The sequence below is a fragment of the Phenylobacterium sp. Root1290 genome (genome assembly GCF_001425305.1).
Classification (GTDB): Bacteria; Pseudomonadota; Alphaproteobacteria; order Caulobacterales; family Caulobacteraceae; genus Phenylobacterium.
Window position 1 is genome coordinate 113,345 of sequence record NZ_LMEE01000001.1, and the last position, 54,759, is coordinate 168,103.

General features: G+C 68.4%; 55 protein-coding genes and 1 tRNA gene (2 of these 56 only partly in view). 20 read left to right on the forward strand and 36 right to left on the reverse strand.

Going from position 1 to position 54,759, the window contains the following annotated elements:
* From ASC79_RS00560 to ASC79_RS00595, 8 genes are all read right to left on the reverse strand, one after another.
* A protein-coding gene (locus ASC79_RS00560; protein ID WP_056018210.1) for a DMT family transporter crosses the window boundary here: on the reverse strand, positions 1-481 show its 5' portion. The gene continues 479 nt to the left of window position 1, outside the view; 481 of the gene's 960 nt are visible here — the first part of the coding sequence; it begins with the start codon at positions 479-481; its stop codon lies off the left edge, out of view.
* Between the two features lie 48 nt (positions 482-529).
* Positions 530-1,276, reverse strand: coding sequence for an AraC family transcriptional regulator (locus ASC79_RS00565; protein WP_056018212.1), 747 nt, complete (start codon positions 1,274-1,276; stop codon positions 530-532).
* A 119-nt stretch (positions 1,277-1,395) separates the two neighbouring features.
* Positions 1,396-1,563, reverse strand: coding sequence for a 50S ribosomal protein L33 (rpmG, locus tag ASC79_RS00570; RefSeq protein WP_056018215.1), 168 nt, complete (start codon positions 1,561-1,563; stop codon positions 1,396-1,398).
* A gap of 113 nt (positions 1,564-1,676) precedes the next feature.
* The gene (locus ASC79_RS00575) at positions 1,677-2,672 is read right to left on the reverse strand and encodes an FAD:protein FMN transferase (protein WP_056018217.1); all 996 of its coding nucleotides are present in this window, start codon (positions 2,670-2,672) and stop codon (positions 1,677-1,679) included.
* Entirely contained in the window at positions 2,672-3,490 is an 819-nt protein-coding gene (locus ASC79_RS00580; RefSeq protein WP_156378295.1) for a DUF4198 domain-containing protein, read from the reverse strand. The genes ASC79_RS00575 and ASC79_RS00580 overlap by 1 nt, the downstream gene beginning before the upstream one ends.
* Positions 3,491-3,501: 11 nt before the next feature.
* Positions 3,502-4,017 (reverse strand): DUF2271 domain-containing protein, encoded by a 516-nt coding sequence (locus ASC79_RS00585; protein WP_056018219.1) that lies wholly within the window; start codon positions 4,015-4,017, stop codon positions 3,502-3,504.
* A gap of 11 nt (positions 4,018-4,028) precedes the next feature.
* The gene (locus tag ASC79_RS00590; RefSeq protein WP_235528693.1) at positions 4,029-4,706 is read right to left on the reverse strand and encodes a PepSY-associated TM helix domain-containing protein; all 678 of its coding nucleotides are present in this window, start codon (positions 4,704-4,706) and stop codon (positions 4,029-4,031) included.
* Between the two features lie 101 nt (positions 4,707-4,807).
* Positions 4,808-5,524 carry an NUDIX domain-containing protein gene (locus tag ASC79_RS00595; RefSeq protein ID WP_056018221.1) on the reverse strand — a complete coding sequence of 239 codons (717 nt, stop codon included), beginning with the start codon at positions 5,522-5,524 and terminating at the stop codon, positions 4,808-4,810.
* A 111-nt stretch (positions 5,525-5,635) separates the two neighbouring features.
* On the opposite strand from ASC79_RS00595, the gene ASC79_RS00600 reads away from it, so the two are divergent.
* From ASC79_RS00600 to ASC79_RS00610, 3 genes are all read left to right on the forward strand, one after another.
* Positions 5,636-6,322: a phosphatase PAP2 family protein gene (locus tag ASC79_RS00600; RefSeq protein WP_056018223.1), complete on the forward strand. Its 687-nt coding sequence runs from the start codon at positions 5,636-5,638 to the stop codon at positions 6,320-6,322.
* Positions 6,323-6,440: 118 nt separating this feature from the next.
* On the forward strand, positions 6,441-8,414 hold the full coding sequence (gene ybaL, locus ASC79_RS00605; protein ID WP_082531879.1) for a YbaL family putative K(+) efflux transporter: 1,974 nt from the start codon (positions 6,441-6,443) through the stop codon (positions 8,412-8,414).
* 246 nt (positions 8,415-8,660) lie between these two features.
* Positions 8,661-9,566, forward strand: coding sequence for a type II toxin-antitoxin system prevent-host-death family antitoxin (locus tag ASC79_RS00610; RefSeq protein ID WP_056018225.1), 906 nt, complete (start codon positions 8,661-8,663; stop codon positions 9,564-9,566).
* Here the strand turns inward: ASC79_RS00610 and rnr are convergent.
* The 7 genes from rnr to ASC79_RS00645 form a co-directional block, all read right to left on the reverse strand.
* A complete protein-coding gene (rnr, locus tag ASC79_RS00615; protein WP_056018227.1) occupies positions 9,563-11,869 on the reverse strand; it encodes a ribonuclease R in 2,307 nt (768 codons plus the stop codon). The two genes, ASC79_RS00610 and rnr, sit on opposite strands and share 4 nt — an antisense overlap.
* Before the next feature lie 54 nt (positions 11,870-11,923).
* Positions 11,924-14,584: a type I DNA topoisomerase gene (gene topA / locus ASC79_RS00620; RefSeq protein ID WP_056018231.1), complete on the reverse strand. Its 2,661-nt coding sequence runs from the start codon at positions 14,582-14,584 to the stop codon at positions 11,924-11,926.
* 88 nt (positions 14,585-14,672) lie between these two features.
* The gene (dprA, locus tag ASC79_RS00625; RefSeq protein WP_056018232.1) at positions 14,673-15,770 is read right to left on the reverse strand and encodes a DNA-processing protein DprA; all 1,098 of its coding nucleotides are present in this window, start codon (positions 15,768-15,770) and stop codon (positions 14,673-14,675) included.
* Positions 15,767-16,405 (reverse strand): glycerol-3-phosphate 1-O-acyltransferase PlsY, encoded by a 639-nt coding sequence (gene plsY, locus ASC79_RS00630; protein ID WP_056018234.1) that lies wholly within the window; start codon positions 16,403-16,405, stop codon positions 15,767-15,769. Before plsY ends, dprA begins: the two co-directional genes overlap by 4 nt.
* A 120-nt stretch (positions 16,406-16,525) precedes the next feature.
* Positions 16,526-17,812: a dihydroorotase gene (pyrC, locus tag ASC79_RS00635; RefSeq protein ID WP_056018236.1), complete on the reverse strand. Its 1,287-nt coding sequence runs from the start codon at positions 17,810-17,812 to the stop codon at positions 16,526-16,528.
* The gene (locus ASC79_RS00640; RefSeq protein ID WP_056018238.1) at positions 17,809-18,399 is read right to left on the reverse strand and encodes a TIGR00730 family Rossman fold protein; all 591 of its coding nucleotides are present in this window, start codon (positions 18,397-18,399) and stop codon (positions 17,809-17,811) included. The genes pyrC and ASC79_RS00640 overlap by 4 nt, the downstream gene beginning before the upstream one ends.
* Complete coding sequence (locus ASC79_RS00645) at positions 18,399-19,376, reverse strand: aspartate carbamoyltransferase catalytic subunit (RefSeq protein ID WP_056018240.1); 978 nt, start codon at positions 19,374-19,376, stop codon at positions 18,399-18,401. The genes ASC79_RS00640 and ASC79_RS00645 overlap by 1 nt, the downstream gene beginning before the upstream one ends.
* Positions 19,377-19,491: 115 nt before the next feature.
* Here ASC79_RS00645 and ASC79_RS00650 point away from each other — a divergent pair, with 115 nt between their 5' ends.
* A complete protein-coding gene (locus ASC79_RS00650; protein WP_056826564.1) occupies positions 19,492-19,863 on the forward strand; it encodes a PilZ domain-containing protein in 372 nt (123 codons plus the stop codon).
* Here ASC79_RS00650 and ruvX read toward each other — a convergent pair.
* A complete protein-coding gene (gene ruvX, locus ASC79_RS00655) occupies positions 19,860-20,333 on the reverse strand; it encodes a Holliday junction resolvase RuvX (RefSeq protein WP_056018244.1) in 474 nt (157 codons plus the stop codon). The two genes, ASC79_RS00650 and ruvX, sit on opposite strands and share 4 nt — an antisense overlap.
* Before the next feature lie 78 nt (positions 20,334-20,411).
* On the opposite strand from ruvX, the gene gatC reads away from it, so the two are divergent.
* Together gatC and gatA are read left to right on the forward strand one after the other, a co-directional pair.
* Positions 20,412-20,699 carry an Asp-tRNA(Asn)/Glu-tRNA(Gln) amidotransferase subunit GatC gene (gene gatC / locus ASC79_RS00660; RefSeq protein ID WP_056018246.1) on the forward strand — a complete coding sequence of 96 codons (288 nt, stop codon included), beginning with the start codon at positions 20,412-20,414 and terminating at the stop codon, positions 20,697-20,699.
* Positions 20,699-22,171 (forward strand): Asp-tRNA(Asn)/Glu-tRNA(Gln) amidotransferase subunit GatA, encoded by a 1,473-nt coding sequence (gatA, locus tag ASC79_RS00665; RefSeq protein ID WP_056018248.1) that lies wholly within the window; start codon positions 20,699-20,701, stop codon positions 22,169-22,171. Before gatC ends, gatA begins: the two co-directional genes overlap by 1 nt.
* Positions 22,172-22,242: 71 nt before the next feature.
* On the opposite strand, the gene ASC79_RS00670 is transcribed toward gatA, so the two are convergent.
* Complete coding sequence (locus tag ASC79_RS00670; protein ID WP_200937059.1) at positions 22,243-22,557, reverse strand: hypothetical protein; 315 nt, start codon at positions 22,555-22,557, stop codon at positions 22,243-22,245.
* A 124-nt stretch (positions 22,558-22,681) separates the two neighbouring features.
* On the opposite strand from ASC79_RS00670, the gene gatB reads away from it, so the two are divergent.
* The gene (gene gatB / locus ASC79_RS00675) at positions 22,682-24,178 is read left to right on the forward strand and encodes an Asp-tRNA(Asn)/Glu-tRNA(Gln) amidotransferase subunit GatB (RefSeq protein ID WP_056018251.1); all 1,497 of its coding nucleotides are present in this window, start codon (positions 22,682-22,684) and stop codon (positions 24,176-24,178) included.
* Positions 24,179-24,224: 46 nt separating this feature from the next.
* Here gatB and ASC79_RS00680 read toward each other — a convergent pair whose 3' ends face one another.
* A complete protein-coding gene (locus ASC79_RS00680; RefSeq protein WP_056018253.1) occupies positions 24,225-24,731 on the reverse strand; it encodes an RcnB family protein in 507 nt (168 codons plus the stop codon).
* 365 nt (positions 24,732-25,096) lie between these two features.
* Between ASC79_RS00680 and ASC79_RS00685 the strand changes: the two genes are divergently transcribed.
* Entirely contained in the window at positions 25,097-25,360 is a 264-nt protein-coding gene (locus tag ASC79_RS00685) for a hypothetical protein (RefSeq protein WP_056018255.1), read from the forward strand.
* 427 nt (positions 25,361-25,787) lie between these two features.
* Here the strand turns inward: ASC79_RS00685 and ASC79_RS00690 are convergent, their stop codons facing one another.
* Positions 25,788-26,579 (reverse strand): aminoglycoside N(3)-acetyltransferase, encoded by a 792-nt coding sequence (locus ASC79_RS00690; RefSeq protein WP_056018257.1) that lies wholly within the window; start codon positions 26,577-26,579, stop codon positions 25,788-25,790.
* A gap of 548 nt (positions 26,580-27,127) precedes the next feature.
* Between ASC79_RS00690 and ASC79_RS00695 the strand changes: the two genes are divergently transcribed.
* The gene (locus tag ASC79_RS00695) at positions 27,128-27,475 is read left to right on the forward strand and encodes an iron chaperone (protein WP_200937060.1); all 348 of its coding nucleotides are present in this window, start codon (positions 27,128-27,130) and stop codon (positions 27,473-27,475) included.
* Positions 27,476-27,591: 116 nt separating this feature from the next.
* On the opposite strand, the gene ASC79_RS00700 is transcribed toward ASC79_RS00695, so the two are convergent.
* The gene (locus tag ASC79_RS00700; RefSeq protein ID WP_056018259.1) at positions 27,592-28,113 is read right to left on the reverse strand and encodes a hypothetical protein; all 522 of its coding nucleotides are present in this window, start codon (positions 28,111-28,113) and stop codon (positions 27,592-27,594) included.
* A gap of 100 nt (positions 28,114-28,213) precedes the next feature.
* On the opposite strand from ASC79_RS00700, the gene ASC79_RS00705 reads away from it, so the two are divergent.
* A complete protein-coding gene (locus ASC79_RS00705) occupies positions 28,214-28,750 on the forward strand; it encodes a hypothetical protein (protein ID WP_200937061.1) in 537 nt (178 codons plus the stop codon).
* Positions 28,751-28,822: 72 nt separating this feature from the next.
* Here the strand turns inward: ASC79_RS00705 and ASC79_RS00710 are convergent, their stop codons facing one another.
* Positions 28,823-29,482 (reverse strand): polysaccharide biosynthesis/export family protein, encoded by a 660-nt coding sequence (locus tag ASC79_RS00710; RefSeq protein ID WP_327082819.1) that lies wholly within the window; start codon positions 29,480-29,482, stop codon positions 28,823-28,825.
* A 184-nt stretch (positions 29,483-29,666) separates the two neighbouring features.
* Between ASC79_RS00710 and ASC79_RS00715 the strand changes: the two genes are divergently transcribed.
* The 4 genes from ASC79_RS00715 to ASC79_RS00730 are packed head-to-tail and all read left to right on the forward strand — an operon-like array spanning position 29,667 to position 33,855.
* Positions 29,667-31,166: a GumC family protein gene (locus ASC79_RS00715; RefSeq protein ID WP_056018263.1), complete on the forward strand. Its 1,500-nt coding sequence runs from the start codon at positions 29,667-29,669 to the stop codon at positions 31,164-31,166.
* Positions 31,167-31,216: 50 nt separating this feature from the next.
* Entirely contained in the window at positions 31,217-31,918 is a 702-nt protein-coding gene (locus ASC79_RS00720; RefSeq protein ID WP_056018265.1) for a hypothetical protein, read from the forward strand.
* Positions 31,915-33,177: an O-antigen ligase gene (locus tag ASC79_RS00725; protein WP_082531880.1), complete on the forward strand. Its 1,263-nt coding sequence runs from the start codon at positions 31,915-31,917 to the stop codon at positions 33,175-33,177. The genes ASC79_RS00720 and ASC79_RS00725 overlap by 4 nt, the downstream gene beginning before the upstream one ends.
* Before the next feature lie 9 nt (positions 33,178-33,186).
* The gene (locus ASC79_RS00730; RefSeq protein ID WP_056018268.1) at positions 33,187-33,855 is read left to right on the forward strand and encodes an HAD family phosphatase; all 669 of its coding nucleotides are present in this window, start codon (positions 33,187-33,189) and stop codon (positions 33,853-33,855) included.
* Here ASC79_RS00730 and ASC79_RS00735 read toward each other — a convergent pair.
* From ASC79_RS00735 to ASC79_RS00750, 4 genes are all read right to left on the reverse strand, one after another.
* Positions 33,852-34,613 carry a polysaccharide deacetylase family protein gene (locus ASC79_RS00735; protein ID WP_056018270.1) on the reverse strand — a complete coding sequence of 254 codons (762 nt, stop codon included), beginning with the start codon at positions 34,611-34,613 and terminating at the stop codon, positions 33,852-33,854. The two genes, ASC79_RS00730 and ASC79_RS00735, sit on opposite strands and share 4 nt — an antisense overlap.
* A complete protein-coding gene (locus ASC79_RS00740; protein WP_056018272.1) occupies positions 34,613-35,539 on the reverse strand; it encodes a glycosyltransferase family 2 protein in 927 nt (308 codons plus the stop codon). Before ASC79_RS00740 ends, ASC79_RS00735 begins: the two co-directional genes overlap by 1 nt.
* On the reverse strand, positions 35,536-36,981 hold the full coding sequence (locus tag ASC79_RS00745) for a lipopolysaccharide biosynthesis protein (protein WP_056018274.1): 1,446 nt from the start codon (positions 36,979-36,981) through the stop codon (positions 35,536-35,538). The genes ASC79_RS00740 and ASC79_RS00745 overlap by 4 nt, the downstream gene beginning before the upstream one ends.
* A gap of 554 nt (positions 36,982-37,535) precedes the next feature.
* Positions 37,536-38,468, reverse strand: coding sequence for a LysR family transcriptional regulator (locus tag ASC79_RS00750; RefSeq protein ID WP_056018276.1), 933 nt, complete (start codon positions 38,466-38,468; stop codon positions 37,536-37,538).
* A gap of 122 nt (positions 38,469-38,590) precedes the next feature.
* Here ASC79_RS00750 and ASC79_RS00755 point away from each other — a divergent pair, with 122 nt between their 5' ends.
* From ASC79_RS00755 to ASC79_RS20960, 3 genes are all read left to right on the forward strand, one after another.
* Positions 38,591-38,920, forward strand: a complete 330-nt coding sequence (locus ASC79_RS00755) for a nuclear transport factor 2 family protein (RefSeq protein WP_056018277.1) — start codon at positions 38,591-38,593, stop codon at positions 38,918-38,920.
* Positions 38,917-39,699 carry an SDR family oxidoreductase gene (locus ASC79_RS00760; protein WP_056018279.1) on the forward strand — a complete coding sequence of 261 codons (783 nt, stop codon included), beginning with the start codon at positions 38,917-38,919 and terminating at the stop codon, positions 39,697-39,699. Before ASC79_RS00755 ends, ASC79_RS00760 begins: the two co-directional genes overlap by 4 nt.
* Positions 39,700-39,795: 96 nt before the next feature.
* Entirely contained in the window at positions 39,796-40,233 is a 438-nt protein-coding gene (locus tag ASC79_RS20960) for a hypothetical protein (protein ID WP_156378296.1), read from the forward strand.
* On the opposite strand, the gene ASC79_RS00765 is transcribed toward ASC79_RS20960, so the two are convergent.
* Complete coding sequence (locus ASC79_RS00765) at positions 40,230-41,762, reverse strand: exopolysaccharide biosynthesis polyprenyl glycosylphosphotransferase (RefSeq protein ID WP_082531881.1); 1,533 nt, start codon at positions 41,760-41,762, stop codon at positions 40,230-40,232. The two genes, ASC79_RS20960 and ASC79_RS00765, sit on opposite strands and share 4 nt — an antisense overlap.
* A gap of 234 nt (positions 41,763-41,996) precedes the next feature.
* Positions 41,997-42,995 carry an alpha/beta fold hydrolase gene (locus ASC79_RS00770; protein ID WP_056018283.1) on the reverse strand — a complete coding sequence of 333 codons (999 nt, stop codon included), beginning with the start codon at positions 42,993-42,995 and terminating at the stop codon, positions 41,997-41,999.
* Positions 42,996-43,112: 117 nt separating this feature from the next.
* Between ASC79_RS00770 and ASC79_RS00775 the strand changes: the two genes are divergently transcribed.
* Complete coding sequence (locus ASC79_RS00775; RefSeq protein ID WP_056018285.1) at positions 43,113-43,322, forward strand: hypothetical protein; 210 nt, start codon at positions 43,113-43,115, stop codon at positions 43,320-43,322.
* 138 nt (positions 43,323-43,460) lie between these two features.
* Here ASC79_RS00775 and ASC79_RS00780 read toward each other — a convergent pair whose 3' ends face one another.
* Entirely contained in the window at positions 43,461-43,721 is a 261-nt protein-coding gene (locus ASC79_RS00780) for a hypothetical protein (protein WP_056018287.1), read from the reverse strand.
* A gap of 212 nt (positions 43,722-43,933) precedes the next feature.
* Between ASC79_RS00780 and ASC79_RS00785 the strand changes: the two genes are divergently transcribed.
* Positions 43,934-44,023: transfer RNA gene (locus tag ASC79_RS00785), tRNA-Ser, on the forward strand.
* Between the two features lie 233 nt (positions 44,024-44,256).
* Here ASC79_RS00785 and ASC79_RS00790 read toward each other — a convergent pair.
* From ASC79_RS00790 to ASC79_RS00815, 6 genes are all read right to left on the reverse strand, one after another.
* On the reverse strand, positions 44,257-46,191 hold the full coding sequence (locus tag ASC79_RS00790) for a PAS domain-containing hybrid sensor histidine kinase/response regulator (protein WP_056018289.1): 1,935 nt from the start codon (positions 46,189-46,191) through the stop codon (positions 44,257-44,259).
* Positions 46,184-47,683 carry a methyl-accepting chemotaxis protein gene (locus tag ASC79_RS00795; RefSeq protein ID WP_056018291.1) on the reverse strand — a complete coding sequence of 500 codons (1,500 nt, stop codon included), beginning with the start codon at positions 47,681-47,683 and terminating at the stop codon, positions 46,184-46,186. Before ASC79_RS00795 ends, ASC79_RS00790 begins: the two co-directional genes overlap by 8 nt.
* A 154-nt stretch (positions 47,684-47,837) precedes the next feature.
* Positions 47,838-48,434 carry a response regulator transcription factor gene (locus tag ASC79_RS00800; protein ID WP_162244241.1) on the reverse strand — a complete coding sequence of 199 codons (597 nt, stop codon included), beginning with the start codon at positions 48,432-48,434 and terminating at the stop codon, positions 47,838-47,840.
* A 197-nt stretch (positions 48,435-48,631) separates the two neighbouring features.
* The gene (locus tag ASC79_RS00805; protein ID WP_056018296.1) at positions 48,632-49,357 is read right to left on the reverse strand and encodes a hypothetical protein; all 726 of its coding nucleotides are present in this window, start codon (positions 49,355-49,357) and stop codon (positions 48,632-48,634) included.
* A 158-nt stretch (positions 49,358-49,515) separates the two neighbouring features.
* Positions 49,516-50,787, reverse strand: coding sequence for a M20/M25/M40 family metallo-hydrolase (locus ASC79_RS00810; RefSeq protein ID WP_056018298.1), 1,272 nt, complete (start codon positions 50,785-50,787; stop codon positions 49,516-49,518).
* 72 nt (positions 50,788-50,859) lie between these two features.
* Positions 50,860-51,396, reverse strand: coding sequence for a sigma-70 family RNA polymerase sigma factor (locus ASC79_RS00815; RefSeq protein ID WP_056018301.1), 537 nt, complete (start codon positions 51,394-51,396; stop codon positions 50,860-50,862).
* A gap of 211 nt (positions 51,397-51,607) precedes the next feature.
* Here ASC79_RS00815 and egtB point away from each other — a divergent pair, with 211 nt between their 5' ends.
* A complete protein-coding gene (gene egtB / locus ASC79_RS00820; RefSeq protein ID WP_056018303.1) occupies positions 51,608-53,836 on the forward strand; it encodes an ergothioneine biosynthesis protein EgtB in 2,229 nt (742 codons plus the stop codon).
* Between the two features lie 43 nt (positions 53,837-53,879).
* Here the strand turns inward: egtB and ASC79_RS00825 are convergent, their stop codons facing one another.
* Both ASC79_RS00825 and ASC79_RS00830 read right to left on the reverse strand, forming a co-directional pair.
* Positions 53,880-54,098 carry a general stress protein gene (locus tag ASC79_RS00825; protein WP_056018305.1) on the reverse strand — a complete coding sequence of 73 codons (219 nt, stop codon included), beginning with the start codon at positions 54,096-54,098 and terminating at the stop codon, positions 53,880-53,882.
* A gap of 256 nt (positions 54,099-54,354) precedes the next feature.
* Positions 54,355-54,759 carry the final stretch of a cell wall metabolism sensor histidine kinase WalK gene (locus ASC79_RS00830; RefSeq protein WP_056018307.1) on the reverse strand. Its footprint extends 945 nt past the window's final position, so 405 of the gene's 1,350 nt are visible here — the last part of the coding sequence; its start codon lies beyond the right edge, outside the window; its stop codon occupies positions 54,355-54,357.

Genomic DNA, 54,759 nt, shown 5'->3' on the forward strand with positions numbered 1-54,759 from the left:
CGAGCAGAGCCTGCGCCTCCGAGCCTGGCGCGGCGGCTTCCATCGATTGCCAGGCGATGAAGGCGACGCCGCCAGCACCGAGGATCAGGGAGGGGATCAGCCTGGGCAGGGGGACCGCGCCATGATCGCGGCTGCCGATCACCGTGACCGCCACGGGCAGGAAGCCGACGACCACTGAAGTCATGGCCACGCCGCCTAGCTGAACGGCGCTGGCCAGCAGCACGTAGTAGAGGGTGTTGCCCAGGACGCTGAGCCAGCTGAGGGCCAACCACTCGCGGCGGCCAATGGCGGCGGTCACAGATCGCCAGCGGGGCGCCAGCAGCGCCGCAGCGAAGGCCCCGTAGGCGAGATATCGTCCGGCCGCCAACTGGAGGGGCGTGAACTGCGACGCGAGCTCCGGGGCGAGGAACACCAGTCCCCACAGCGCGCCCGCGGTCAGCCCACACCCGACGCCCAGCAATGTCCGGCCTTGTCCCGTCATGGGGGAGGGGATGCCACGGAAAGCGCGGGAGGTCTTGGGCCGAGGCTATTAGCTTTTTGTCCGCGTCTCGCGTTCTTGGCGGCGATAGGCGGCCGGCGTCATTCCCGTCGCCCGGCGCATGGCGCGCGTCAGGGCGCTCTGATCGCCATAGCCGCAGCGGTGGGCGACCTCTGCGATGGAGCAGGGCGAGGCCGACAGCCACTGGCGCGCGCGATGCAGGCGCAGCTCGCTGAGCCAGGCTCGAGGGCTCGTGCCCAGCTCGGCCTGGAAGAGCGCATGCAACCGGCTGGCGCTGATCGCGGCGCGTTCCGCCATCATCGCTGCGGTCCAGGGCAGGCCCGGCTCGGCCTCGACCTGCGCGGCAAGGCGGGCCAGACGGCCGGCGCCGCTCGCTGGGGCCTGGCCAAGCGCGTCGATCAGAAGAGGCGTCCATAGGGCGATGGCGGACTGCGAGGCGCGGCCTTCGCCGGCCATCAGGCCCATGTAGTCGATCAACTTGGACGCGGCGGGCGTCAGGCTCAGGAATGGCGCCTTGACCAGGCGTTCGGCGATCTGCGGGGCGGTGTGGGCGAGATGCAGGTCGAGGATGATCGAGCGATTGGCCCGGTCGCTCATCGTCGAGTGCGGCGTGCCGGCCATGACGAACGCCGCGCGGCCGATGGCCAGCCGGCCGCCGAGGCCGCCGATGTCCAGTTCCAGCGCCCCGCTGAGCGGCAGCACCAACTGGTCGAAGCTGTGGCTGTCGGGGCCGCGGTCCTCGCCATAGCTACGGATGCTGAGATCCAGAGGCGTCATGGCGAAACATTACCCCATGCGGCGGGGCGGGGACATGTCGCGCGACGCCGCGCATCCCAAACGAAAAACGCCCGGCTTGGCAGCCGGGCGTTTTCACAGACTGGAGGTCTGGAGAAAGCCTACTTGATCTTGCCTTCTTTGAACTCGACATGCTTCCGCACGACCGGGTCGTACTTCATCATGACCAGCTTTTCGGTCTTGGTGCGGGCGTTCTTCTTGGTCACGTAGAAGTAGCCGGTGTCAGCCGACGAGTTCAGGCGGATCTTGATGGAGGCGGGCTTCGCCATGGTCGGTCCTCGCGGGGCCGGTCGGACCGGCAGGTGTTCTAAAGAGCCGCGGACAATACGAATCTCGAACCCAAAGTCAATGCGGCCTTGGGAAAATCCGCGGGTGTCCTGGCTCAGGCCAGCATCGCCTCAAGGGCGGGGGTGACGATCTCGCTCAAACCCTCGCCCGTGTCCACCAGGAAATGGGCCGCGACCTCATGCCGGACGGCGAAGTCGAGGCCCTCTCGCGGGCCCAGGACGCTCAGCGCGGTGCAGAGCGCGTCGGCGTCGATGCACTCGGCTGCGATAACGCTGACCGAGCGCAGTCCGTTGGCGATGGGGCGGCCGATTCGCGGGTCGAGCGTGTGGCTGTAGCGACGGCCGTCATGATCGAGGAAGCGGCGATAATCGCCCGAGGTCGCGATGGAGAGGCCGTGGAGCGCCACGCGAATCGGCCCGGCCGGGAAGGCCGCGTCTGGGGGCGTCTCGATCTCCACCAGCCACGGCTCGCCGTCCGGCTTGACGCCAGCGCCACGAAGCTCGCCGCCGATCTCCACTAGGTGGTCGGCCAGTCCCAGGTGAGAGAGGGCGCGTGACACATCGTCGACGCCAAAGCCCTTGGCGATGCCCGACAGGTCCAGATGCAGGCCGCCGGGTTGGAACATCCGCGCTCCGGTCAAGGCCAGCCGATCCCAGCCCCCGGTGGCCATCGCGGCTTCGATTTGCGCTGCAGTCGGCGGGGTGGAGACCGGTCCGGGAGGGCCGAAGCCCCATAGGTCGACCAGCCGACCGGCGGCCGGATCGAATGCGCCGCCGCTGAGCTCGGCCCAGAGCAGGGCGCGCTGCATGACGTGCAGAAAGCCTGGCGGAAGATCCAGCCACGCGCCGGCCGGCGCGTGATTGAACTGGGAGAGCTGGGAGGCGGGCTCCCAGTTGCTCATCTGGGCGATGACGCCGTTGAGCAGCGCCTGGACCTTGGCGCGGATCGGCTCCACGTCCAGGCTGGCGGGGGCGAAGGCCTTGACGCTCCAGACGACGCCCATGGTCGGACCGCCGAATTCGACCGGATGCTCGCCGCGTGGCCGAAGGGCCTGCGGCGAGAGCTCCAGCGGAACAGCGACCCGCGTCATCAGTCGGGCAGGACTTCCAGGGTCGTCACGTAGGCGGCGCTGCGTTCGGCGCCGGGGATGCTGCTTTGACCGCCGCGGACGGAGGCTTCCAGCCAGTACATGCCGGCCGCCGGCCACTTCACCGTGAACGCGCCCTGGGCGTCGGTCTTCAGCTTCAGTTCGGTGGTGGAGGCGCTGTAGCGGTTGCCGCCGGCGACGACTTCCACCTCGACGTCGGCCGCGGGCTTGCCGTCGATGACCAGCTTGAAGGTCGCCGGCTCGCTGGCCACCAGGTCGTTCGGGTGGGTGACGGGATCCAGCTCCAGACCCCTGCCGGTCAGCTTCAGAGCTTCCTTGGTCGGCGAGCCCCGGGTGGCGAAGACTTCCAGCCGGCGGGCGTTCTCCGTGACCTTCACGTCCGTCGCGTCCTTCGGGATCGCGGTCGCCAGGTCGGCGGCCGGGCCACGCCAGCGCTTCTGCTCGCCGCCCTGCTTGTACGAGGCGCCGACGCCGTCGCTGACATTGGCGATCTTGTAGGTGCCCGGCTGGCTCAACTGGACGTCGAAGGTGCTGCGGTACTTGCCGGTCGCGCCGTTCTTGATCTCGCCCTTCGAGCCGTCCGGCGCGATGACCGAGATGCCGTCGAGGCGCATCGGGACATGGTCGAAGTAGAAGAGGTCGTTGGAGACGGCCGCGTCGACCGTGATCCACGGATCGGTGCCCGACAGGACGGTCGCCGAGGGCAGAAGCCACTGGCGGTGCGCGCTGGCGGCGGCCGGGATCGCCAGGATGGCGACGACGGAGACGGCGGCCAGGGCGCCGCGACGGATCATGTGCATGCTTCTATCCTCTACGGCTTGACGGTGACGCTGATGGCGCCGAGTTCGCTGGCCCCCTTGGCGGAGGACGTGGCGCGAGCCTTGGGCGGCCATTGGAACGGAGCCCGCAGCACTTCGACGCCGCCGACCTCACGGGCCGCTTCGACGACGATGTTGTACTGGCCGGCCGGCAGGGTCCCCAGCGGTGCGGCGCCGCCCTTGAACACGACTTGATGCTTGCCGGGCGCACGGGTCGCGGCGCTGATCCCGTCGGCGGGAAGGGTCATGTCGCGGCCGGCGCGGCGCCACCACTGGCGCATGTCCTTGAGCCACTTCTGGCCTTCCTGGTTCTTCAGCTTGACGTCGTACCAGACGGCCAGGGTCTTCACCGCGGTCTTGTCAGGATTCTCGATCCAGACCGCGACGTACGGGCGATGGTACTCGGCCACGTTCAGGCGCGGGATTTCCAGGCTGAGCTCGAGATCCGCCGCGAGCGCGGGGCCCGCCATCAGGCCCGTGAAGGCTGCGGTGTAGATCGGCAGGCGCATGTCGTCTCCGGTCAGTGAATGAAGATGAGGGCGAGGATCAGCGGAATGGCAAGGCCCAGCCCGACGAGAGGCCAGGTGATCTTGCGGGCCTTGGAGTGCAGTTGCAGCAGCACCAGGCCGGTGATGCAGAACACCACGCAGCCAAGGGCGAAGATGTCGATGAACAGGCTCCAGGCCGCACCGGTGTTACGGCCCTTGTGGAGATCGTTGAGGTAGGCGACCGGGCCGCGGCTGGTGTTCTCGTGTACGACCGCGCCGGTGCCGGCGTCGAAGGTCACCCAGCCGTCGCCGCCGGGGCGCGGCAGGGAGACATAGGCTTCTTCATCCGACCACTCGATGGCCGCGGCTTTTGGAGCCTTGACGCCCATGTCCTTGGCCAGCCAGGCGCGGATGGGGTCGGGCAGGGCGCCTTGCTCGGCCTGGGCGGCCTTGGCGACGCTCAGCAGTTCGGGCGGAAGCTGACCCTCGACCTCGACCGTATTCGGTTTGGCCTCGATGGCGCCGGCGTGGTTGAGGGTGATGCCTGTGATCGCAAAGAGCAGCATGCCTATCAGGCAGACGGCGGCGCTGATCCAGTGCCACTTGACCATCTGACGCATCAGGGCGGCACGGCGCTGGGCCTTACGCTTGGCCTTGGCCTTTTCCTCGTCGATGGCCGCCTTGGCGTCCACGAGCTCCGAAGCCGACAAGATTTGTTTCCTCGCAAGTGCTGGTAGCGGGTCGCACTAACAAGGCCAGGAACTCAACGCAAGCTAGTTGAGAACAATTCTCATTTGAAATGTTCGGATGCTTAGAGGTGGCTCACTCGCGTCGCGCCGACTCCGAAGCGCATGAACGGACGCGGGCGATCTGGGTCCTCCAGCCGCTGGATGGCCTCGCCGATCACCGTACGAGTGACGGCAGGCAAGGGCAGGGCGATGGCTTCGTCGAAGTCGACCCAGGCGATTTCTTCCAGTTCCCCGCAGTCGGGGCGGCGCTCCAGGCTGATCAGCCGCTCGGCGTCGGCCATCAGGAACCAGGTGTCGAAGCGCTTGGCCAGCATCGGCGGCGTCACGGCGCGCGCGACGATCTCAAGGGCCTCCAGGTCCGCCGCGGCGCCTTCGGCTGCGAATTCGCGCCAGGGCCCGGCCACTGGACGGGCCGGCGCCTGCTTGGCCAGAAGCAGGCCTGCTTCTTCGTAGGTCTCGCGGATGGCGGTGAGCGCCAGGGCGCGGCCGCGGTTCATCGGGATGTGCGCCTCGAACCGCGCAGCGACGTCGGGCTTGAGGTCGGTCGCGAAGGGCGCGCGAAAGTCGCTGCGGTCGATTCGGCCGCCCGGGAAGACCCAGAGGTTCGGCATGAAGTCGTGGCCGCTGTGGCGCTTGCCCATCAGCACCTGCGGCTTGCTGCGGTCGCGCCGCACGATGAGCAGGGTCGCAGCGTTGCGCGGCTTCACGGCGCGGGCGCCGGGGGCCCGCATGCGGCCGCCTTCGGGCGGGCGGTTGGTCGGAACGACGGTGGTGGTCATGAAACAACTGTATGACTCGATCTGAGTCCTGGGAACGGCGACGTAGCGTCAACTTCGGATCGCGCGGCGGACCGGCGTGTTCACACAGTCGAGCTCGAACGAAGGTTACGCATGATCGACCGTCTGAAATCCCTTTTCGGAAAGCTGGAGACGCGGACCCTGGTCCTGCTGTTGGCCCTGGTCGGCGCGCCGTGGCTTTTTCTTTCGGTGGCGGACGAAGTATCCGAGGGCGAGACCGAGGCCCTCGATCAGAGCCTGCTCCTGGCGATGCGCACGCCGGGCCGGCCCGCCGATCCGGTGGGGCCTGGCTGGCTGGAGGAGGCGGTCCGCGACGTCACCGCGCTTGGCGGGTTCACGGTGCTGACTCTGCTGACCATCGTGGCGACGCTGCTGCTCGTCTTCCACCAACGCCGGCGAGAGGCGCTGATCTTCGCGGGGACGGTGATCGCCGCGCAGATCTCCAGCGAGCTGCTCAAAGGCCTCTATGAGCGCGAGCGCCCGTCGTTGGTGGCGCACGGCAGCTATGTCTACTCGCACAGTTTTCCATCGGGGCACTCGGCGATGGCCGCGGCGGTGTTCCTGACCCTGGCCACGGTGGTGGCGAGCGTCGAGCCGCGTCGGCGCACCAAGGCCCTGATCTATGGGCTCGCGATCATCGCCGTGCTCGGGGTCGGGGTCAGCCGGGTCTATCTGGGCGTGCATTGGCCGACCGACGTGTTGGGCGGCTGGGTGCTGGGCGCCAGCTGGGCTCTGGCGGCCTGGTTGCTCCTGGCGCTGTCCGGACCCCGCAAAATCTGACGTGGAAGCCTGCGATGACGCTGATGTGTCCGACCGGAGTGATCATTTCTGGTTGATCTGAAGGCCCGGCGTCGCAATTTCCACGGTGGGAACCCCTGACAACTCTCCACGGAGGCACATGCCCCATCATACGCCGCTGATCGCCACCATCGTTGCGGGCCTTGTGGCCGCCTTTGTCCTCGGTGCGCTCGCCCAGCGCCTGAGGCTTTCACCATTGGTGGGTTATCTGCTGGCGGGGGTGATCGTCGGGCCGTTCACGCCGGGCTACGTGGCCGATCAGAAGATCGCCAACGAGCTGGCGGAGATCGGCGTCATCCTGCTGATGTTCGGGGTGGGGTTGCACTTCTCGCTCAAGGATTTGCTGGCGGTGCGCAAGATCGCCGTGCCTGGCGCCCTGGCGCAGATGGGTGTGGCGACGATCCTCGGCATCGGGCTCTCGGCCTTGCTCGGATGGCCGCTGATGGCAGGTCTGGTCTTCGGATTGGCGCTATCGGTCGCTTCGACGGTGGTGCTGCTACGCGCGCTGCAGGAGCGGCGTCTCGTGCAGACAGAGCGAGGCAAGATCGCGGTCGGCTGGCTGATCGTCGAGGATCTGGCGATGGTCCTGGCGCTGGTCCTGCTGCCGGCTCTGGCGGGCGCGATGAAGGCTGGCGAAGGGGCCGCCGATCCGCTGACGGCCTGGGGCGTGCCGCTGGGAATCACCCTGCTGAAGGTCGGCGGCTTCGTCGCCTTCATGCTGATCGTTGCGCGCCGGGCTGTGCCTTGGCTGCTGCACTACGTCGCCCATACCGGATCTCGGGAGCTGTTCCGGCTGGCGGTGTTCGCCATCGCCTTGGGCATCGCCTTCGGCGCGGCCATGCTGTTCGGGGTCTCCTTCGCCCTGGGCGCCTTCTTCGCGGGCATGATCCTGGCGGAATCCGAGCTTAGCCACCGCGCGGCCGAGGAGACGCTGCCTCTGCGCGACGCCTTCGCAGTGCTGTTCTTCGTCTCGGTGGGGATGCTGTTCAATCCCTTTGTCGTGCTGGCTAACCCGCTCACCGTCCTGGCCGTCCTCGCCATTGTGATCATCGGCAAGTCGTTGGCCGCCTACGCCATCCTCAAGCTGTTCAAGCGTTCGGACACGACGGCGATCACCGTCGCCGCCAGCCTGGCCCAGATCGGCGAATTCTCGTTTATTCTCGCTGGATTGGGGGTCGACCTTGAGATCCTGCCGCGGGAAGGGCGCGACCTCATTCTGGCGGGCGCAATCTTCTCGATCATGCTCAACCCGTTGATTTTCGCCTTCGCCACCCGCGCGCCGAAGGCAGCGCCGGCCGAGCCGACCGCGCCCGCACCGGTCGCGCCCGAGCCGGAGCCCGCCAACGATCTGGCGCCTACCGCGCTTAGCGGCCACGTAGTGGTCGTCGGTTACGGCCGCGTTGGCCAGGCGGTCACTGCAGGCCTCAAGGCGCATACCACGCCCTTCGTGCTGGTGGAGGCCGAGCCGGAGTTCGCGGCCAAGGCGGCCGAGCAGGGCTATGAGGTCATCATCGGCTCGGCCGTCGAAACCCGCGTGCTGGAGGCGGCCGGCGTGCCGCGGGCGGCGCGCATGTATGTCGCGGTCGCCGATGGCTTCGAATGCGGCGGCGTGGTCGACCATGCCCGCAAGGCGAACGCCAGCCTGGAGATCATTGCGCGGGCCCATTCAGACGCGGAGGCCGCCCACCTGTTCGCCCACGGCGCCGACCGGGTCGTCATGGGCGAGGCGGAGATCGCCCGCGGCATGCTCGAGGACCTGACCATTCCAGCACAAGCTCCCGAGCCGGCCGGCGAGGTCGTCGAGTTCGTGCCGAGCGCTCCGCGCCTGTTGATCCTCGATGACGCGGAACGCGCTGTGCTGGCCGCAGTGCGCACCTTCGACATCTGGCCCGGCGAAGCGATTTCCTGGGCCGCGGTGCACGAAGCCGCCGTCCTGCGTGGCTACAATCCCGAACGCCTGGACCATGCATTCGAGACCCTGCGCGCCAAGGACTGCCTACGCGATCTGGATCAGGACCGAATAACCCTGACCAAGCAGGGGTTCCTGGCGGCGCTGCAGCCAGCGGCGGCCTAGGAACGCTCGGATCCGAATTCAGGGGCGTCGGCGCCAGCACCGGCGGGACATCGCGCTGGTCAGACGTCCGATGCTCGGGTCGCAACGAATCGCGCCGTGTTCGGTGATCAAGATCGATGATGCGAAATTCTCATAGCATTATGAAAAATAAGGAACTTTGCCTGCGACCCTAGAGCGCAGTGTCAAGTAGCATTCAGTAAACAACCTTCACCGCACGGTTGGCTGTTTGACCGAGGAGATTCCTGCGTGCTGACACGCTTTGAGAAGCCGGGCGCGAAGACCACGGCGGCGGAGATCAGTCGCAATTTCGGACATTGGCAGGACCGGGCCATGCAGGAGCCGGTTCTCGTCACCCACCATGGACGCCCGCGCCTCGTCCTGCTCTCGGCGGAGGAGTTCGTCAGGCTGAGCGAGAACGCCGCCGAGCAGCCGGCCGAGGCGGCGGAGGATTTCATCGATCTGGCCCGCGCGAGCTTCCTCGCCAACATGTTCGAGGGATTCATGGTCTTCGACCGTGATCTGAAAGTTCGCTTCCTCAACCAAGTGGCCGTCTCGAGCGCAGGCCACTTGCCCCAGGAGTTGGTTGGCAGGCTGATCGACGACCCAGAATTCGGGGAGCAAGGGAAGCTGTTGGCCGATCGCCTGCGCCGCGTGTTGCGCACCGGAGAAGCGCTGCAGTTCGAGTCCCGCGGGTTCTTCAATCAGCACCGGTTCTACGAGAGCAAGGCGTTCCCGCTTGGCGATGGCGTCGGCCTGACTTTCTGCCAGCTCACCGAGCTATTCGACCTGCGCCAGGACCTCGCGGCAAAACGCGCCCGGGAGCAGGCGGTCGAAGGACTGGATCTGATCGGGCAGCTGGTGGTGAACCCGATGGGGTTCGTTCAGCAAGCCAATGCCGCCTTCTGTCGCCTCATCGGGGCGCAGGAGTCCGAGGTGCTCGGCGCCAGGATGGGAGACCTCGTTGCGCCGGCGTCTCGTCAGACCTTCGAGAAGGATATGAGCGCCTTGCTTCAGGGAGCCGCCGAGACCCATGCGGGGCAGGTGGAACTCATGATCTGCGGCCAGCCGGGCGCTGTGCGCCTGTCGGCCGTACGCCAGCGCCACAATGATGTCTGCACCGGCCTGGTGATCGCCTGTATGGCGTCCGCCTAGCGCCGCTTGCCGCGCTTGGGCGGCGCCTTGCCTGCGCCGCCGCCGCGCTTGGGGCCGGTGAAGGGCGTGCGCGCCCGCACGCCCAGCCGCGGCCGCGGTGCAGTCGGATCGACCGGCAGGGGATCGCTGATCATCTCGAAGAGCAGCCCGCCGGTGATGGGGGTGGCTTCCTTCAACTCGACCTGGACCCGCATGCCCAGCGGCCAGCGGCGGCCGGTGCGCTCGCCGACCAGGGCATGCGCCTTGTCGTCGTGCACGAAGAACTCGCCGCCCAGGGTGGAGACCGGCACGAGGCCGTCGGCGCCGGTTTCATCAAGCCGGATGAACAGGCCAAAGCGCGTGACGCCGGTGATCCGCCCGGAGAACTCCGCGCCCACGCGGTCGGCCAGGAATGCGGCGACATAGCGGTCGGTGGCGTCCCGCTCGGCGGCCATTGAGCGACGCTCAGTGCCGGTGATCCGCTCGGCGGTGTCCTTCATTTGCGCGATGTCGCGGTCGGTGAGGCCGTCGTCGCCCAGTCCCAGCGCCCGGATCAGCGCCCGGTGCACGACCAGGTCGGCATAGCGGCGGATCGGCGAGGTGAAGTGTGCATAGCGGTCGAGGTTCAGGCCGAAGTGGCCGATGTTCTCGGTCGAGTAGATCGCCTGCATCTGGGTGCGCAGCACCACTTCGTTGACGATCTCAGCGTGCGGCCCCTCGCGGGTCTCGCCCAGCAGCTTGTTGAACCGGTCGGTGCGCGGCGCTTCGCCCTTGTTCCAGGCGATGCCGATGGTCTGCAGGAACTCGGCCAGCGACTGGACCTTTTCCTGGCTCGGCGCATCGTGGATCCGGTAGATCAGCGGGCTCTTCTTCTGCTCCAGGGTTTCGGCGGCGCAGACATTGGCCTGGACCATCATCTCCTCGATCAGCTTGTGCGCCTCAAGCGAGGCGCGCGGCGTGATCGAAGTGACCTCGCCCTCGGCGTTGAGGACGATCTTCCGCTCCTGGCTCTCGATGGCCAGCGGCGAGCGCGCCCTGCGGCCCTTCAGCATGGTCTCGTAGGCGGCCCACAGCGGCTTCAGGATCGGCTGCAGCAGGGGATTGGTCTGATCGTCCGGGAACCCGTCGACGGCGCGCTGGGCCTGTTCGTACGAGAGCTTGGCGGCCGAGCGCATCAGCCCGCGAACGAACTTGTGCGAGCGCTTACGCCCATCGGCCCCGAACACCATGCGCACCGCCACGCAGGCGCGGTTCTCGCCCTGGCGTAGCGAGCAGAGTCCGGCTGAGAGCCGCTCGGGCAGCATCGGCTCGACGCGGTCGGGGAAATAGGTCGAGTTGCCCTTGTCGCGGGCCTCACGGTCCAGGGCCGAATCCGAGCGTACGTACGCCGCCACGTCGGCGATTGCGACCCAGACGATCCAGCCGCCCTCGTTCTTGGGATCGGTGTCGGGCTCGGCGTAGACCGCGTCGTCATGATCGCGCGCGTCCGGCGGGTCGATGGTCACAAGCGGCACGGCGCGAAGATCTTCGCGGCCCTTCAGGGTCGCTTCCTGCGCTGCTTCGGCCTCGGCCTCGGCGTCCTGCGAGAAGCCGGTCGGGATGCCGTGGCTGTGAATGGCGATCAGCGACGCCGCCCGCGGCTGGTCTTCGCGCCCCACGACCTCGAGCACCTTGCCGCGCTTGGGGCCATAGCGGGCCTCCACCGTGACCTGGGCCAGGACGAGGTCGCCGTCGTGCAGGTTGGCGGCCTCGGCAGGGACCAGGGTCAGGCTTTCCTTGGAGCGGCGGTCGACAGGCTCGACCCGCACTTGCTTGTTGGCCTTGCGGATGACGCCGAGGATGCGGTGGGCGCTTTGGCCGAGGCGCTTGATGACGCGGGCCTCGAGCTCGCCGTTCTCCAGCGTCTCGAACCGCACCAGCAGTCGGTCGCCCAGGCCGGGCGCGCTTCCGATTGCGCCTGCGCGATCGGGCGCCAGCCGCACCAGCGGCGCATCTTCGCCCTTGGTCAGCTTGACCAGCAGGTCGCCGTCCGGGTCGCGTTCGACCACGTCGACAACGCCGACAGGGGGGAGGGCGCCGGCCTCGGAAAAGCCCTTGCGGCCGCGCTTGCCCAGCGCGCCCTCAGCTTCCAATTGCTTGACCATGTCGCGGAGCGCGCGGCGATCGCCGCCCTTCAGGCCAAAGGCCTTGGCCATGTCGGCCTTGTCGGTCTCGCCCGCCTCACGGATGAACTTGAGCAAGGTCTCGCGATCCGGCAACCCCTGGGGCGGCCGGACGGACTTGGTGTTGAAGCGAGCGGTCTTCGGAATGCGGGCTTTAGCCATTCCGCCTTGTAACGCAGGAATCAGCGAGCGGTGGCGGCGATTTGCTCCCCGCCGTCACTCGTCGTCCCAAGGCGCCGGGCCGTCGGCGGGCGCAGGTTCCGCTTCGGCCTTGGTCGCCTTCTTGGCTGCGGGCTTCTTGGCGGCAGGCTTTTTCGCAGCCGCCTTCTTGGCGGGAGCCTTTTCAGCCTTGGGCTTGGCCGCGGCCTTGCCCTTCTTCTTACCGCCGCCCTTGGCTTCGCGTTCGGCCAGCAGCGCGACCGCTTCTTCCAGGGTTATGTCCTGCGGATCCTTGCCCTTGGGAACGTTGGCGTTGGTGGCGCCGTGCTTGATGTACGGGCCATAGCGGCCGGCCAGCACCTTCACCGCCGCGCCGTCGGCGGGGTGAGCGCCCAGATCCTTCAGCGCCGCGGACTCGCCGCGTCCCGGACGGCCGCCGCCGGCCCGCTTTTCGGCCAGCAATGCGACCGCGCGGTTGATCCCGACGTCGAACACCTCGTCCACGTTCGGCAGGTTCGCATAGGTGCCGTTGTGCAGGACGAAGGGGCCGAACCGGCCGATGCCGGCCGTGATCATGCCGCCGTCTTCCGGGTGCGCGCCGACCTCGCGGGGCAGGCGCAGCAGTCGCAGCGCTTTTTCCAGGTCGATCGCAGCCGCCGACCAGCCCTTGGGCAGGCTGGAGCGCTTGGGCTTGTCGGCTTCGCCAAGCTGGACGTAGGGGCCGAACCGACCCGTCTTGAGGAACACGGTTTCGCCGCTGACCGGGTCGACGCCCAGCTCGCGGTCGCCGCTCTCCTGGGCCGCCTCGTCGTCCGACTGGGCCAGCTGGCGGGTGAAGCGGCACTCCGGATAGTTCGAGCAGCCGATGAAGGCGCCGAACTTGCCAGTCTTCAACGACAGTCGGCCGGTGCCGCAGGTCGGGCAGCCGCGCGGGTCCGAGCCGTCTTCCTTGGCCGGGAAGATGTGCGGCCCCAGGGCTTCGTTCAGGGCGTCGAGGACGTTGGTTACGCGCAGCTCGGCGATCTCGCCGACGGCGGCGTGGAAGTCCTGCCAGAATTCCCGCAGCAGCGCCTTCCAGTCCATCTCGCCGGCCGAGACCAGGTCGAGCTTTTCTTCCAGGGCGGCGGTGAAGTCGTATTCGACATAGCGCGCGAAGAACTGCTCGAGGAACGCGGTGACCAGGCGGCCCTTGTCCTCCGGCACGAACCGGTTCTTGTCCATTCGGACGTATTCGCGGTCGCGCAGCACGGTCAGCACCGAGGCGTAGGTGGACGGCCGGCCGATGCCCAGTTCTTCCATCTTCTTGACCAGGCTGGCTTCCGAGTAGCGCGGGGGCGGCTCGGTGAAGTGCTGGTCGGACCGCGCGGCGATCACGCGAGCCGAGGCGCCTTCGTTGACCTGGGGCAGACGGCCGCCTTCCTCGTCGTCAGCGTCGTCGCGGCCTTCTTCGTAGACCGCTAGATAGCCGTCGAAGAGCACGACCTGGCCGGTGGCGCGCAGGCCGGTCTTGCCGTCGGCGCTCTCCAGCTCGATGGTCGTGCGCTCGATGCGCGCCGACTCCATCTGCGAGGCGATCATTCGCTTCCAGATCAGCTCGTAGAGCCGGCCCAGGTCGCTCTCCAGCCGCAGCGAGCCAGGATTGCGGGCCAGGCTGGTCGGACGGATGGCTTCGTGAGCCTCCTGGGCGTTCTTGGCCTTGGTCTTGTAGATACGGGCGGTCTCGGGAACGTATTCCTTGCCGTAGACGCCGCCAATCACCACACGCGCTTCATCCAGCGCTTCGGGTGCAGCCTGCACGCCGTCGGTCCGCATGTAGGTGATGAGACCGACAGTCTCGCCGCCAATGTCGATGCCTTCATACAGCTTCTGCGCCGCCTGCATGGTGCGCTGGGCCGAGAAGCCGAGCTTGCGGGAGGCTTCCTGCTGCAGGGTCGAGGTGGTGAACGGCGGGGGCGGAGAGCGCCGGCCCGGCTTCTTCTCGACGCCGGCCACGGTGAAGGTCGCGGCCTCGACCGCAGCCTTGGCGGCCAGGGCGCTGGTCTCGTTGCCGAGGTCGAACTTGGAGAGCCGCTTGCCCTCGTGCTTGACCATGCGGGCCAGGAACGGCTCGGCGCCGGCCGAGACGTCGGCTTCGACGGTCCAGTACTCCTGGGTCTTGAAGCGTTCGATCTCGAGCTCGCGGTCGACGACCAGGCGCAGCGCCACCGATTGCACACGGCCGGCCGAGCGTGAGCCCGGCAGCTTGCGCCAGAGCACCGGCGAAAGGGTGAAGCCGACCAGATAGTCCAGCGCGCGGCGGGCCAGGTAGGCCTCGACCAGCTCCATGTCGATGGCGCGGGGCGACTTCATCGCCTCGGTCACCGCCGACTTGGTGATGGCGTTGAACACCACCCGCTCGACCTTCTTGTCCTTCAGCACCTTCTTCTTCTGGAGGACCTCCAGAACGTGCCAAGAGATCGCCTCGCCCTCACGGTCGGGGTCGGTGGCCAGGATGATGCGGTCGGACTTCTTGGCGGCCTCGGCGATGTCGCTCAGGCGCTTGGCGGCCTTGGCGTCGACGTCCCAGGACATGGCGAAGTCCTCGTCGGGCCTCACCGACCCATCCTTGGCGGGAAGGTCGCGGACGTGGCCGTACGAGGCCAGGACCGTATAGTCCGAGCCCAGGTACTTGTTGATGGTCTTGGCCTTAGCCGGACTCTCGACGACGAGGAGGTTCATGGTCGCTCTATATGGGGCGTCTTGGGCGGAACGCCCGAAATTCAAGGGCGCGAAAGGTGAGGGCGGCGCCTAGGCGCTGTCAATGGCCTCATCCGAGGCCGGCGACAAGGCCGCCTGAAAGCAATTCCGCGCGGCCCGCGAGGGCCAGCTCGGTCAATACAGCAAGCACGACCGCGGTTGGCGCCCCGGCCGCACGCACCAGTTCGTCGCGCGAGACCGGCGTCGGGGACAGCAGGGCCGCCACGCGTTCGCGCACCGCATCGACCTGCGCATCCTCGACCGGCGGCGGGCCGAAGGTGCGTTCGGGCTCGCGGAAGCCGCCCAGACCCTCCAGCGCCCGCAGCACGTCTTCAGCGCCTTCGCAGATGGCCGCGCCCTGCCGGATGAGGTCGTTGGTCCCGCGGGCGCGTGGATCCAGCGGCGAACCGGGCACGGCTAGGACCTCGCGGCCCTGCTCGGCCGCCAGCCGTGCGGTGATCAGGGAACCGGAGCGCAGCTCGGCCTCGACGACGACGACCGCTCGCGAGAGCCCCGAGATGATCCGGTTGCGGCGTGGGAAATCCTTGGCCGTCGCGGTGCGGCCCGGCGCGTTCTCGGAAACCACGCAGCCTTCGGCCACGATGCGCTCGTAGAGACCGCGATGTTCGTGCGGATAGATGTCGTCGACGCCGCCGCCCAGCACGGCGATGGTCCCGGTCGCCAGCGCGCCTTCATGGGCCGCGCCGTCGACGCCGCGCGCCATGCCCGAGGCGACCACCTGACCTGCGGCGCCAAGCTCGACGGCCAGGCCCCTGGCGAACCGCTGTCCCCCGGCCGAGGCGACCCGCGCGCCCACGATGGCCACGACAGACTGGTTCAGCAGCCTGCTGTCGCCGCGGACCCAGATCACCGGTGGCGGCGGATCGAGAGCGGCTAGGGCCGCAGGGAAGTCGGGGTCGCAATTGGCGACAAGCCGTGCCCCGAGCGCCTGGCCCGCCTCGAGTTCGCGAAGCACCTCGTCCACCGGCGGCGCGCCAAGCGGGGAGACGCGTCCGCCCCGACGCGCCAGATCGGGCAGGGCGGCGAGCGCCAGCGACGCTTCGCCAAAACGGGCGATCAGCTGGGCGAAAGTGACGGGCCCGACGTTCTCAGTCCGCGCCAGCCGCAGCCAGTCGCGCCGGCCGGCGTCGGTGAGCTTGCGGATCACGCGGCGTCTTTTTTCTTACCGATCTTCGGCTCCTGGCCCTTCAACAGCCGGCCGATATTGTCCTTGTGCCGGATGTAGATCAGCACGCCCATGAACAACGCCATCACTGCGATCGGGTAGGGCCGATCCAGCAGGAAGACGAAGATCGGTGCGAGCGCGGCCGCGGTCAGCGCCGCCAGCGACGACATGCGGAACAGGAAGGCCATGACGATCCAGGTCGCGCCCGCGGCGATGCCGACCGGCCAGGCGGCGGCCAGCAGCGTGCCGAAGAAGGTGGCGACGCCCTTGCCGCCCTTGAACTTCAGCCAGACGGGGAAGAGGTGGCCCAGGAAGGCCGCGCCGCCGGCCAGCGCGGTCAAGGTCGCCTGAGCCTGGCCCCCCGCGTCGCGCGTCAGCAGCCAGGCGATCAAAACCGCCACCGCGCCCTTGCCGCCGTCACCGAGCAGGGTGATCGCCGCCAAATCCTTGCGGCCGGTCCGCAGCACATTGGTCGCGCCGATGTTGCCTGAGCCGATGGAGCGTACGTCGCCCGCGCCGCCCAGGCGTGTCGCGATAACTCCGAACGGAATGGAGCCCAGCAGATAGCCGCCGACGACGGCCGCGGCGATCAGCACGAGACTGAGTGAATCAGGCATGGACGTTTCCTCTTGTCGGGCCAGTCCTAACTACGCCCAATCGCGTCGTCACCCGCGCAGCTTGCAGCGGCGCTTGGGTGTTCGTCAATTGTTCCTGAGGGCGCGCGCCGGCTGCCGGGGCTAAGCCCGGTACACCACCCGGCCGTCCACCAGGGTCATCAGGACCTCACCGAACAGCCGGCGGCCGTCGAAGGGCGAGTTGCGCGACTTTGACTTCAGCTTGTCGAGGTCGATGACGATCGGCGCGTTGAGGTCGCAGAGCACAAGGTCGGCTGGAGCCCCCTTGGCGAGCTTGCCGGCCGGCAAGCCCAGCAGGTCGGCCGGGCGGCTGGTGACGGTCCGCATCAGGTCGATCAGCGGGATGCGGTCCTGGAACGAGAGCAGGGCCGGCAGCAGGGTCTGCAGGCCGACGGCGCCAGGGGCGGCTTCGTCGAACGGCAGGCGCTTGTCTTCCGCCGGGGCCGGGGCGTGGGCGGAGACCACGATGTCGATCAGCCCGCTGGCCAGGGCCTCGATCGTGGCCTGGCGATCGTCTTCGCTGCGGACCGGGGGATCGAACTTCAGGAAGGTCCGGTAGTCGCCGATGTCGACTTCATTGAACGACAGGTGGTTGATCGAAGTGGTCGCCGTCACCGGCAGGCCCTTGGCCTTGCCGCGCTGCAGGCTCTCCAGCGCCGCGGCGGTGGTGACCTGGTCGACCAGGAACGGCGCGCCGGTCAGCTCGACCAGGGCGAGGTCGCGCTCCAGCATGATCTTCTCGGCGATCGCCGGAACGCTGGGCAGGCCCATGCGGCCGGCGAATTCGCCGGCGGTGGCGGCGGCGCCTGCGGACAGCCAGGGGTCGGCGGGGCGGTGCGCCACCAGGGTGTTGAAGCTCTTGGCGTAGCTCAGGACGCGCTGCAGCACCTTCGAGTTCACGATCGGGCGGTCCGCGTCGGTGACATAGACGCAGCCGGCTTCGCGCATCAGGCCGATCTCGGCCATCCGCTCGCCCTTGGCCCCCTTTGTGGCGGCGCCGGCGGGATAGACGTGGACCAGTTCGATGTCGCGGGTGCGGCGCAGGATGAAGTCGACGACCGAGGCCTCGTCCACGACCGGATTGGTGTCGGGCTGCAGCACGATCGAGGTCACGCCCCCGGCGGCGGCGGCCAATCCTGCCGACTTCAGCGTTTCCTTGGTCTCCGATCCGGGCTCGCCGGTCTTCACGCGCAGGTCGACCAAGCCGGGCGCCAGCATGGCGCCGCGCGCGTCGATGACCTCGATGTCGGCCGAGAGCGATCCGAGATCGCGGCCCTGCGCGACCTCGGCGATCTTGCCATCCTGAACCAGCAGCGCGCCGGGGCCGTCCCAGCCGCTGGCGGGATCGACGATGCGGGCGTTGACGAAGGCGGTCGGGCGTTGGGTCATAGTTCGGGGCGTCCGATCCATTTCTCGACGACGGGCGGGACATAGGCGGCGAGCGCGTCCAGCATCTCTCCGCAGTCCTCCCGGAAAATCAGCATGTCGCGGTGGGGCGCCTTCAGGAACGCCTCGCCCACCGCATGGTCCACGAAGCCGCGCAGACCGTCATAGTAGCCGCGCACGTTCAGGAACCCCGCCGGCTTGGCGTGGAAGCCGAGCTGGCCCCAGGTCCAGATCTCGAAGATCTCTTCCAGCGTCCCCGCGCCGCCGGGCAGGGCGACGAAGGCGTCCGAGAGCTCGGCCATCCGCGCCTTGCGCTCGTGCATCGAGGCGACGACCTCCAGACGGGTCAGGCCGGTGTGTGCGATTTCCTTGTCCGTCAGCGCGTGCGGCAGCACGCCGATGACCTCGGCCCCAGCCGCCAGGGCGGCGTCAGCGACCGCGCCCATCAGTCCGACCTTGGCGCCGCCATAGACCAGTCGTTGGCCGCGGCGCGCTATCTCCCGCCCCATGGCCTCGGCGGCGGCGCGATAGGCGACGTCTCCGCCGGGACTGGCCCCGCAGAACACGCAGACGGAGGCGATGGCGCTCATCAGTCGTTGTCCAGCCGCGCGGCCAGCGAGGCCAGCACAGCCATGCGCGCGGCGACGCCCATCTCCACCTGGTCCTGGATCAGCGACACATTGAGGTCGTCTGCGACATCGGAGTCGATCTCCACGCCGCGGTTCATAGGGCCGGGATGCATGACCCGAACATGGTCGGAGGCGAAGGCCAGCTTCTCGCGGTCCAGACCATAGAAACGGAAGTACTCGCGCTGCGAGGGGGCCATCACCCCGTCCATCCGCTCAAGCTGCAGTCGCAGCATCATCACCACGTCGCAACCGGCGATGCCTTTGCGCATGTCATGGAAGACCTGGACGTTCCAGCGGTCAGCGTCGGTCGGCATCAGGGTCGGCGGTCCGACCAGCCGCACCTCAGCGCCCATCATCTGCAGCAGGCCGACGTTCGAGCGGGCGACGCGGCTGTGCAGGACGTCGCCGCAGATTGCGACGCGCAACCCCGCCACCCGGCCGAACGCGCGACGCATGGACAGCATGTCCAGCAGCGCCTGGGTCGGGTGTTCATGCTGGCCGTCGCCGGCGTTGATGACCGAGCAGGTCACTTTCTGGGAGAGCAGCGAGGCCGCGCCGGAGGAGGAGTGGCGAACCACCAGCAGATCCGGTTGCATCGCGTTCAGCGTCACCGCCGTATCGATCAGGGTCTCGCCCTTCGCGATCGACGAGGACCGGGGGCTCATATTGACCACGTCGGCGCCCAGCCGCTTGCCGGCCAGCTCGAAGGAACTCTGGGTTCGCGTCGAGTTCTCGAAGAACAGGTTCATCAGCGTCCTGCCCTTGAGCAGGTCGAGTTTCTTCGAGGTCTGGCGGTTCAGCGAGACGAAACTGTCGGCCAGATCGAGCAAACCCGTGACTTCCACGGGGTTGAGATCGACCACGGACAGGAAGTGGCGCTTGGGAAAAGGGAATGTCCTGCCAAGGACTTCGTTCAGGCCGGTCGGTGCTACGGTCATTAAAGCGCCCTCTTAGGGGAGGCGGGGACGGGCGCCAAGGGGAGAGGCGCAGGGTGCAAGGCAGCCCTGTGGATTGGACGCTGACTCACGATAGGCTTGTTCCGCGGAGTTCCCAATGACACCACCTGATGCGACGTCGCCCACTGAACGCTGGTCGCGGGCCAATGGCGGCATCGAGCGGCGCGCGACGCCACGCGAGCCGGTACTGCTGCCCGCCTTGCTGATCGAGGAGGGCGGGCGCAAGCGTCCGTGCGTGATCCTCGATCGGTCGGAGGGCGGGCTGCGGATAAACCTGCCGGGCGATGAGCCTGCGCCCGAGACCTTCTGCATCCTCGATCTGGTCACGGGCATGGGCCGCGAGGTCCAGGTCGCCTGGCGTCGCCCGCCTGAAGTAGGCGTCATGACGCTGCGGGCCTACGATCTCGACCAACCGCAGGAGGGTCTGGGCGAGGCGCTGCGGAAGATCCGGATCTCGGTGCTGGGCTAGCGCGCCAGCTCGCTCAGGCGGTCGACGGCGCCCTGGAGGATCCAGGCCGCCGCCAGCTTGTCGACGAGCTCGGCGCGTCTGGCGCGGGTGACGTCGGCTTCCTCGATCAGCACCCGGTTGACGGCCATGGTCGACATGCGCTCGTCCCAGAAGGCGATCGGGATGTCGCGCAGCCGCAGCAGGTTGCGTGCGAAGGCGCGGTTGGACTGGCAGCGCGTTCCTTCGGTGCCGTCCATGTTGACCGGCAGCCCGATGACGATCGCGCCGACCTCGCGCTCATCGATGAGCGCGAACAGGCGGTTCGCCTCAGCCGTGAACTTGGTCTTGCGGATCAGTTCCAGCGGGCTGGCGACCATGCGGGTGACGTCGGACACGGCGACGCCGATGGTCTTCTCGCCAAGATCGAGCCCCATGAGGGCGCTATAGCGCGGTAGAAGGGCGGGAAGTTCGGTCAGATCGACGACAGCCATGCCGCTTCTTAGCGGTCATCGCTTGTCAAAGGGAGGCCCACGCGGCTAACCCCTGCCTCGAACCATTAGGAGGGCCCCATGGCCATCGACGCCGCGACCGTTCGTAAGGTCGCGAGGCTCGCGCGGATCGCCGAGCCCGAGGACAAGCTGGAAGCTCTCGCCAAAGAGCTCAACGGGATCATGACCTGGATTGAGCAGCTGGGCGAAGTCGACACCGACGGCGTCGAGCCGATGACCTCGGCGGTGGCCGTGGCGTTGCCGATGCGCGAGGACGTGGTCACCGACGGCGGGGACGCCGCCAAGGTCCTGTCGAACGCGCCCAAGACCGTGGATGGCTTCTTCGTCGTGCCGAAGGTGGTGGAATAATGAGCTCTCTCACCTCGCTGACGCTGAAGGCCGCGCTCGACGGCCTGGCGGACAAGTCGTTCTCCTCCGAGGAACTGACCAAGGCGCACGTGGACGTGGTCGCGGCCGCCAAGCCGCTGAACGCCTTCATCCTTGAGACCCCGGACAAGGCCATCGAGATGGCCAAGGCCTCGGACGCTCGCCGCGCCAGGGGCGAGGCCGGGGCGCTGGACGGCGCGCCGCTGGGCATCAAGGACCTGTTCTGCACCGAGGGCGTCCGCTCGACCGCCTGTTCGAACATTCTCGGCAACTTCGTCCCGACCTACGAATCCACCGTCACCGCCAATCTGTGGCGCGACGGCGCGGTCATGCTGGGCAAGCTGAACCTCGACGAATTCGCGATGGGCTCGTCCAACGAGACCTCGGCCTTCGGGCCGGTGGTGAACCCGTGGCGCTCGGAAGGCTCCAACGCCAAGCTGACGCCGGGCGGCTCGTCGGGCGGCTCGGCCGCGGCGGTGGCGGCCGACCTCTGCCTGGGCGCGACCGCGACGGACACCGGCGGCTCGATCCGCCAGCCCGCGGCCTTCACCGGCACGGTCGGGATCAAGCCGACCTACGGCCGTTGCTCGCGTTGGGGCGTGGTGGCCTTTGCCTCGTCGCTCGACCAGGCCGGCCCGATCGCCAAGACGGTCGAGGACGCCGCGATCCTGCTGAAGTCGATGTCGGGCCACGACCCGAAGGACTCGACCAGCCTGGACATCGAGACCCCCGACTTCCCCAGCTTTGTCGGCAAGTCGGTGAAGGGCCTGCGGATCGGCATTCCGAAGGAGTACCGCGTCGACGGCATGCCGCCCGAGATCGAGAAGCTCTGGGAGCAGGGCATCGCCTGGCTCAAGGAAGCCGGCTGCGAGATCGTCGAGGTCTCTTTGCCGCACACCAAGTACGCCCTGCCGGCCTACTACATCGTCGCTCCGGCCGAGGCGTCCTCGAACCTCGCCCGCTATGACGGCATGCGTTTTGGCCTGCGCGAGCCCGGCGGCAACCTGACCGAGACCTACGAGAACACCCGCGCCGCGGGCTTCGGGGCCGAGGTCAAGCGTCGCATCCTGATCGGCACGTATGTGCTGTCGGCCGGCTACTACGACGCCTACTACGTCAAGGCCCTGAAGGTCCGTCGGCGCATCGCCGACGACTTCGACCAGGCCTTCCAGAAAGTTGACGCTCTGCTGACCCCCACCGCGCCGTCCGCGGCGTTCGGGCTGGGCGAGAACGCCGACGATCCGGTGGCGATGTACCTGAACGACATCTTCACCGTGACGGTGAACCTGGCCGGCCTGCCGGGCATGAGCATTCCGGCCGGCGTCGACGCCGGCGGCCTGCCGCTGGGCCTGCAGCTGATCGGCAAGGCGCTGGACGAGGGCACGCTGTTCTCGCTGGGCGGCGCGATCGAGAAGGCCGCCGACTTCAAGGCCAAGCCCGCCAAGTGGTGGTAGGCGCCTGAGGCCAAACCTCCGGGCATAGAAAAGCCCCCGTCCTGCAAAGGGCGGGGGCTTTGTTCGTCAGCCTACTTCTTCAGCTTGTCCAGGTCGGCCTGGAGGGCCTTGAGCTGGTCGTCGGTGATGGCGCCCTGGCTCATCGGCTGGACCTGCTTGAGGGTCATGCCCTTGAACTGGTCGTAGGCCTCGTGAGTCGTCACGCCCGGCAGGTTCTTGTCGAGCGCGGCCTTGCCTTCGGCGGTGGCGGCGATGTCGGAGATCGGCGTGTTCTCGGCCGAAAGCGCGGCGGCGTGGCCGGCGTGCGCGTCCTGGGCGAGGGCCGGGGCGGCCATGGCGCCGAGCGAGATCGACAGGCCGACGAGACCGGCAGTAAACGTTTTCATCATTGTGGTGTTTCCTCATTTCCCCGCATTTGAGGCGCGGATTTCAGCGCCAGTTCCGCCTTTTGCGCAAGGGATTTCGAGGGTCCCGCTTTCGCTCGCGCGCGAGGGGCGCTAGGAAGCGGCCATGACTGATACGTCGAAGCTGATCGCCGGCCGCACCGGCCAATGGGAAGTGGTTCTGGGCCTGGAGGTTCACGCTCAGGTCGCCTCGAACGCCAAGCTGTTCTCCGGCGCGGCGGTCGGATTCGGCGCCGGCCCCAACCAGCAGGTTTCGCTGGTCGACGCCGCGATGCCCGGCATGCTGCCGGTCATCAACAAGCACTGCGTCGAGCAGGCGGTGAAGACGGGCCTTGGCCTGAAGGCGCAGATCAATCTGAAGAGCCACTTCGACCGGAAGAACTATTTCTATCCGGACCTGCCGCAAGGCTATCAGATCAGCCAGTTCAAGGACCCGATCGTCGGCGAGGGCGAGGTCATCGTCGAGCACGACGACGGCACGACCTTTACGGTCGGCATCGAGCGCCTGCACCTGGAGCAGGACGCCGGCAAGAGCCTGCACGACCAGGACCCGAACTCGACCTATGTCGACCTGAACCGGGCCGGCACGGCGCTGATGGAGATCGTCTCGCGCCCGCACATGCGCTCGTCGGCCGAGGCCGCGGCCTATGTGAAGAAGCTGCGCACCATCCTGGTCTATCTGGGCACCTGCGACGGCGACATGGAGAAGGGCAACCTGCGCGCCGATGTGAACGTCTCGGTCTGCCGTCCCGGCGCCTACGAGAAGTTCCGCGAGACCGGGGATTTCAGCCACTTGGGCACGCGCTGCGAGATCAAGAACGTCAACTCGTACCGCTTCATCCAGCAGGCGATCGAGTACGAGGCGCGCCGCCAGATCGAGATCATCGAGGATGGCGGCAAGATCGACCAGGAGACCCGCCTGTTCGACCCGAACAAGGGCGAGACGCGGTCGATGCGCTCCAAGGAAGAGGCGCACGACTACCGCTACTTCCCCGATCCGGACCTGCTGCCGCTGGAACTGGACCCGACCTGGGTGAAGGCCATCGAGGCCTCGCTGCCCGAGCTGCCGGACCCCAAGAAGGCCCGCCTGCAGTCGCAGTACGGCCTGTCGGCCTATGACGCCGGCGTGCTGATCACCGAGCAGGCCCGCGCCGACTTCTTCGAGGAAGCCGCCAAGGGACGCGACGCCAAGCTGACCGCCAACTGGGTCACCAACGAGCTGGCGGCCAAGCTGACCGCCGGCGGCCTGGCCATCGAGGACAGCCCGCTGAAGCCCGACGCCATCGCCGAGCTGGTGGCGTTGATCGAGGAGGGGGTGATCTCCTCCAAGATCGCCAAGGACGTCTTCGAGCGCATGTGGGCCGGCGAAGGCCGCCCCCGCGAAATCGTCGAGAAGCAGGGGCTGCAGCAGGTGTCCGACACCGGCGCGCTCGAGAAGATCATCGAGGAGCTGATCGCCGCCAATCCGGGTCAGGCCGAGGCGGTGAAGGAGAAGCCCCAGGCGATCGGATGGTTCGTCGGCCAGGTCATGAAGGCCACCGGCGGCAAGGCCAACCCAGGCGCCGTGAACCAGCTGCTCAAGGCCAAGCTGGGCATCGAATAGCAAAAACGCCCCGGAGCGATCCGGGGCGTTTTCATTTCTAGATCAACTAGTTGTTGATGATGTCGAAGATGATGCCGGTGGCGAGCGCCGCCAGCAGATAGTCGTCTCCGACCCGATACCAGGCGTAGCCGCGCGGCGGCTGGCGCAGGTGGTAGCGATGGTAGTCGTTCACCACATAGCCCCGGTAATAGGGCGGCAGATGCCCCCCGCGGCGCCAGGCGGCGTAGCCCGGACGGTAGTAGGGGTTGCCGTAATAGGCCTGCGGCGGCGGGCCGTAGTACCAGCGGTTGTTATAGTAATAGCCGTTGTGGCGGCCGCGATCCCAGCTGGAGTGGCGGCGGTCGTCGCGGCGGTCGTCGCGCCAGCGATCCCCACGGCGGTCGTCCCGGTGATCCCAGCGGCGGTTGTCGTGACGGTCGTTGCGGTCCCAGCGCTGCTCGTGGCGATCGCGCCCGCGGCCGCGATCATCGTCGGCCAGAGCCGAGGTGGCGGTGAACGCCATCGGGCCGGCGACAGCGGCGGCCGTGGCTAGGCTCAAGATCAGGCGTTTCATGGCGGGGCCTCCTGCTCAATCGTACTCGTTATCGGCAAACCTGCCGATTGGCGGCTGAACTCTAGCTGAACGGCTCCGTCAGCTTCGCAATGGGCCGAATTTCTTCACATTAGGCAGGGGTGGCGGCAGGTTTCCGGCCTCGCCCCGCAGGAACCTGCCGACGCGGCGGGCGGCTGGCCTTTAAGATTCTGGAGACGGAGGTTTCCGTTCAGTAAAAACGCCGAATAGTCGGGGTCTGATAGAAATCGAACATGGATTTTTCGAGTTAACCCTATCTTCAGTGCGCATCGACTTACCTGCGCTCAGGATCGTCGGGATCGGAACCCAGAACGGGGGCGGAGCGACGGGGCTAGGGAAACCAAGTCATGCTTACGAGCGTGGAGAACCAACTGCCGCTGCCGACCGCCGAGTCGACGGGGGATGAGCTGTTCAAGATGGGCTTGCTCTATTCGACGGGTCAGGGCGGCGCGCCGCTGGACTACGTCTCGGCCCACATGATGTTCAACCTGGCTGCGATGCGCGGCTCGGTCGAAGCCAAGGTCTACCGCAAGGAACTGAGCCAGGAGATGGCCTCCGACGAGGTCGCCGAGGCCCAGCGCCAGGCTCGCGAGTGGCTGGCCCACGGCTGACGCCGATAGGCCTCTGACGGGCGGCCTGCCTGGTCGCCGGGGCGTATGAGAAAAGCTCGCCGCGGCCTGGGAGCCCAGGTCCAGCGCGCGCATGCCGGGCGGCAATGTCATCAGCAGCCGCAGCGGGTTCGGCCCCCGCCTAAGGAGCGTCGTCCTTGGACGTCAGCGGATGGCGGTCCAGCTAAGGCGGCTGGCTCCCTCGTGAGCGCCTGCGGTCTTGGTTCTTCGTCGCGTTCAGGATGTTTCGGGCGGTTCCCCAGACCCTCCAAGCTTCTGAGGAGGGGGGGAAGCGGAAGTTCGCCGAGCGCTCCTTTTGACGCCTAAGCGGATGACTAGCTGGTTCGCTTCAAGGCGCCGGGGACGAGCCCGTCAGCACTCGTCTGCCCGCCCAGTTCGGGCTCAGGCGGCCCAAACCCAGAGATTTCGCTCAGACGAAGTGGCGCGCCATCCAGTCGACGCCGAATGCTACGAGGTCACGGGCGTCCAGCAGCTCGCTGGCCGCCCGACCGACCCGCCCCTGGGCACCGCGCCCTTCGGCCAGATACGTCTTCAGGATCGTCGCGAAATAGTCCTCGCCAGCCCATTCCACGATCCCTCTGGAGTCGTCGAGGCAACGCACTTTGCGGACGACCGGGCCGTCCGTCCCCACCACCCGCCTGTGGCGGACGACCCGACGTTTTTCGGCTAGCGGGACCAGGTACTCCGCATGGTGCAGGAGGGTCACCGTGTCAGGGTCCGCTCCCAACCGCAGCACCGATCCGGCACGATCGCAGAGATGCTGCAGGGGCGAGCCATGACCATAGTAGTCGTCCCAGGGTGGATTCCGCAGCAGCGTGGCCGCCAATCCCCCGCGCGCGCCGAACCGGCCCTCCGGATTTTCGCTCACCAGTGTGCCCGGATACTGTCGCATGGCCTCCGCCAGATGGCCCACGTCCTCCTCGGCCTCGGTGACCAGCGGGTCGAATGGGGCGGCGTTGACGAGCAGCTTCGCGCGCTCCGCCTCCGGCTGCTCATTGACCCAGTCCCACTCGTTTTTGGCGCCCAGAACCATCATCCAGCCGCCGTTCGGCCCCACCGCCGCATCAAGCGCCCCAATCACGCCCCCAGGCCCGCCTTTCACCGGGCCGATCTTCCGCAGCGACGCATGGACCATCACCGCATCGCCGTGCTTCACGCCCAGCGCCGCTAGGTCACCCGCGATCTCACCGACAGTGCGCATCGCTTACCTCGCGTAGCGGTTGAAGATGTATGCGCCGCGGATCGAGGTAATACCGCCGTCCTCGGCCAGGTCATTCAGCACCCTCAGCGCAGCGAGGGCTCCGGTTGCACCCCCGGTCTCGCCGACGGTTGAGCACCAAGCCATTCGCACCCATGCAGATTACCACCGCGATCTCGTCACTGCTCAATCAGTCCGACACCTGAGTACGCGGCTGGCAACAGCGGCTTTCGGGCCTATGTCCTTTGGGGACGAAAGCGCACGCCAAACAGCGGGCGCGCTGAAGGTCCGCCTTGGGTCGATTTCGGCCGAAGCCTCTGGCACGGACAACGGACATTGGCCTCCGCGCCAGAGATCCGACTTCTTCAACACAATCGGTCATTGGCCGAAATCGCCACCCAGACTTCAGGCAGAGCCGCCAGCGCCTGCAAGCCACGTCCTGGGCCGTTCGCTCCCCCTCGGACCAAGCTTGATCCCGGCAAACTGCGGGCTGAACCTGATATGGTTGTCGCTCGCCTTGAACGTCCCACATGCAGAAGCCCGTCCTGAGCATGCTCGCCGATCACGACGCCTATATCGCCGAGGCGCCTGAAAGCCTTCGCCCGCTGCTGGTTCGATTGCGCGCCCAGCTTGCGCAGGCGCTGCCTGACGCCGAAGAGGTCATCGCCTACAAGATGCCGGGGTTCAGGATCGGAAACTCCATCATCGCGGGCTATGCGGCGTTCAGTAAGCAATGCGGCCTCTATCTGTCGCCGGCCGCCATCGCATCGCATGCCGACGACATCGCCGCGGCCGGGCTGAAGTCCACCAAGACAGGCGTCACTTTCTCGCCCATCCGGCCGATCCCGGACGGGCTCGTTGAGAAACTCGCCCTGGCTTCCCGAAGGGAAAATCACTGAGCGGTCGATTGGCGCTGGCCAACCATCGCTGACGATAAGGACATTCGCATTGCGGCCTGGAGGCTATTGTCGGCGTGTGGGCCTACGCCTGAAATCGACCCATAGCGGACATGGACCTACGTCGGTTTCAGGATTCGGCTGCTGTTCAGCCACTCGGCTTGGTTCCACGTTGCCCCGCGGGCCCCAAGCGCCGCAGCATGAAAGGAGCCGTCATTCGTCTGCACGAGCGCAAGCAGTCGGCGACCGATGAGTAGTTGATTGCGCGATTGGTACTCGATGACGTCCAGCACTCCATTTGCCAGCGTCGGGTTCTCGGCGATGAGTTGGTGGAAGCCTTCCAGACAGAGCGCGAGGCATCCTGTTGGTCCGAAAGGTGGATCGCGTAGCCCGTCATTCAGCGCATCTAGATTGCCAGTCCAAGGTTCATACCCGAATTGGCCGAGCCAATTCAGACCGAAGCCGACGTCGGCGGTAAACTGATCGGAGGTGGTGCAAAGGACCTCGACGAGTCGATAGTCGAGAGCCCGAAGCGCCTCCTTGGCGTCGTCGAACAGTCGCTTACGCCAAAAGAGCGTCACCGCTCCGTGAGCGAGCAACTCCCAGTCTGCTCTGAGCTTGTCATCGTCGGTCGTGAACATGCCTACAAACCTAAACCGCCCGCATGTCCGCTAACCACCCCTAGCCGACGTTTGAGACGTCTGCTCTCGGGCGCAGAGGCCCTTGTCGGGACCGAAGCCTGTGACTGAGATCGACCTTTTGCGGACGTTCGAGGCGCTTGCCGCGTCCTGCGTCGCGGCCTCTAGCAAGCTAGCGTGCGTCCCCAGTTTGCAGGCGATGCCGCGCCCGCCGATTGCGGCTAGACTTGGCGGCGCCGCTCAGCAGAAAAGGCCCGCCGCCATGGCCCGCACGCCGCCCACCGCACCGGCAAAGCCCACCACAGACGAGCCTGCCCGCGTCGAGGGAATTTTCCGCTCGGGCTCGATGACCGCGATTGCGGTGGTGCTCGGCTTCTCGCTGGCCTTTCTGGTTCGCTGGAGCGGACTGCCGGGGCGCTGGGAGACTTCCGATCTGTTCGCCGTGACGGCCATCACCCTTGGCGTCGCCCTGCAGATCAAGGCGCTGGTCGATCTGCTGGCGGTGAAGTCGTTGATCGTCGTCAACTACGAAAGGGCGGTGCGCATCTTCGTGGCCGGCATTGTGTCGGTCGCTGTCGGTGTCATAGCGGCCATCTTCGGCCATATCGCCGGCTACGGCGGAATCGTTCTGCACGGCTGACGCCGGCTACGTCCGATTTCCATCCCTGTGAGCCCACGACAGGGTCAGGGGATAGCCCGCGACGAGCGCCGCCTAGCGGACTTGCGGCCCCAGGGCGTAGCTGAACTGGATGGGGAGCATGTCGCGGAAGTACTGCTGCATGAACAGCCCCGCGTCGGCGACGCCGCTGCGCGGGACGTAGACCACGTCGTAGCGGCGCAGGGGAATGAGGTCGGCCTGGGCGTTCTGGAGGCCGCGCAGCAGGTCGGCGCGGCGGACCATGCCCTGGCCGTTCGGGCCGCGGCGCACGATGTAGACGCTGGTGGCGTCGCCGGTCGAGCGGAAGCCTCCCGCCTGGATGATGGCGCGCAGGGCGTCGGCGTCGCCATTCAGGTCGATGACGCCCGGATTGCCGACCTCGCCGCCCACGAACACCTTCAGCGGAGCGGCCTTGGCCGACACCTCGACCTGCGGGCGCAGGAGCTGGGTCGAGTAGGCCTGGGCGATCGCGTCCTGGAGCTCGCCGGTGGTGCGGTCGGCGGCCATGACCGGGCCGACCAGGGGCAGGGTGATGCGGCCGTCCGGCTGGACGACCAGGCTCTTGGTCAGCTCAGGGGCGGAGGGGACCGCCACCTCGACCTCGTCGCCGGGATAGAATCGATAGTCCGGCTCGTAGTCGGTCCAGGTCGCGTAGGGGATGTTGCTGAACGGCGGCGGGGCGGGCGCCGCCGGCGCAGGGTTCCAGCGGCCCATGAGGTCGCGCGGGGCCACGGTCGGCATGGCGCACGCGGCCAGGACGAAGCCGGCGCAAGCGGCAAGCACGGGAGCGGAACGGCGCCTTTGAAGCATGGCGCAAAGGTTAAGGAGAATGGGTAACGGAGTGTTAATCGCGGCCTCGCAGGGTCGGCTTTAAGTAGAGGGGCCGAGATTCTCCAAGGTGACGCAGGCTGCGTGGACAGCACCGACGCATGACGCCAGCCCGGGTTTGGCCTGGGCCGCACGGCCGCGCTATGCGCTGAGCGACTTTCCGGTGCTGCTGTGGCGCGAGCGGTTCCTGATGCTGGGGATATTCACGACGCTGTTCGTGCTGGGCGTCGCGGCCGCCCTGACCATGAAGACCAGCTATGAAGCCTATTCGAGCGTGCTGGTGCGGCTGGGCCAGGAGTATGTCTACGAGCCGCGGGCCGGGGACGCCGGGCGCGGGGCGGTGCTGGACTCCGACCAGGTGATTCAGTCAGAAACAGAGATCCTGGGCGCTGCGCCGCTGAAGCTGCGGGTGATCGAGCGGCTGGGCCTGGCGCGGACCTATCCGGACCTGGCCGAGAAGTACGCCAAGGCCTCGCCGGCCGAGAAGAAGACCATCATGAGCATGGCCGTCAGGGCCATCGAGCAGAACCTGAAGATCGGCGCGGCGCCCGATACGCCGATCGTGCGGATCGGGTTCAGCCACAAGGACCCGCAGACGGCGGCCCTGATCCTGAACACCCTGCTGGAAGAGTACCTGATCTATCGCCGCTCGGTGCTGCTCGACCCCGGCTCGCCGGCCCTGGAGCAGCAACGCCGCCTGTTCGAGACCCGGCTGGGGGACGCGGACGCGGCCTATGAGGAGTTCCTGAGCAGCAACCGGATCGGCGACTTCGTCGCGGAGAAGGCCTCGCTGTCGCAGCTCCAGGCCCAGATCGAGCAGCAGAAGTACCAGACCGACGCGCAGCTGCAGGACCGGATCGGGCGGCTGGCGACGCTGAACGGCCAGCTTGGCCAGGTGTCGCGGGAGGTCGGCCTCTATCGCGACGTGTCCGGCGCGCCCGGCGAGCGGCTGGTCGGGATGAAGGTGCAGCGCGAGGAGCTGCTGTCGCGCTATCGCGCCGACGCCCGCCCGGTGCAGGAGCTGGACGCCCAGATCGCGCAGCTGGAGGCCGGCATCGCGGCCGGGCGCACGACCGGCGACGGGGCCAGGCGGATCGGGGTGAACCCGGTCTACCAGACGCTGCAGACCGAGAGGATCCAGCTGACCGCTGAGGTCGGGGCGCTGCGCCGCTCGCAGGCCGAGCTGGACGACCAGATCAAGCGGCTGACCGAACGGCGGCTGAGGCTGGCGGCGCTGGAGCCGCGCTTCCAGGAGCTGTCGCTGAACCGCGACGTGCTGCAGACCAGCGTTCGCGACTTCACCGTCAAGGAAGAGCAGAGCCGCGCGGCCCAGGAGATCGCCGCCCGCTCGAACGACAACATCCGTATCGTCCAGCGGGCGATCCCGCCGATCAAGGGCAAGAGCCTGCGCAAGCCGGTGGTGGTGCTGGCGTTCCTGTTCGCGGGCTTTACGGCGCTTTGCGCGGGCCTGCTGGCGATGTTCCTGCGGCCGGGCCTGCCGACGCCGCAGTCGGCCTCGCGGACCCTGGGCCTGCCGGTGCTGGGCGCCGCGCCGCTGAAGGCGCGGTGAGGCGCAGATTGCGCTAGCTTCTGCCCATTGGGCGGACGGCGATTCGAAGCATGGTGGATCTGAGTTCCGAGATGGCCGAACTGTGGGCGTCCCTAGGGTCGCCCGCGGCCGGCCGCTCGCGAGTCATCCAGATCACCGCGGCGCGGACCGGGGAGGGCGCCTCCACGATCGCGCGCGAGCTGGCGCACCACGCGGCGCGCAAGGTCGGCCGCTCGGTCTGGCTGGTCGACCTGGACCTGGTGACCGCCTCGCAGCATGCGGCGCTGTCGGCCGAGGCCGGCCGCTATGGCGCGCTCTCTGAAGCCGTGCAGGCCAGCCCCGACGGCTCTGCCTTCTTCACCGTGCAGCCGCCGGCGCAGACCCCCGACGGCGCGGTCTGGCCGGACGGCGGCTATCTGGCGGCGCACCGGGTGGGATCGGCGCGCTGGTGGGTGACGCGGTTCCAGCGCGAGCGCCTGATCGGCCGCCAGAGCGTGCATCTGGTCCCCACCGCCGACTATTGGAACGCGCTGCGCAGGTTCGCCGAGGTGATCATCGTCGACGGCCCGGCGCCGGACCGATCGCGCGCGGCCCTGGCTCTGGCCCCGTTCATGGACCAGACGGTGCTGGTGGTCTCGGCCGACCAGGCCGACGTGCGCGCGCCGGCCCAGCTGCGGGACGCCATCGTCGGCGCCGGCGGGCAGGTCACCGGCCTGTTCTTCAATCGCGGCGTCGTGGAGACGCCGGCCTTCATGAAGGCGCTGGCGCCGTGACCCAGGCGCTAGCGGGCGCCGGCGCGCGGCCTGCGCGGCAGGTGACCGCCTGGCGGCTGCTGACCCTCGGCGCGGCGGCGCTGATCTTCTTGATCTACAGCCAGTTCTGGGTGTTCCCGCTGCTCGGCGACGCCGGCAATCCGGCCGCCAGCGGCCTGATCCGGGCGCTCTACCTGCCGGCCTATGGCGCGGCGGCGGTGCTGATGGCGCTGACCCCGCGCGCGACGCTCCTGGCGCTGCTGCGCCAGCCGTTCCTGGTCGTGCTGCTGCTGATCTGCGCGGCCTCGACGCTGTGGTCGGTGGCGCCGGACAAGACCCTGACGCGGTCGGTGGCGCTGGTCTTCACGACCCTGGGCGGGGTGGTGCTGGCCGCGCGCTACCGCTGGGCGACGCTGCTGGAGATCCTGGCCACGTCGTTCGCATTCCTGACCATCGTGGCGATCCTGGTCTCGCTGGCGGTCCCCTCGATCGGGGTGATGCAGGAGCTGTTCCCCGGCGCCTGGCGCGGCGTCTGGCCCGAGAAGAACGCCCTGGGCGGGATCATGGCGCTGGGCTTCATCGTGCTGACGGCGGCGGCGGTGCTGAACCCGCAGCGGGCGATGATCTGGCTGCCGTTCGCGGGGCTGGCGCTGCTGCTGGTGCTGATGTCGACGTCGAAGACCTCGCTGGTCTCGGCCATGCTGGGCTTCGGCGGCCTGGTGTTCGTCGCCCTGGTCCGGCGGCATCCGGCCTCGGGGGTGGCGACCATCTGGCTGGCGGCGCTGGGCGTGGCGATGATCGCCGGCGTGTTCCTGTTCGCCGCCGACTTCTTCTTCGAGATCCTGGGCAAGGACGCCACCCTGACCGGCCGCACCAAGATCTGGGACGCGGCCATGCAGCAGATCCGCCTGCGGCCGTGGACGGGCTATGGCTACGGCGTGGTCTGGGAGCTCAAGGACACCTGGAGCCCGCTGGCCTCGATCGTGAAAAGCGCCGGGTTCACGCCGATCCACGCCCACAGCGCCTGGATCGAGCAGTGGATCGGGATCGGGGTGTTCGGACTGGCGGCGTTCGCGCTGATGTACGTCCAGACGCTGATGCTGGCGGCAGTGGCGCTGTTCCGCGACCGGGGGGCGTATTTCGCCGTGCCGTTCCTGATCGTCTACACGCTGATGACCCTGACCGAGAGCATCGCGGTGACGTTCCACGATTTCCGCTGGATGATGTTCGTGATGGTGGCGACCAAGCTGGTCTGGCCCGATCGGGACGTGCGGGACTAGGAGCTCAGCATGGCATTGCCCTGTCGCCCCAGCGCGGTGATCTTCGACATGGATGGCCTGCTGTTCGATACCGAGGCCCTCTGGCAGGAGGCGCTTCTGGCCGCCGCGGCCGAAGCCGGGCACGAGATCCCGAACGAGGTGTTCAAGGGATCGATCGGCGTTCGGCGCTCGCAATGCGGGGGCCTGTTCCGGTCGCACTTCGGCGAGGACTTCGCGTTCGAGGCCTTTCACTCAGATTGGAGGCGGCACTTCTGGCTGATCGCCGAAGGTCGGCCCGCCCTGAAGCCGGGCGTTCATGAGCTGCTGGAATTCCTCGACCAGCTGCGGCTGCCGCGCGCCATCGCCACGTCGTCGTCCGGCGCGACGGTCGAGCGTCATCTGACCTCGCATGGTTTGACGGCGCGGTTCGATGCGATCGTCTGCCGCGGCGACTACGAAGCGGGCAAGCCGGCGCCCGATCCCTTTCTGAAGGCCGCCGAGCGGCTGGGCGTCGAACCTCGAGCATGTCTGGCCCTCGAAGATTCGCACGTCGGCGTCCGCTCGGGGGCGGCGGCGGGCATGATGACGGTCATGGTGCCCGATCTACTGGAACCGACGGCCGACATTCGCGCGCTGTGCGTCGTTGTCGCCCGCGATCTGCATGAGGTCCGCGACCTGGTGGCGGCGTCGCCGACCTAGGCCGCGAGCTTTCTGGCCACGGCGCCGACGGTGTCGATCTCGAAGCCGGCGGCCAGGGCCTCGTCGATCAGGGTTGCGAGGGCCTTGGGCGTGCAGCCCCAGGGGGAGGGATCGTCGGCGACGTCGTGGGTGTAGAGGATCAGCCAGGCCTTGCGCGCCTTGGCCTGCGAGAGCCAGCGGCGGGCGACCGCTTGGCCATCGGGACCCTCGATGCCCACGGCCGGGGCCTGGTTGAGGTCCACGCCCTTGTCGACCAGCCCGTGGTGCAGGCCGCGCAGGATCGAGAAGCGCGGGGCGAGGGCGTGCTTGGGGCCGGCGGCGACGTCGCCGTAGGGGTAGGCGAAGGTCTCCAGCCTGGGCGCGCCCCAGTCGGCCAGGACGGCGGCGTTCCGGTCGGCTTCGGCGGCGGCCTCCTCGCCCGAGGCGCGGCCGCAGTCGAGGTGGGAGAAGGTGTGGCAGCCGATCTCGTGGCCGGCGGCGGCGAGGCGGCGGTAGTCGGCCGCCTGGCCGCAGACGCCCATCGGCGCGTCCTGGCCCGCCAGCCCGGCGGAGACGTAGTAGGCGCCGCGCAGGTCGCGGGCCTCGAGGATCGCCGCGCCGGTGGTGCAGGCGCTCAAGGGGGCGTCGTCGAAGCTGATCGACAGCATCGGGCGGCCGGGCGCGGCGGCCAGCGGACGGCGATGGGCCAGGCGCGCCAGCCTGCGGCGCAGCTTGCCCCTCAGCGAAGCGTCGGCCCTGTAGGCGCCCTCGTAGGACATCAGACGGCCTCGGCGTAGAGCGCGGCGCGGTAGAGCCGCATGGCCAGGGCGCGGCTGCCGAGCGGGGCGGATTCGGCCAGGGCGTACTGCTTGAGCATCGGGCGCCAGAGGCCGCGCAGCGGCGCGCGCTTGAGCGCCCTGGCGACGCGGTAGCTGGGATAGCCGCTGACCACGGCCGGATGGGCGGCGACCACGCGGGCGAAGTTGGCGGCCGACTGCTCGTACTTGGCGGCCATGGTCCTGGCCGTGTCGAGGCCCAGGTGGGTGGCGGTGTTGTCGAGGTGCAGGATCGGCCAGCGGCGGGCGACGCGCATGCCCCACTCGACGTCCTCCCAGCCCCAGCCGGCGAAGGTCTCGTCGAAGGCCTCGGCCTCGAAGACGTCGCGGCGGACCAGCAGGTTGGAGGTGAAGACGTGCTTTTCCGGGTTCTGGCTGCGGACGGCGGCGTCCAGGCAGTCGCTGTGGGCGGCCATGCTGCGATGCAAGGCCTGGTCGCGGCGCGGCGGGACCTGCTTCAGGGAGAAGCCGCCGAAGGCCACGGGGGTGTTCTCACGGGCGATCAGGTCGAGCCAGAGGCCCAGGAAGTTCGGATCGTCGGGCAGCATGTCGCTGTCGAGGAACAGGAAGTGGCCGGCGCGGGCGTGGGAGACCAGGCGGTTGCGGCCCTTGGAGCGGCCTTCGTTGCGGGCCAGGCGGATGAAGCGGGCGGGCAGGGGCAGGAGGCCGATGGCGGCCTCGACCTCGTCGGAGAGGTTCGGGTCGTCGGAGCCGTCGTCGAGGATGACGATCTCGGCGGCGACGGCGCACTCGCGCGACAGGGCGGCCAGCAGGGGGATCGGGTCGTCGCCCTTGAACGGGATCAGCACCGAGAGCCTGGCGCCGCCGCGATACCAGGCGGCGTTGTCGACGAGGGTCTGCTGGGTCATGCGGCGTTCCGGGCGCGAAGGGTGCGGAGGGCCTGGCCGGCGCGGCTGCGCAGGGCCCCGGCGTCGAGGAGGTAGACGGCCAGGCCGTAGACGAGGCCGCCGAGGGCGGCCTTGGCGGCGAGCTCGGGCAGGCCGCCGAAGGCGGGGATGCGGGTGACGGCGAGCGCCATCAGGGCGCTGGCGCCGATCGCCTGGGCCAGGGTCAGCCAGGGCACGGGCAGGGCCATCAGGCGGCGGCCGAGCAGGGCCGAGGCGGCCAGGCCGAGCGCATAGCTGGCGAGGGTGGAGATCAGGGCGCCCTGCAGGCCCAGGCGCGGGATCAGCAGCAGGTTGAGGACCAGGTTGGCCAGCGCCGGGATGGCCATGGCCGCCAGCAGGAAGACCGTGCGTTGGCCGAGCGTGAAGGCCTGGTGGAAGTAGTAGGTGGTGAGGCCGGCCAGCAGGCCGCTGGCGGCGATCCACGGGGTGACCTGCGCGGCGCCGGCGGCCAGCGCCTGGCCGACCATCAGCTGGGAGAGGGGGGCGGCGACCAGGGCCAGTCCGACGGCGGCGGGGACGGTCAGCAGCAGCATCAGCGAGGCTTGCTCGTGGGCGGCGGGGACCAGGGCCTGCTTGCCGCCGCGCTCGAGCGCCATGATCAGGGCCGGGCCGCCGGCGGCGCCGAGCCAGATGAACACCACGTCGAGGGTGCGGTTCGCGAGGCTGTAGCCGGCGTGGTAGACGCCGACCGCCGCCTCGTCGAGGAAGGCGGCCAGCAGGAAGCGGTCCGTGCTGGAGAGCACCAGGGCCAGGATCAGCGAGAGCGCGACCGGCACGCCGTATTCGGCGTGGCGCCGGGCGCGCGAGGGCTCGAAGCGGCCGCCGGCGCCCTTGCCGTACTCCGAGGCGAAGCAGGCGAGCGCGCAGAGGGCCGAGGCGATCCCGATGCCGATCAGCGGGGCCGCGCCGCCGAATCCGGCGAGGGCGAGGCCGGCGCCGATGGCGAAGGCGCCCAGGGTCTGGACGAGATCGATGTTGGCGGCGCCGCTGACCTCGCCGGCGGCGCGGCGGCGCTCCTGGGCCAGGCGGGCGAAGGTGCGCGGCAGCACGGACACCAGGCCGCAGACGACGGCGAGCTTGAGCCCCGGATTGAGCGGCAGCAGCAGGGCCAGCCCGCAGGCCAGCGGCACGGCGGCCAGCAGGGTCAGCCAGGTGCGGTAGACGGTGGCGGCGAGGTCGCGGCCGCCGTCGCGATCGGCCTCGCCGGCCCAGTAGCGGGCCAGCGCCGCCTCGTTCCAGGTGAAGACCGCGGTGTGCACGAGGCTCATCACCGAAAAGCCCAGGGCGTAGTCGCCGAACTGGCTGGGCGTGAGCAGGCGCGTGAAGGTGACGATCGTCAGCAGGCCGACCAGCCCCTGTACGATATTGACCGGCAGATAGCCGACCACGCCACGCCAGAACATCAAGCCGCCCTTCCCACGCGCGCGGCGTGAGAGCGCCGCGTCAGACGAAGAGTGTCGCAAGGGCCGGTTGCAAACCGTTAAACGCGCGGGACTTTTCCTGGCGGCGGGGGCGAGTGGATGGGTAGGCCTTCTATGCGTCCGCTATGCGCATCGGCGCCGAGGGCCGGGGCCGACCCGTTGCGGACATTGACGGCTGACCGGATAGATAGGCGATGCCCACTCTATTCTCATATCTCCGAAAGGTGCTCGGCCGCTGGTCGCGTCAGCAGGACGAGGCGTTGCGACAGATGACCGAGCGTAAGACTGCTAGCGCACGTCTTGCTGGCTATTCAACGTCGGAACGTGTGGACGCGAAATTCTTCCTCTTAGCCCTTGCGCCGTTTCTTCCGATCCTACTTTCCGACCAACTCGGCTGGTCCCGTGGCGCTATGTGGCATGTGTGGTTCTGGCTCAGCGTCGCCTGGGCGGTCGGCGTGGTCGGGATCCTTTTTGTCGCTTACTGGCGGGCGCTCAGTCGATCCTTCCGTCGAAAGTCATAGGGTCCGCAATCCACCCTAGCCGACGTTTGAGACGTCTGCTTTCGGGCCGCTCGCGGCTCCGCCTTGCCGCCGTGCGAAGTCTATGAATGCCTTGAACGCGGCCGTCGGGTTGCGCCGGCTAGGGTAATAGAGGCTCAAGCGCGGCAGCGTCGGTGTCCAGTCCTCCAGCACATGGACAAGGCGGCCTGCATCGATGTCATCTCGCACGTCAGACTCCATCGCCAGCGTGAGACCAACGGACGCCAGCGCCGCGGTGCGGGCGAGGCTTGCTTCGTCGAGGGTAAGGCCGCCTTCCACGTCGACATGGATCGACTGCCCATCCTTCTCGAACGGCCAGCGGTAGATCGCACCATTGGGAAGCCGGACGCGGAGACAGTCGTGTGCGGCGAGGTCCTGCGGAATCTTCGGCGTCCCGCGCGCTTCGAGATAGCTCGGCGCGCCAACCACCACATTGCGCCGGGGGGCGCCCAGCGGCAGGGCGATCATGTCGACGGGCACTAGATCTTCGCTGCGCACACCGAGATCAAAACCGCCGGCCACGATGTCGACCAGGCGACCCTCCGTGACGATGTCGATGTGGACCTGGGGGTGCAGGCGCTTGAACGGCAGAACGAGTGAGGAAAAGATTTCGCGCGCCGCCGTCGGAAAGGCGTTGATGCGCAGCGTGCCGGACGGCGTGGCCTGTTGCGAACGGGCAGCCTCCATCGCCTCATGAATGTCCCGAACTGCGGGCGCGACCTGGTCGACGAACCGCTGGCCGGCCTCGGTGAGGGACACGCTTCGGGTCGTGCGGTTGAAAAGTCGCACGCCGAGGGCTCGTTCCAGCTTTCCGACGGCGTTGCTCAGCGCTGTGGTCGAGACGCCGAGCTCAACGGCCGCAGCACGGAATTTTCCCCGGCGGGCGACCATGAGAACGGCGTCCAGTTCGGTCAGGCTGTGCTGCGCCATTGTCCCGCCAATCGTGATGAGTTGTTCCGGTTTGTCCCGATTATGCCGCAGCCTGTCCATCGCTAACTTGGCTGGTGCGCGCACCCGCCGTTGCGGCGAACGCCCCAAGCAGGACAGGACCGATGTCGCTCGAACTTCCATCTCCGATAGCCGCGTATGTGGCGGCGAACGCCCAGCTCGACGTTGACGGCATGCTCCAGCCGTTCGCGGAGGACGCCGTCCTTCATGACAATGGCGCAGTCTTCAACGGACACGCTGAAATCCGCCGCCTGCTCGAAGAGGCGGTTGTTCCCGTGAAGGCGATCTTCACGCCGGACATCTGGCGCCAGGACGGCCGTCAGGTTGTCCTCGAAGGCCCCGCCCATGGCGACTTTCCGGGGAGCCCAATCCGCTTCACCTACCGCTTCACGCTGGAAGGCGACGCGATCAAAGCCGTGGAGATCACGGGATGAACAGCAAGCCAGCCGAGTTCGCCGGAAAGCGCGTGCTCATCAGTGGCGGCACCAAGGGTCTGGGCCGCGCCACAGTCGACCGCTTTGTAGCCGGCGGCGCCCGGGTCATCACCTCCGCGCGCGGGCAGCTGGAGCCCATCGATGGCGTCGAGTTTGTCCAGGCAGACCTGACGACGGCCGAGGGGGGACAGACGCTGGCGAAAGCGGCGCTCGATCGCCTGGGCGGCATCGACATTCTCGCCCATGTCCTCGGGGGTTCGACCACCCCCGGCGGCGGCTTCGCCGCCCTGACGGACGACTTCTGGCTGTCCGAGCTGAACCTGAACCTTCTTGCGACCGTTCGCCTGGATCGCCTGCTCATTCCGCAGATGGTCGAGCGGGGGGCCGGCGCAGTGGTGCACGTCACCTCCATCCAGTCGGTCTTGCCGCTTCCGGATGCAACCACCGCCTACGCCTCGGCCAAGGCGGCGCTCCGGACCTACAGCAAGTCCATCTCCAAAGAGCTTGGTCCCAAGGGCGTGCGGGTCAACACCGTCTCGCCCGGCTGGATCATGACCGAGGGGACCGAGGTGTTTCTCAAGCGTCTCCAGCACGCCAGCGGCGGCTCTCTCGAGGACGCGCGCAAGCTCGTCCTGGATGGGCTCGGCGGAATCGCGATTGGTCGCGGCGCCGAACCCTTCGAAGTCGCCGAAGCCATCGCCTTCTTGGCCTCAGACCGAGCCGCCTCGATTCACGGCGCCGAGCTCGTCATCGACGGCGGGACCGTCCCGACCGTCTGATCCCGGCCTGAGTCCGCCTGAGTTGGTTGAGCGTGGACGCAGAGATGACCTTGGCTCTGCGTCCGCCTTTCGGACGCGTCCGCCTCCGATTGCAGCGTGCGCGACGACTGCGAGCAGGCTCACCAGGGCCCCGAGGCTTACGAGCGTCGAAACTTCGAAGATCCCGGGGGCCAGTTGCTTCAGGGACGGATCGAAGGGCAGCCGCAGGATCGTTTCGCCCATGTGGAAGCTGCTCAAGCCTCCCACGAGCAGGCCCAGCGCAAGGCCCGCCAGCCGCAGATCCGCGATGAAGCGGCGCGAGAATGCGGCGGCCGGCCCGCCTCTCAGTACGAGCAGGGCAGCCAGGAGTATCAGCGGAATTGCGGCGACAAGCACCGACAGGACGATGCGCTGCGGAATGGCGGCGTTTGCGAAGACACCTTCCAGCGCCGGACTCAGCATTGCGGATTTCCCATACCCATGGGGAAACGATTACGGGTCCGTGTGGAGGGCTGCAATCGGCCCCTGGTCATCCGCGCCGGAGGAGGCGCTTAGCGGACCGTCTCGGAGTCGCCCAGCAGGCAGGGGACGGTCATGAACATGATGTAGAGGTCGAGCCAGAAGGACTGGCGCTCGATGTACTCCACGTCCAGCGCCACGCGCCGGCGGACCAGTTCGGGCGTGTCGACGGCGCCGCGCGAACCGTTGATCGCCGCCCAGCCGGTCATGCCCGGCTTCATGCGGTGACGGTGAGCGTATTCGGCGACCAGGCGCGAGCTCTCGACTTCGCCGGTCTTCATGCCGATGGCGTGCGGACGCGGGCCGACCAGGGACATCTCGCCGGTGATGACGTTGATGAGCTGGGGCAGCTCGTCGAGGCTGGTCTTGCGGATGAACTTGCCGACCTTGGTGACGCGGTCGTCGTGGGCGCTGACCTGGCGCGTGGCCTTGGCGTCGGCGGACTCGGTCCGCATCGAGCGGAACTTCCAGACCACGATCTCTTCGTTGTTGAAGCCGTGGCGGCGCTGGCGGAAGAACACCGGGCCGGGGCTGTCGAGCTTGATGGCCAGGGCCACCAGCAACATGATCGGCGTGGCCACGAACAGCGCGATGGCGGCGATGATCAGGTCCTGGGCGCGCTTGGCCAGCGCCTTGCCCTGGTCGATCTCGGCGCCCGAGACGCGGGCCAGCGGGATATTGGCGATGCGGTCGATGGCCTCGGCCTCGCCGGACTGGCCGTCGCGGTCGAGCAGCAGGGTGATCTCGTTGGGCAGGACCTTCAGCCGTTCCAGCAGCGCCTGCACGCGGTCGCGCGCGCCGGCCGGCACGGTGATCACGATGCGGTCCACGAACGGCATGATGCGATGGGCCAGCAGCTCGTCGGTGCCGCCCAGCATCGGCACGCGGTGCATGTGTTCGGCGCTGCCCTCGCGGGCGCGGTCGTCGAAGACGCCCAGGACGTGGGCCTCGCGGGTTTCGAGGATGGCGGCGATCAGGCGCTCGGCCGCGCCGGTGGCGCCGACGATGACCAGGTTGGGCGTCAGGCGCCCGTTGGTCCGCCAGCGCTTGACGTTGGCCCACCAGAGACCGTGCGCGGCGGCGACGCAGAGGAAGGCGAGCGGGGTCCACACGCCGAGCGAGGCCGTCAGCATGATCACGCCGACGAAGTGGGTGAGGATGGCGAAGCACATCGCCACCGCCACCGCGAAGGCGACGGTGACCCGCATGAGATGGATGGCCAGATCTTCGCGGCGGCCGAACTTGTAGCAGTCGAACAGGCGCAGGCTGGCGAAGGTGGCGACGGACGCGCCGCCATAGATCAGCAGGACGTTGGCGCCATGGGTCAGGGCCGCGGCGATCAAGCAGCCCAGGATCAGCGCGATGGCGTCGCCGCCCTGGAAGAAACGGGTGAGCAGCCGGCCCGACATCCGCAGGCGGGTCGGGGTCAGGCGGTCGGGGCGCAGCGGGCCGCGCCGATCGCGGCCGGGCTCGGCCCACGCAGCCGCAGCCGCGTGCGCTTCGGCGTGACGCCGAGCGCGACGGTCAGCCAACGAGCTGGGCTTGAACGGAGCGGCGAAAGACATCTGGGACCGGTTTATTCGCGATGACGGAGAAGCACACTGCCACACGGCCTCTGTGTGAGCAGTTAACGTACACGCGTTCTATAACGACAACTGTAAACTATTCGCATCAGGCATCCACCCCAACTGCGAAGAAACAGACGATTGAATCAATCTCGGCGCTGCGACTGCGTGCCGACAACTGTCATTCACACTACAGGATGCTTGAAAACGGTGAACAACCTGTGGGTGAATAATTCATCTACCCTTAAGCATATTCGCCTGGGAGGCGACTTCGCTCACGGCGGCGACGACGGCCTCGGGACGGTCGGTCATGATCATGTGCGAACTGCCCTCGACGCGCCGGCTCTCGCCGCGGGTCGATCGCCGCGCCAGTTCGCGGTGCAGGCCCCACCAGAGATCGGCCAGCGGCTGGCGCGCCGGCTCGGGCGCGGCGGCGTAGGTCCCGTCGGCGGTGAGCACGATCAGCGGCAGGTCGCCGTAGGTCTGGCGCCCGGCGTCGAGGGCTTCTGACGTGGCGCCCCAGAGGGTGTCGAGCTCGGACATGCGGGTCTGCCAGGTCGACGGACGGATCGCTTCGGCGCGGCGGGCGGCGGCGATCGCGGCGGGCTGACCCTGGCGCGCGGCCGGGACGCAGCGGTCCAGCGGCGGCTCGGCGGACGGGAGTGTCCTGGCCTCCGCCGCGGCCAGGCACTTGGCGGCGCGCTCGCGGATCAGACCTGTGTCCGCCGCGCCCGGACCGAACATCGCGGCGAAGCGGCGGTCCTGATGCTCCACGGACGGATCGACCAGCACCATGCCGACGACGTCGCCGGGGCGGCGGTTGGAGAACAGGCGGACATAGAGCGCGCCGGCCGAGTGGCCGACGAGAATGAACGGCCCCTCAATGCGCGCGGCGCGCAGGCCGCGGTCGAGGTCGCGGGCGATGGCTGCGCCGTCGCGGGGCAGGGGGCCCGGATCGGAGAAGCCGGCCCCGGCGCGGTCGTAGGTGCAAACGCGGTGCGTCCTGGCGAGCGCGGTCTTGACCTTGCCCCAACCGAGGGAGTCGGCGCTGTAGCCGCCTTCCAGCAGCACGGTCGGCGCGCCTTGCCCGGCGCAGCGGAAGTTGAGCGCCCGCCCGTCGGGCAGCCGGGCGAGGGTTTCGGGACGGGCGCCGACCTCGCCGGGCGGCGGCGCGGCCGCGGCCGGCGCGGCGAGCGTCAGCATGGCGGCGAGCGAGGCGAGGAGCGGGCGCATGGTCGGGTGGTCCTCGGGGACGGTCCATCGTCGGGCGGGATGCAACTACGCGGTGATCTGCACGTTCAGCCGCCGCCAAGCTTTGCCTAGGGCGGCCTGTGTAAACGGAAGCGCGCCATGACCGATCAACCCGAATCGCGGCCCATCGAGAATACGCCGGAGTACGTCGCCTACCTGCTGCTGGAGCGGATCGCCGACGTCGAGCGGATCTCCATGTCCCGCGACGGCAAGGAGAAGGTGGCGAGCCGCAAGTGGATCCTGGACACCTATGCCGAGTGCCTGGACGCGACGCGGGCCAACCGCCGCTACGCCAAGGCGCCGGGGTGAAGGCAAGGGGAGCGCGTCGGCGATGACGCGCTCCCCCGCTTCACCGGCGCCGGAGCGCCGGCGGCGCGCACTGGGACGATGGGCTCGTTTTGGTGCGCGACTGTCCCGCCCCGGGATCGCGCAGCAAGTCGCGTGCCGTCAGATTTCGATGTTCTGTGGGCCGTCCGCGCCCAGCACCAGCAGGCGCGCGCCCGGCTCGGGACTGGCCTGAAGCTCGACGTCGCCGTACCAGGCGGTGTCGCGTGCGGGGTCGGCGTCAAACAGGATGGCGGCCTCGCCCTTGCCCACGAACAGTTGCTCGATGGCCTGGGGGCAGGCGTCGATTCGCGTGATGGTCAGCCCGGCGGCCCGCAGCTCGCCGATCTTGGCGTCCAGTCGCTCGTGCAGTTGTTCGCTCATGCCGCAACCGCTGTTTGTGATGCTCCCGTCGTTTAACCTTAAGCGATGACGCCGCCGGCGCGCCGCACTTTTTGGCGAGCGTGCGCAGATCGTCCGGGCGGGGCGTTTTTCTTTTCCGCGCCCCCGTTGCTCCCGGCGCCTGGTTTCGGCTATGGAGTGCGACCCGATTTGGACCGCGCCGCTCGCAGAGCTCGCAGCGACCTGATCGGGCTGGTGACGTGGCCGAGTGGCTGAAGGCAACGGTTTGCTAAATCGTCATACGTGAAAGCGTATCCAGGGTTCGAATCCCTGCGTCACCGCCAATTTCCTGACATTCGCGTTGAAGCGGGCCGGCGTGGCGCTGATGACGCGCCCGTCGTCGATCTGCGCCCGACTAACTTATGACAATGCGCGCGGCCCCTGGTCGCGGTCGTGTGGCGCGTGGCTGTGCGGGCGTTCTCGTCCAACGCCTTTGCAACCGCAGGCTCAGCGATCTCGGGGGAGGTCGCTGATGGGCTCTCTCGCTCGGCTGAGAGAGCCCTTGCCCGCCTTGAGGCTAGAGCTCGGGCGGCGCGGGGCGGATGTCCATCACTTCGGCGATCAATTCGGCGGCGTCGAGCGGCTTGACCAGGAAGGCGTCGGCGCCGGCCTGGCGGGAGGCCTCGCGGTGCTCGGGCATGGCGTTGGCGGTCAGCATGCAGATCCGCGGACCCGCCCGCAGCGGCCGGGCGGCGCGGATGCGGCGAACGGCGGTGACGCCGTCCATCACCGGCATCTGCATGTCCATGAGGATCAGGTCGTAGGTCTGGAGGGCGGCGGCCTCGACGGCTTCCTGGCCGTTCTCGACGCAGGTCAGTTCGACCGGCAGGGCATCGAGGATCAGTTCGACGACGCGGCGGTTGGTGGGATGATCCTCGGCCAGCAGCACGCGCACCGGGCGGTCGGGCATCGGCGCCAAGAAGGCCGGGGCGGCGGGGAGCGTCGGGGCTTCGCGCGCCACGCGGCGCAGCGGCAGTTCGAAGGCGAAGAGCGCGCCGGCGCCGGGGCTGGACGAGGCGACGATGTCGCCGCCCATGAGATCGACCAGGGATTTCGAGATCGCCAGCCCAAGGCCGGTGCCGCCGAACTGGCGGGTGATGGACGAGTCGGCCTGTTCGAAGCGGTCGAACAGGGCGGCGGCGGCGGCCGAGGGAAAGCCGATGCCGGTGTCCTGGACCACGAAGCGCACCCGGCGCACGCCGTCGGCATGGCCGCGCGAGAGCACCTTGAGCCAGACGTCGCCGCGGGCGGTGAACTTCACGGCGTTGCTGAGCAGGTTGGAGAGCACCTGGCGGATGCGCAGGTCATCGCCGTGGAAGCGGTCGCAGACCTCGCGGTCCATCTCCAGGTGGAACCCGATCGACTTCTCGGCGGCGCTGGCCTGGAAGAGGGCGAAGGTGGCGCGCACCATGTCCTCCAGGTCGAAGGGGTCGGCGCGGATGCAGAGGCGGCCGGCGTCGACCTTGGCGAGGTCTAGGATGTCGCTGAGCAGGCCCTGGAGCGCCCGACCCGAGGTCTCGATCAGCTGCACCATCTCGCGCTGGGGCGGCGCCAGGTCGGTGCGGGCCAAGGCCCCGGCGACGCCGAGCACGCCATTGAGGGGCGTGCGGATCTCGTGGCTCATATTGGCCAGGAAGGTCGACTTGGCGCGGCTGGCCTCCTCGGCCTCTTCGCGGGCCTGGACCAGCCGGGCCTCGGCGGCCTTTCGATCGGAGAGGTCGCGGACGATGGTGGTGAAGGCCGGGCCGGTCGGCGTCTCGAGGCGGGCGAGGGACGCCTCGGCCGGGAACTCCTCGCCATTGCGGCGCAGACCGAGGATCTCGGTGCGCTCGTGCATGCGCAGGCTGGGCCGCTGGTCGGCGGCGAAGCGGCCGACGGCATGCTGGTGACGCGCGCGGAAGCGGGGGGGCATCAGCTCCTCGACGCTGCGGCCGACCGCCTCCTCGGCGCTGTAGCCGAACATCGCCTCGGCCCCGGCGCTGAACAGCAGGATGCGGGCCTGCGCGTCGGCGACGACGATGGCCTCAGGCGAGATCTTGAGCATGCCCGCGAGCATCTGCTGGCTGCGCTGGGAGGCGGCCTCGGCGGTGCGCAGCGGCGTGACGTCCTGGACCGCGCCGGCCACGCCGAGGGGCGCGCCGTCGCCGCCGAGTTGCGGCTCGCCTCGATGGCGCAGGACCCGGACCGCGCCGTCCGGCAGTTGGACCCGGTGGTCGAGGGCGTAGGCGCAGCCGGTGTCCATGGCGCGCTGGACCGCCTCTTCGACGCGGCGACGGTCGTCGGCTGGGATCCGGGCCAGGGCGTCCTGCGCAGTGCATGGCCCTGGCGGCAGGCCCAGCAGGCGCAGCGCCGGTTCCGAACAGGAGAGCTGGCCGCTGGCCGCGCTCCACTCCCAGGCGCCGGCGTTGGCCAGGCGCTGGACCCGGTCCAGGCGGTCGGGGCGCTCAACCATGGGCGCGCCGGGGCACGGGCGCCGCGCCGGCCGAGCGGCGGGACAGCTGGAAGCGGGCGACCAGGGCGGCGAGTTCGGCCGCCTCGCCGCGCAGGGATCGGGTGGCGGCGGCGGACTGCTCGACCATGGCGGCGTTCTGCTGCAGGCCCTGGTCCATCTGGTTCACGGCGGTGTTGATCTGGGCCAGGCCCGAGGCCTGTTCCTGGGTCGAGGCGGTGATGCGCGCCACGACCTCGTCGATCTCGCCGACCTTGGCGGCGATCGCCTGGAGGGCGGCGCCGGTCTCGCGCACCAGGCCGACGCCTTCGTCGACATGGCCGGTGGAGGCGGAGATCAGCCCCTTGATCTCGCGCGCCGCGTCGGCCGAGCGCTGGGCCAGGGCGCGGACCTCCGAGGCGACGACGGCGAAGCCTCGGCCTGCCTCGCCGGCGCGAGCGGCTTCCACCCCGGCGTTGAGCGCCAGGAGATTGGTCTGGAAGGCGATCTCGTCGATCACCCCGATGATGCGGCCGATCTGGCCGGAGGACTCTTCGATCTGGCCCATCGCGCCGACGGCGCGCTCGACGACGGTGGTGGAGTGGTCGGCCAGGGCCTTGGCGTCGGTGACGACCTGGCCCGCCTGGCGCGCGCCGTCGGCGGTGGCGCGCACGGTGACGGTGATCTGATCGAGGGCGGCTGCGGTCTCCTCCAGGCTGGCGGCCTGGCGCTCGGTGCGACTGGAAAGATCGCCGGACGCCTGGGTCAGCTCGTCGGCCCCGGCCTCGACGCCGGCGGCGTTGCCCGCGATCGAGGCGATGTCGTCCTCCAGGCGTGCCATGGCGGCGTTGAAGTCGCCGCGCATCTGCGCGTACTCGGCGGCCAGATCGGTCTCGATTCGGTATGCGAGATCGCCGCCGGCCAGGGCGTTCATGCCCGCGCCGATGGTCCGGACGATGGCGGCGCGCTCCTGGGCGAGGACCAGGGTCTCGGCTTCGCGGCGCGCGGCGTCGGCGGCGGCTAGATAGACCGAGATCGCGTAGTCCATGTCGAGCAGGGCGGCCTTGGTCAGGGCCCCGAGCTCGGCCGCGACCTGGACCGGCGAGGCGCCGCGGCGCCGTCCAAACCCACCGCGCGGCCAGCGCGCGGCGGTGACTGCGGCGATCAGAGCGTCGAGCACCAGAGCGTAGCCGCCGATGTACCAGCGGGGTTCCAGGCCGATGCGGGCATGGGTCTCGCCGACGGTGGTGACGGCGCGGACATAGGTCTCGTCGAAGCGGCCGCTGGAGATCGTTTCCCAGTGGTCGATCTGCCGGCTCTTGGCGCTGGTGATGTGGCTGGGGCTGGAGAAGAAGCGACGTGTCTCCGGCCGCTGGGCGACCTGGGCGTAGAACCCGTCGAGCGCGCCGGGCAGGGCCTGCATGAGGATGGGTTTGATGTTGAGGATGTTCTCGCAAGCGAGGTCATCCATCTGCATGAAGCTTAGTCGTTCACCGAGTTGATCAGATATCGACATGTCAGGCCCCCGCTGTATTGGTAGCGAGGCTGACTTGGTCATCATTAATGACGTACTAAGATGACAAATATCAAAAGTAATAGCTAAGTATAGTGGATTGTAAAATCCGCATATATCGAATGACTATGCTGAATTAGCCAACCGGCTAGGTCGTCTATATCCGTGAGTGGCCTGAAGCCAACCGGCTGACCACTTCGGTGCGGTTGCGGGCGCCGGTGGCGCTGAGGATCGCCTGGACGTGCAGCTTCACGGTGGCGATGGAGATGCCGAGCTGCTGGGCGATCTCCTTGTTGGTGCGGCCGCGTTCGAGTTCGCGCAGCACTTCGAGCTGGCGGGGCGAGAGGCGCGGGCCACGGCCGGGCACGGGATCGGGGAGGGCGCCCAGCTCCTCGAAGCAGGGAAAATACTCGCCGCCGACGACGACCAGCCGGAGCACGGCGAGCATGAGGTCCGAGGCGGTGTCCTTGGGCACCAGGGCGCGGAAGCCCCGGGCGTAGGCGATCCTGGCCCAGCGGATGTTCTTGTGCGGGGCCAGAAGCACCATCCGGCCGGGACCCAGGCGCTCGGCGTTGCGCTCGAGCCAGTCGCCGGGATCGCCCTGCGGCGGCGGATCCAGCAGGATCAGGTCATCGTCACGCGGACCGAGGGCGGCGACGTCGGAGATGTCCTCCAGCGTCACAACCGTGTCGGTCGGGAGCTCGGCCGCGACGAGCGCGCTTAGCGCGTCCCGCCAAAGCGGTTGCCTGCTCACTACGACCACACGCATCACGCACCCCCTGACGGCCGCCAAGACAGCCGTCCGTTGTAATTTCCCCAAGGCTAGTATGGGGTTTGGAGCGGCGCGTCATCTAGCCAACAGGACTATTCGCCCGGTTTCGGGAGCCACCGCGGACCCAAATTGAACATTGTTCTCCCTTTGCGCGAAAACGGTGCGCGCGTGAGGGGAATTCAGACACGATCCTCGGGCGGGCGGCCTTCCTCGGTGGCCGGCGCGGTGAGCGGGTCCTGGGCGTCCTGCAGGTTGCGCCACTCGGCGAAGCCGCGGTCGTAGCGCGCCTGCCATTCGCCGCGAAAAGCGCGGTACTCGGTGTCGTACTTGCGCTGCTGTTCGGCCCGCCAGGCGGCGTATTCGCGGTCAAGGGCGGCGAGCTTGGTCTCGCGCCAGTCGAGGTACTCCAGCTCGAACTCGGCCTCCGCGCCGGGATGATAGGCGTAGTCGGCGGGACGTCCGAACTCGCGGACCCCAGGATCGCGCGGGTCAATCGGCGGGTCGCCGTAGGGGCCGAGTTCGGCCTCCGGCGCGTCGGCGATCGGGCGGACGTGGCGAGCGACGATGGACTGGCGATAGCCGTGGGGCTCGATGCCGTACTCCTGGCCGCCGTGGGGGCCGTCGAGGCTGTAATAGCCGCGAGCGAGGGCGTCCTCGGCGTCGTAGGGCAGGTCGGGCGCGGCCTGGCGGCCGGCGTCGTAGCGGCCCTGGCGCCAGGCCGGGCGCTCGTCGCTGGGCTTATGCTGGGCCAGGGAGTCGAAGGAGCGGGTGTCTGCGCCGTAGTAGCGCGCCTGGTCCGATGAAAAGCGGCCTTCCTCGCCAAAGCTCTGGGGCTCGTCCTTGCGGCTCTCCTTGCGCCGACGGGGGGCGCGGGGATCTTCCGGCGGGGTCTGGCGGTGGGGCATGGCCTTTGTCCTCCTCCCTTTGGAAACGATGGGGTCGGAGGGGTGTTCCCCCCACGCGGCGCGCCTCCGCTCGCGGCGCTGGCCACGAGCGGGAATTCGGCCTGCTGGCCGGCTTTGCCCGATAGGGAGCCGGTCGCCCGGGGCGACCGGCGCGTTCGCTAGTTCACGCCGGCGGCGACGAGGACGGCGGCGAGGCCGACGCTCATGCCGCGGACGCTGTTGTTTTTCTCGACATCGATCCATTCGTCCAGCGAGTGGGCGCGGCCGCCCGTGCCGCCGCCGCCGATGGTGACGGCCGGGATGCCCAGGGCCATCGGCGCGTTGGCGTCGGTCGAGGAGGCGTCATACTGCGGCGTGTAGCCCAGGGCGGTGATGGCGGCGGCGGTCCCGGCCACCAGGGCGGTTTCTTTCGCGGTCTGGCCGGCGGGGCGGTCGCCGATCGGCTTGATCTCGACGCTGACCGCGCCGACGCGGGTGGAGCGGGCCTTGTTCTCGTGCTCGACGGCGGCCTGCATGATCTCCTGGAAGCGGGCGTCGAGCTTGGCGAGTTCGCCAGCGTCGGCCGAGCGCATGTCGAACTCGGTGAAGACCTTGTTCGGGATGGCGTTGACCGAGGTGCCGCCGCCGGTGACCGAGGCCGAGTAGGTGACCTTGGGACTGGTCGGGACCTGGACCAGGTAGAAGTCGGCGATCGCCTTGCCCATGGCGGCCATAGGATTGACGATGCCGAACGAGCCGTAGCTGTGTCCGCCGGGACCGTTGAAGGTCACGCGGTAGCGCTTGGAGCCGACCCCGACATGGGTGATGCCGCTGGGGTCGAGGCCGTCGACCGAGAAGAACGCCTTGGTGCGGTCCTTGTATTTGCCCTGGGTGAAGAAGTAGCGGACGCCGCGCAGATCGCCGGCCCCTTCCTCGCCGACCGTGCCGACGAACAGGATGTCGCTCTGGGTCTTGATCTTGGCCGCGTCGAGGGCGCGGATCCAGGCGAGCAGGACGGCGAGGTTATGGGTGTCGTCGGCGACGCCGGGGGCGAACAGCTTGGTCCCGTCGCGGCGCACGGTGACGTTGGTGCCTTCGGGAAACACGGTGTCGAGGTGGGCGGAGACCACGACCAGCGGGCCGGGCTTTGTCCCCTTGCGCAGACCCATGACATTGCCCTCGGCGTCGATCTCCACGTCGGTCAGGCCGTGGGCTTCGAGCATCGCCTTGTAGGCCTTGCCGCGCGCCTCTTCCTTGAAGGGCGGGGCAGGGATCTCGGTGAGGGTGATGATGTCCTGGACCGTCCGGTCGTGCTCGCGGTCGAGGACAGCCGTGGCGGCCTTGAAAGCCGGGCTGGCGACGATCTTGGCCGCATCGTCCTTGGGCGCGGCGAACGCGGGAGTCGCGATCAGGGCGGATAGGGCGAGGGCGGCGGGCAGTGAACGGGACATGGCTACTCCAGGGGCGTCGAGTCGCCGGCATAGTAGCGGTGGGGCCTGTGCCTGCTAGCTTCGGAATTGGGACTAGGCCCGGCTGGCCTCGGCGTAGTCGCCCGCCAGGACGTCGGAGGGCTCGTCGGCGTCCATGATCTTCAGGAGGCGCGCGCGGGCGCGGTTGACGCGGCTCTTGATCGTGCCCAGCGCGCAGCCGCAGATCTCGGCGGCTTCCTCGTAGGAGAGACCGGCGGCGCCGACCAGTATCAGGGCCTCGCGGTGTTCGTCGGGAAGCTGGGCGAGGCCGGCCTGGAGCGCGCGCATGGCGATGCTCCAGTCCTGGGTCGGCGGAGTGCGGACGTTGTTGGCGTACTCGCCGGTCTCGTCGCGAACCTCGCGGCGGCGGCGGATGACCTGGGTGTAGTAGGTGTTGCGCAGGATCGTGAACAGCCAGGCGCGAAGATTGGTGCCAGGCTCGAACTTGTCGCGATTGCTCCAGGCCTTGATCAGGGTGTCCTGTACGAGGTCGTCGGCGTCCGAGCCGTTGTGGCTGAGAGACCATGCGAACGCGCGCAGGGCCGGGATCATCGCCACCACCTCGTTGCGCCACTCGGTGTCACCGGTCATGCTGACCTCTAGACGCCCATCCCCCCACCAGGCTGCGTGCTTTGCGTGGAAACTCAACGCGCCCTTGGATCAACCGTTCCGGGTTGCACCGGCGGGGTGAGTTCCCAAATTGAGGAACTGCGTTTCGCCTGCGACGTTTGGCGGGGCGAGCACTGCTTCGCCGAGCAGCGGCGAAATCCGACACAATCAAGAAGTGAACTGGAGCGGGCAGATGGTGTCATTCGACAAGGCGAAGCTCGCCCCCGCACCGGCCCGGGCCGTCCGGGCGCGGGGCGCGCCAGACCCCTATCGCAAGGTCCGCGACGCCAGCGTGGCGCTGACCGCGCACCTGTCGGCCGAGGATCAGGCGGCGCAGTCGATGCCCGACGCCAGCCCGGTGAAATGGCACCTGGCGCATACGACCTGGTTCTTCGAGACCTTCCTGCTGGTCCCGCACCTGCCGGGCTATCGCGTGTTCGACCCGGCCTTCGCCTATCTGTTCAATTCCTACTATGAGGCCCTGGGGCCGCGGCAGCCGCGGCCGCAACGGGGGCTGCTGACGAGGCCCTCGCTGGCGCAGGTGCTGGCCTACCGCGCCCATGTGGACGAGGCGATGAGCCGGCTGCTGGCCGCGCCGTTCGAGGGCATGTCCGATCTGCTCGATCTGGGCCTGGCCCACGAGGAGCAGCACCAGGAGCTGATCCTGATGGACGTGCTGCACCTGTTCGCGCAGTCGCCGCTGAAGCCCGCCTTCGCGCCGGCCCCGGCCCTGCCGGTGGGGCGTGATCCGGGACCGGCCGGCGAGGTCGCCTTCGCCGGCGGCGTGGTCGAGATCGGTCATGACGGCGAGGGCTTCGCGTTCGACAACGAAGGGCCGCGGCACAAGGTCTATCTGGAGCCCTACCGGCTGGCCGACCGCCTGGTGACCAACGGCGAGTGGCTGGCCTTCATGGCCGACGGCGGCTATCGGCGGCCGGAGCTGTGGCTGGCGGAGGGCTGGGCGCAGGTCCAAGCCGAAGGCTGGGAAGCGCCGCTCTACTGGGAGCAGGGCGAGCGCGGATGGCTGGCCATGACCCTGCAGGGACGGCGGGCGATCGCGCCGCACGCGCCGGTCACCAATGTGAGCTTCTACGAGGCCGACGCCTATGCGACCTGGGCTGGCGCGCGGCTGCCGACCGAGGCGGAATGGGAGCACGCCGCCGGAGGCCTGCCGGCCAGCGGCAACATGCGCGAGCAGCTGCAGTACGGCCCTGCCGCCGCCAAGTCGACGCCCGGCCTGCGCCAGATGTTCGGCGACGTTTGGGAGTGGACCCGCAGCGCCTATGCGCCCTATCCCGGCTTCCACCCGGCGGCCGGGGCGGTCGGCGAGTACAATGGCAAGTTCATGATCGGCCAGATGGTGCTGCGCGGCGGCTGCTGCGCGACGCCGGCGGGGCATGTGCGGGCGAGCTACCGCAACTTCTTCTATCCGCATCAGCGCTGGATGTTCTCGGGCCTGCGGCTCGCCTGGGACGGGACCCAGCGCCCGGCCGAAAGCGCGCCGGACAGCGAGTTTGCGCGCGACGTGGTCGACGGGCTGTCACGACCGCAGAAGACGCTGCCGGCGAAGTACTTCTACGACGCCGAGGGATCGGCGCTGTTCGAGGCGATCACCGAGCTGCCCGAATACTATCCGACCCGCACCGAGCTGGCGCTGATGCAGGCCAAGGCCGGCGAGATGGCGCAGGCCATTCCCGCCGGCGCGACCCTGGTCGAGTTCGGCAGCGGGGCGAGCACCAAGACCCGGCTGCTGCTGGACGCTGCGCAGCAGTTGGCGACCTATGCCCCCATCGACATCAGCCGTTCGGCGCTGGACGCCGCCGCCGAGGCGATCGGGCGCGACTATCCGGCGCTAACGGTGGCCCCGCTGGTTGAGGACTTCACCAAGGCGCTGGCGCTTCCGGACGCCGCCGGCGACCCGCGGATCGGCTTCTTCCCGGGCTCGACCATCGGCAATTTCACGCCGGCCGAGGTGGTGGCGTTCCTGTCAGGCGCCCGCCGGCTGCTGGGCGAGGGCGCGGGGTTCCTGGTCGGCATCGATCTGGCGAAGGACGAGGCGACGCTGGTCGCGGCCTATGACGACGCGCAGGGCGTGACCGCGGCGTTCAATCTCAACCTGCTGACGCGCATCAACCGCGAGCTGGACGGCGACTTCGATCTCTCTGCGTTCCAGCACCAGGCGGTGTGGAACCAGGACGAGAGCCGGATGGAAATGCATCTGGTGAGCCTGCGCGACCAGTTCGTCAGCGCGGCGGGCCGAACCTTCCGTTTCGCGGCGGGAGAAAGCATCCACACCGAGAACTCCTACAAGTTCACGGTGGAAGGGTTCCAGCGCCTGGCGGCGGAAGCCGGCTGGAAGCTGGAGCGGCGCTGGGAAAGCCCCGCTCCAAGCTTCGCAGTGGTGTTGCTGAGAGCCTCTTAGCTGGCGTGATGGGCGAGGTCGCCGACGCCCATCTGGTTACGCCTTAGCTTTCGAGACGATCACCGCGGCTACGGCCGCCGCCACGCGAGGACTCACCGCCCTTGCGTCCGGCGGACGCGGCCAGGTCGCGGTCCTTGGCGAAGCTGCGTTTCTCGCCCGGCACGCTGGCGCCGCCTTTACGCGCAATCTCGCGGCGGCGTTCCGGGTTCATAGCTGCAAATCCGCGACGGGATTTCGGCTTGGCGGTGGGTTCAAGATCCATGGGCGGCTCCTCTATGCGTCGGACCGTCGGGGGGAGGGCGGTCGACGCCTCGCTTTCCCTATACGGTCAAGCAAACTCGCCAGAGGCGAAGGAGGTTGCGCGTAAAATGCGAATGAGACCTGCGACCATTCGTACCGCAAAGCTTCGTCCGTATCCGGTGTTCGCGCCCCAGCAGGGGATCGGGGACATGAGGATCGAAAAAGCGGACCGACAAAAAAACGCGAGGTCGGCCGAGCGGCGCCAGGCGCAGCGCCGTCTAGATCGGAAGCTGCACGCGGGCGGTCAGCCCGCCGCCCGGGCGATTGATCAGCGTGACGTCGCCGCCATGGCCGCGGGCGACCGAGCGCACGACAGCTAGCCCGAGGCCGATGCCGCCGGTCTGGCGACTGCGCGAGGGCTCGCGGCGGTAGAACGGGTCGAACACCCGCTCGATCTCTTCGTCCGGGATGCCGGGGCCGTCGTCCTCGATCTCGACAATGGCGCTGGCGCCTTCGCGATAGACACGCGCGCGGGCGCGGCCGCCGAACTTGACCGCGTTCTCCAGTAGGTTGGTGAACAGCCGGCGCAGGGCGAGGGGATCGCCCTCCAGGACCACCTTCTCGCCGAGCTCGACCTCGGTGTCGGCGCCGGTCTCGGCCATCTCGTCGAAGACGCTCTCCAG

Bases quoted from the DNA above. Each gene is read 5' to 3' on its own strand.
- ASC79_RS00565 (WP_056018212.1), bottom strand. From the start codon at position 1,276: ATGACGCCTCTGGATCTCAGCATCCGTAGCTATGGCGAGGACCGCGGC.
- rpmG (WP_056018215.1), bottom strand. From the start codon at position 1,563: ATGGCGAAGCCCGCCTCCATCAAGATCCGCCTGAACTCGTCGGCTGAC.
- ASC79_RS00575 (WP_056018217.1), bottom strand. From the start codon at position 2,672: ATGACGCGGGTCGCTGTTCCGCTGGAGCTCTCGCCGCAGGCCCTTCGG.
- ASC79_RS00580 (WP_156378295.1), bottom strand. From the start codon at position 3,490: ATGCACATGATCCGTCGCGGCGCCCTGGCCGCCGTCTCCGTCGTCGCC.
- ASC79_RS00585 (WP_056018219.1), bottom strand. From the start codon at position 4,017: ATGCGCCTGCCGATCTACACCGCAGCCTTCACGGGCCTGATGGCGGGC.
- ASC79_RS00595 (WP_056018221.1), bottom strand. From the start codon at position 5,524: ATGACCACCACCGTCGTTCCGACCAACCGCCCGCCCGAAGGCGGCCGC.
- ASC79_RS00600 (WP_056018223.1), top strand. From the start codon at position 5,636: ATGATCGACCGTCTGAAATCCCTTTTCGGAAAGCTGGAGACGCGGACC.
- ybaL (WP_082531879.1), top strand. From the start codon at position 6,441: ATGCCCCATCATACGCCGCTGATCGCCACCATCGTTGCGGGCCTTGTG.
- rnr (WP_056018227.1), bottom strand. From the start codon at position 11,869: ATGGCTAAAGCCCGCATTCCGAAGACCGCTCGCTTCAACACCAAGTCC.
- topA (WP_056018231.1), bottom strand. From the start codon at position 14,584: ATGAACCTCCTCGTCGTCGAGAGTCCGGCTAAGGCCAAGACCATCAAC.
- plsY (WP_056018234.1), bottom strand. From the start codon at position 16,405: ATGCCTGATTCACTCAGTCTCGTGCTGATCGCCGCGGCCGTCGTCGGC.
- pyrC (WP_056018236.1), bottom strand. From the start codon at position 17,812: ATGACCCAACGCCCGACCGCCTTCGTCAACGCCCGCATCGTCGATCCC.
- ASC79_RS00640 (WP_056018238.1), bottom strand. From the start codon at position 18,399: ATGAGCGCCATCGCCTCCGTCTGCGTGTTCTGCGGGGCCAGTCCCGGC.
- ASC79_RS00645 (WP_056018240.1), bottom strand. From the start codon at position 19,376: ATGACCGTAGCACCGACCGGCCTGAACGAAGTCCTTGGCAGGACATTC.
- ASC79_RS00650 (WP_056826564.1), top strand. From the start codon at position 19,492: ATGACACCACCTGATGCGACGTCGCCCACTGAACGCTGGTCGCGGGCC.
- ruvX (WP_056018244.1), bottom strand. From the start codon at position 20,333: ATGGCTGTCGTCGATCTGACCGAACTTCCCGCCCTTCTACCGCGCTAT.
- gatC (WP_056018246.1), top strand. From the start codon at position 20,412: ATGGCCATCGACGCCGCGACCGTTCGTAAGGTCGCGAGGCTCGCGCGG.
- gatA (WP_056018248.1), top strand. From the start codon at position 20,699: ATGAGCTCTCTCACCTCGCTGACGCTGAAGGCCGCGCTCGACGGCCTG.
- ASC79_RS00670 (WP_200937059.1), bottom strand. From the start codon at position 22,557: ATGAAAACGTTTACTGCCGGTCTCGTCGGCCTGTCGATCTCGCTCGGC.
- gatB (WP_056018251.1), top strand. From the start codon at position 22,682: ATGACTGATACGTCGAAGCTGATCGCCGGCCGCACCGGCCAATGGGAA.
- ASC79_RS00680 (WP_056018253.1), bottom strand. From the start codon at position 24,731: ATGAAACGCCTGATCTTGAGCCTAGCCACGGCCGCCGCTGTCGCCGGC.
- ASC79_RS00685 (WP_056018255.1), top strand. From the start codon at position 25,097: ATGCTTACGAGCGTGGAGAACCAACTGCCGCTGCCGACCGCCGAGTCG.
- ASC79_RS00690 (WP_056018257.1), bottom strand. From the start codon at position 26,579: ATGCGCACTGTCGGTGAGATCGCGGGTGACCTAGCGGCGCTGGGCGTG.
- ASC79_RS00695 (WP_200937060.1), top strand. From the start codon at position 27,128: ATGCTCGCCGATCACGACGCCTATATCGCCGAGGCGCCTGAAAGCCTT.
- ASC79_RS00700 (WP_056018259.1), bottom strand. From the start codon at position 28,113: ATGTTCACGACCGACGATGACAAGCTCAGAGCAGACTGGGAGTTGCTC.
- ASC79_RS00710 (WP_327082819.1), bottom strand. From the start codon at position 29,482: ATGGGCCGCTGGAACCCTGCGCCGGCGGCGCCCGCCCCGCCGCCGTTC.
- ASC79_RS00720 (WP_056018265.1), top strand. From the start codon at position 31,217: ATGGTGGATCTGAGTTCCGAGATGGCCGAACTGTGGGCGTCCCTAGGG.
- ASC79_RS00730 (WP_056018268.1), top strand. From the start codon at position 33,187: ATGGCATTGCCCTGTCGCCCCAGCGCGGTGATCTTCGACATGGATGGC.
- ASC79_RS00735 (WP_056018270.1), bottom strand. From the start codon at position 34,613: ATGTCCTACGAGGGCGCCTACAGGGCCGACGCTTCGCTGAGGGGCAAG.
- ASC79_RS00740 (WP_056018272.1), bottom strand. From the start codon at position 35,539: ATGACCCAGCAGACCCTCGTCGACAACGCCGCCTGGTATCGCGGCGGC.
- ASC79_RS00745 (WP_056018274.1), bottom strand. From the start codon at position 36,981: ATGTTCTGGCGTGGCGTGGTCGGCTATCTGCCGGTCAATATCGTACAG.
- ASC79_RS00750 (WP_056018276.1), bottom strand. From the start codon at position 38,468: ATGGCGCAGCACAGCCTGACCGAACTGGACGCCGTTCTCATGGTCGCC.
- ASC79_RS00755 (WP_056018277.1), top strand. From the start codon at position 38,591: ATGTCGCTCGAACTTCCATCTCCGATAGCCGCGTATGTGGCGGCGAAC.
- ASC79_RS00760 (WP_056018279.1), top strand. From the start codon at position 38,917: ATGAACAGCAAGCCAGCCGAGTTCGCCGGAAAGCGCGTGCTCATCAGT.
- ASC79_RS00765 (WP_082531881.1), bottom strand. From the start codon at position 41,762: ATGTCTTTCGCCGCTCCGTTCAAGCCCAGCTCGTTGGCTGACCGTCGC.
- ASC79_RS00770 (WP_056018283.1), bottom strand. From the start codon at position 42,995: ATGCGCCCGCTCCTCGCCTCGCTCGCCGCCATGCTGACGCTCGCCGCG.
- ASC79_RS00775 (WP_056018285.1), top strand. From the start codon at position 43,113: ATGACCGATCAACCCGAATCGCGGCCCATCGAGAATACGCCGGAGTAC.
- ASC79_RS00780 (WP_056018287.1), bottom strand. From the start codon at position 43,721: ATGAGCGAACAACTGCACGAGCGACTGGACGCCAAGATCGGCGAGCTG.
- ASC79_RS00790 (WP_056018289.1), bottom strand. From the start codon at position 46,191: ATGGTTGAGCGCCCCGACCGCCTGGACCGGGTCCAGCGCCTGGCCAAC.
- ASC79_RS00795 (WP_056018291.1), bottom strand. From the start codon at position 47,683: ATGTCGATATCTGATCAACTCGGTGAACGACTAAGCTTCATGCAGATG.
- ASC79_RS00805 (WP_056018296.1), bottom strand. From the start codon at position 49,357: ATGCCCCACCGCCAGACCCCGCCGGAAGATCCCCGCGCCCCCCGTCGG.
- ASC79_RS00810 (WP_056018298.1), bottom strand. From the start codon at position 50,787: ATGTCCCGTTCACTGCCCGCCGCCCTCGCCCTATCCGCCCTGATCGCG.
- ASC79_RS00815 (WP_056018301.1), bottom strand. From the start codon at position 51,396: ATGACCGGTGACACCGAGTGGCGCAACGAGGTGGTGGCGATGATCCCG.
- egtB (WP_056018303.1), top strand. From the start codon at position 51,608: ATGGTGTCATTCGACAAGGCGAAGCTCGCCCCCGCACCGGCCCGGGCC.
- ASC79_RS00825 (WP_056018305.1), bottom strand. From the start codon at position 54,098: ATGGATCTTGAACCCACCGCCAAGCCGAAATCCCGTCGCGGATTTGCA.